This window comes from Bartonella sp. AP21QHHD, assembly GCF_042196205.1.
Classification (GTDB): domain Bacteria; phylum Pseudomonadota; class Alphaproteobacteria; order Rhizobiales; family Rhizobiaceae; genus Bartonella.
In genome coordinates, this window is record NZ_JBHIPT010000018.1 from 1 (window position 1) to 44,610 (window position 44,610).

The 44,610-nt window shown below is 36.7% G+C and carries 38 protein-coding genes, 3 tRNA genes and 2 pseudogenes; 26 read left to right on the plus strand and 17 right to left on the minus strand.

Annotated features, from left to right (window positions below):
• Both ACFIMC_RS01530 and ACFIMC_RS01535 read left to right on the plus strand, forming a co-directional pair.
• On the plus strand, positions 1–769 hold a 769-nt coding region (locus ACFIMC_RS01530), incomplete at its 5' end, for a DNA adenine methylase (RefSeq protein WP_375681027.1).
• 65 nt (positions 770–834) lie between these two features.
• Positions 835–1,133 (plus strand): annotated as a pseudogene (locus ACFIMC_RS01535) (XRE family transcriptional regulator).
• Between the two features lie 89 nt (positions 1,134–1,222).
• On the opposite strand, the gene ACFIMC_RS01540 reads toward ACFIMC_RS01535, so the two are convergent.
• The 3 genes from ACFIMC_RS01540 to ACFIMC_RS01550 form a co-directional block, all read right to left on the minus strand.
• Positions 1,223–1,297, minus strand: a tRNA-Val gene (locus tag ACFIMC_RS01540).
• Between the two features lie 97 nt (positions 1,298–1,394).
• Positions 1,395–1,757: a cell cycle two-component system response regulator CpdR gene (gene cpdR / locus ACFIMC_RS01545; protein WP_005773448.1), complete on the minus strand. Its 363-nt coding sequence runs from the start codon at positions 1,755–1,757 to the stop codon at positions 1,395–1,397.
• A gap of 841 nt (positions 1,758–2,598) precedes the next feature.
• Positions 2,599–3,516, minus strand: coding sequence for a serine aminopeptidase domain-containing protein (locus tag ACFIMC_RS01550; protein ID WP_375672064.1), 918 nt, complete (start codon positions 3,514–3,516; stop codon positions 2,599–2,601).
• A 258-nt stretch (positions 3,517–3,774) separates the two neighbouring features.
• On the opposite strand from ACFIMC_RS01550, the gene ACFIMC_RS01555 reads away from it, so the two are divergent.
• Entirely contained in the window at positions 3,775–4,242 is a 468-nt protein-coding gene (locus tag ACFIMC_RS01555; protein ID WP_375613075.1) for an Hsp20 family protein, read from the plus strand.
• Between the two features lie 251 nt (positions 4,243–4,493).
• Here ACFIMC_RS01555 and ACFIMC_RS01560 read toward each other — a convergent pair.
• Positions 4,494–4,570, minus strand: a tRNA-Pro gene (locus tag ACFIMC_RS01560).
• A gap of 604 nt (positions 4,571–5,174) precedes the next feature.
• Between ACFIMC_RS01560 and ACFIMC_RS01565 the strand changes: the two genes are divergently transcribed.
• Positions 5,175–5,540 (plus strand): iron-sulfur cluster assembly accessory protein, encoded by a 366-nt coding sequence (locus ACFIMC_RS01565; RefSeq protein WP_375613074.1) that lies wholly within the window; start codon positions 5,175–5,177, stop codon positions 5,538–5,540.
• Positions 5,541–5,610: 70 nt separating this feature from the next.
• Here ACFIMC_RS01565 and mazG read toward each other — a convergent pair whose 3' ends face one another.
• The 8 genes from mazG to ACFIMC_RS01605 form a co-directional block, all read right to left on the minus strand.
• Positions 5,611–6,426 (minus strand): nucleoside triphosphate pyrophosphohydrolase, encoded by an 816-nt coding sequence (gene mazG, locus ACFIMC_RS01570; protein WP_375613073.1) that lies wholly within the window; start codon positions 6,424–6,426, stop codon positions 5,611–5,613.
• A gap of 33 nt (positions 6,427–6,459) precedes the next feature.
• Positions 6,460–7,389: a lipid A biosynthesis lauroyl acyltransferase gene (locus ACFIMC_RS01575; RefSeq protein WP_375672069.1), complete on the minus strand. Its 930-nt coding sequence runs from the start codon at positions 7,387–7,389 to the stop codon at positions 6,460–6,462.
• 6 nt (positions 7,390–7,395) lie between these two features.
• Positions 7,396–8,424: a zinc-binding dehydrogenase gene (locus ACFIMC_RS01580; protein ID WP_375613072.1), complete on the minus strand. Its 1,029-nt coding sequence runs from the start codon at positions 8,422–8,424 to the stop codon at positions 7,396–7,398.
• Positions 8,425–8,481: 57 nt separating this feature from the next.
• Complete coding sequence (locus tag ACFIMC_RS01585) at positions 8,482–9,756, minus strand: beta-ketoacyl-ACP synthase (protein WP_375613071.1); 1,275 nt, start codon at positions 9,754–9,756, stop codon at positions 8,482–8,484.
• A gap of 15 nt (positions 9,757–9,771) precedes the next feature.
• The gene (locus ACFIMC_RS01590) at positions 9,772–10,947 is read right to left on the minus strand and encodes a beta-ketoacyl-ACP synthase (RefSeq protein ID WP_375681028.1); all 1,176 of its coding nucleotides are present in this window, start codon (positions 10,945–10,947) and stop codon (positions 9,772–9,774) included.
• Positions 10,948–10,957: 10 nt separating this feature from the next.
• A complete protein-coding gene (locus ACFIMC_RS01595) occupies positions 10,958–11,242 on the minus strand; it encodes an acyl carrier protein (protein WP_005773457.1) in 285 nt (94 codons plus the stop codon).
• A 189-nt stretch (positions 11,243–11,431) separates the two neighbouring features.
• Positions 11,432–13,750 carry an NADP-dependent malic enzyme gene (locus tag ACFIMC_RS01600; protein ID WP_375618513.1) on the minus strand — a complete coding sequence of 773 codons (2,319 nt, stop codon included), beginning with the start codon at positions 13,748–13,750 and terminating at the stop codon, positions 11,432–11,434.
• A gap of 1,000 nt (positions 13,751–14,750) precedes the next feature.
• On the minus strand, positions 14,751–19,310 hold the full coding sequence (locus tag ACFIMC_RS01605; protein ID WP_375681029.1) for a hypothetical protein: 4,560 nt from the start codon (positions 19,308–19,310) through the stop codon (positions 14,751–14,753).
• A gap of 654 nt (positions 19,311–19,964) precedes the next feature.
• Here ACFIMC_RS01605 and hfq point away from each other — a divergent pair.
• The 4 genes from hfq to ACFIMC_RS01625 all read left to right on the plus strand — a co-directional run bounded on the left by hfq (position 19,965) and on the right by ACFIMC_RS01625 (position 24,795).
• Positions 19,965–20,204, plus strand: a complete 240-nt coding sequence (gene hfq, locus ACFIMC_RS01610) for an RNA chaperone Hfq (protein ID WP_005773461.1) — start codon at positions 19,965–19,967, stop codon at positions 20,202–20,204.
• Positions 20,205–20,257: 53 nt separating this feature from the next.
• A complete protein-coding gene (gene hflX / locus ACFIMC_RS01615) occupies positions 20,258–21,601 on the plus strand; it encodes a GTPase HflX (RefSeq protein ID WP_375629395.1) in 1,344 nt (447 codons plus the stop codon).
• A 144-nt stretch (positions 21,602–21,745) separates the two neighbouring features.
• Positions 21,746–23,572 carry a hypothetical protein gene (locus ACFIMC_RS01620; protein WP_375638201.1) on the plus strand — a complete coding sequence of 609 codons (1,827 nt, stop codon included), beginning with the start codon at positions 21,746–21,748 and terminating at the stop codon, positions 23,570–23,572.
• 146 nt (positions 23,573–23,718) lie between these two features.
• A complete protein-coding gene (locus tag ACFIMC_RS01625; protein WP_375629412.1) occupies positions 23,719–24,795 on the plus strand; it encodes a COX15/CtaA family protein in 1,077 nt (358 codons plus the stop codon).
• A gap of 20 nt (positions 24,796–24,815) precedes the next feature.
• Here ACFIMC_RS01625 and argC read toward each other — a convergent pair whose 3' ends face one another.
• Positions 24,816–25,748, minus strand: a complete 933-nt coding sequence (argC, locus tag ACFIMC_RS01630) for an N-acetyl-gamma-glutamyl-phosphate reductase (RefSeq protein ID WP_375613064.1) — start codon at positions 25,746–25,748, stop codon at positions 24,816–24,818.
• A 322-nt stretch (positions 25,749–26,070) separates the two neighbouring features.
• On the opposite strand from argC, the gene glyA reads away from it, so the two are divergent.
• From glyA to nusB, 6 genes are all read left to right on the plus strand, one after another.
• Positions 26,071–27,384, plus strand: a complete 1,314-nt coding sequence (gene glyA, locus ACFIMC_RS01635; protein WP_375638199.1) for a serine hydroxymethyltransferase — start codon at positions 26,071–26,073, stop codon at positions 27,382–27,384.
• 11 nt (positions 27,385–27,395) lie between these two features.
• Positions 27,396–27,878 carry a transcriptional regulator NrdR gene (nrdR, locus tag ACFIMC_RS01640; RefSeq protein WP_375611570.1) on the plus strand — a complete coding sequence of 161 codons (483 nt, stop codon included), beginning with the start codon at positions 27,396–27,398 and terminating at the stop codon, positions 27,876–27,878.
• Entirely contained in the window at positions 27,871–29,001 is a 1,131-nt protein-coding gene (gene ribD / locus ACFIMC_RS01645; protein ID WP_375672066.1) for a bifunctional diaminohydroxyphosphoribosylaminopyrimidine deaminase/5-amino-6-(5-phosphoribosylamino)uracil reductase RibD, read from the plus strand. Before nrdR ends, ribD begins: the two co-directional genes overlap by 8 nt.
• Positions 28,983–29,600 (plus strand): riboflavin synthase, encoded by a 618-nt coding sequence (locus tag ACFIMC_RS01650; RefSeq protein ID WP_375621301.1) that lies wholly within the window; start codon positions 28,983–28,985, stop codon positions 29,598–29,600. The genes ribD and ACFIMC_RS01650 overlap by 19 nt, the downstream gene beginning before the upstream one ends.
• Before the next feature lie 81 nt (positions 29,601–29,681).
• Complete coding sequence (locus tag ACFIMC_RS01655) at positions 29,682–30,137, plus strand: 6,7-dimethyl-8-ribityllumazine synthase (protein WP_375672067.1); 456 nt, start codon at positions 29,682–29,684, stop codon at positions 30,135–30,137.
• Between the two features lie 2 nt (positions 30,138–30,139).
• Positions 30,140–30,610: a transcription antitermination factor NusB gene (nusB, locus tag ACFIMC_RS01660; RefSeq protein ID WP_015856452.1), complete on the plus strand. Its 471-nt coding sequence runs from the start codon at positions 30,140–30,142 to the stop codon at positions 30,608–30,610.
• A gap of 75 nt (positions 30,611–30,685) precedes the next feature.
• On the opposite strand, the gene ACFIMC_RS01665 is transcribed toward nusB, so the two are convergent.
• Complete coding sequence (locus ACFIMC_RS01665; protein WP_375672070.1) at positions 30,686–31,165, minus strand: outer membrane protein assembly factor BamE; 480 nt, start codon at positions 31,163–31,165, stop codon at positions 30,686–30,688.
• A gap of 221 nt (positions 31,166–31,386) precedes the next feature.
• Here ACFIMC_RS01665 and ACFIMC_RS01670 point away from each other — a divergent pair, with 221 nt between their 5' ends.
• The 5 genes from ACFIMC_RS01670 (at position 31,387) to ACFIMC_RS01690 (ending at position 35,280) form a co-directional block, all read left to right on the plus strand.
• Positions 31,387–31,944, plus strand: a complete 558-nt coding sequence (locus tag ACFIMC_RS01670) for a DUF177 domain-containing protein (RefSeq protein WP_375672068.1) — start codon at positions 31,387–31,389, stop codon at positions 31,942–31,944.
• 149 nt (positions 31,945–32,093) lie between these two features.
• Positions 32,094–33,164 (plus strand): phosphate acyltransferase PlsX, encoded by a 1,071-nt coding sequence (gene plsX / locus ACFIMC_RS01675; RefSeq protein WP_375651249.1) that lies wholly within the window; start codon positions 32,094–32,096, stop codon positions 33,162–33,164.
• Positions 33,165–33,213: 49 nt separating this feature from the next.
• On the plus strand, positions 33,214–34,188 hold the full coding sequence (locus tag ACFIMC_RS01680; protein WP_375611575.1) for a beta-ketoacyl-ACP synthase III: 975 nt from the start codon (positions 33,214–33,216) through the stop codon (positions 34,186–34,188).
• Between the two features lie 77 nt (positions 34,189–34,265).
• On the plus strand, positions 34,266–34,580 hold the full coding sequence (locus ACFIMC_RS01685; protein WP_375611576.1) for an integration host factor subunit alpha: 315 nt from the start codon (positions 34,266–34,268) through the stop codon (positions 34,578–34,580).
• A gap of 196 nt (positions 34,581–34,776) precedes the next feature.
• Positions 34,777–35,280, plus strand: coding sequence for a MerR family transcriptional regulator (locus tag ACFIMC_RS01690; protein WP_375607116.1), 504 nt, complete (start codon positions 34,777–34,779; stop codon positions 35,278–35,280).
• Positions 35,281–36,328: 1,048 nt separating this feature from the next.
• Here the strand turns inward: ACFIMC_RS01690 and thrS are convergent.
• The 3 genes from thrS to ACFIMC_RS01705 form a co-directional block, all read right to left on the minus strand.
• Positions 36,329–38,305, minus strand: a complete 1,977-nt coding sequence (thrS, locus tag ACFIMC_RS01695; RefSeq protein WP_375613056.1) for a threonine--tRNA ligase — start codon at positions 38,303–38,305, stop codon at positions 36,329–36,331.
• Between the two features lie 111 nt (positions 38,306–38,416).
• Entirely contained in the window at positions 38,417–38,767 is a 351-nt protein-coding gene (gene yidD / locus ACFIMC_RS01700; RefSeq protein ID WP_375607118.1) for a membrane protein insertion efficiency factor YidD, read from the minus strand.
• Complete coding sequence (locus ACFIMC_RS01705; RefSeq protein ID WP_375611578.1) at positions 38,768–39,196, minus strand: iron-sulfur cluster assembly scaffold protein; 429 nt, start codon at positions 39,194–39,196, stop codon at positions 38,768–38,770.
• 125 nt (positions 39,197–39,321) lie between these two features.
• Between ACFIMC_RS01705 and folE the strand changes: the two genes are divergently transcribed.
• The 7 genes and pseudogenes from folE to ACFIMC_RS01740 all read left to right on the plus strand — a co-directional run.
• On the plus strand, positions 39,322–39,933 hold the full coding sequence (gene folE / locus ACFIMC_RS01710; RefSeq protein ID WP_375613055.1) for a GTP cyclohydrolase I FolE: 612 nt from the start codon (positions 39,322–39,324) through the stop codon (positions 39,931–39,933).
• 137 nt (positions 39,934–40,070) lie between these two features.
• A tRNA-Leu gene (locus ACFIMC_RS01715) sits at positions 40,071–40,155 on the plus strand.
• A gap of 193 nt (positions 40,156–40,348) precedes the next feature.
• Positions 40,349–41,521, plus strand: coding sequence for an alpha/beta hydrolase (locus ACFIMC_RS01720; RefSeq protein ID WP_375613054.1), 1,173 nt, complete (start codon positions 40,349–40,351; stop codon positions 41,519–41,521).
• A 137-nt stretch (positions 41,522–41,658) separates the two neighbouring features.
• Positions 41,659–42,165 (plus strand): hypothetical protein, encoded by a 507-nt coding sequence (locus tag ACFIMC_RS01725; protein ID WP_015856440.1) that lies wholly within the window; start codon positions 41,659–41,661, stop codon positions 42,163–42,165.
• A gap of 345 nt (positions 42,166–42,510) precedes the next feature.
• A complete protein-coding gene (locus ACFIMC_RS01730; protein ID WP_375668387.1) occupies positions 42,511–43,383 on the plus strand; it encodes a hypothetical protein in 873 nt (290 codons plus the stop codon).
• Entirely contained in the window at positions 43,343–43,675 is a 333-nt protein-coding gene (locus ACFIMC_RS01735; RefSeq protein ID WP_375681030.1) for a hypothetical protein, read from the plus strand. The genes ACFIMC_RS01730 and ACFIMC_RS01735 overlap by 41 nt, the downstream gene beginning before the upstream one ends.
• Positions 43,627–44,610, plus strand: a pseudogene (locus tag ACFIMC_RS01740) (filamentous hemagglutinin); the annotation flags it as partial. The gene ACFIMC_RS01735 and the pseudogene ACFIMC_RS01740, both read left to right, overlap by 49 nt.

The window sequence follows — 44,610 nt, forward strand, 5'->3', positions numbered from 1 at the left end:
TACACAAACATTGTTTGCGTGGATGGGTGGTAAACACTATCTGCGTAAGAAAATTATACCGATTTTAAATAATATTGACCATGAAACCTATGTTGAACCGTTTTTAGGCTCTGGTGTTATTTTCCTAAATAAAGAACCAGCAAAATATTCCGTGATTAATGATTTGAATGGAGAGATCACGAACCTGTTTCAATGTGTTCAAAATAACTTTGATGATTTAGCCAAACGACTAGAATGGTTTGTTTGTTCAAGACAGTTGTTTTTTGAACTTGCGGCGATTGATCCAGAAAGCCTTTCCAAAGTTGAAAGAGCCGCACGTTTTTTGTTTCTCCAACGTTGTGTGATGTATGGGAAAAAAGAGTATGTCTCTTTTGGCTTTGGAAGGAAAAAGCCTATAGCATTTAATCCCGAAAAGCTGTTATCAAGGATGAGACGTGTTAGACAGAAGCTTCTTGATACGACGATCTTAAATTTGTCGTGGGAACGGGTTATCGAGCTATTTGATGCACCCGACAGTTTATTTTACCTAGACCCGCCTTATCTTGTAAAGAAGAAGTGTTACAGCTCTGGGAATTTTGTTGAAGATGATTTTGTGAGTATGGCAAAAGTTCTCAAAAGCATACAAGGCAAATTTGTCTTGAGTCTCAATGATTGTGATGCGGTTCGAGAGATTTTTAAGGATTTTGACTTTTTAGAATTAGAGACTCTTTGGACATCTGGTTTTGCTAAAAAACCACCCCGAAAAGAACTCTTGATTCGCAATAATTGAAGAAAATCATAAAAAGATTTGTTAGAATCAGAAGAAAATATTTCTTCTCTAATAGGACTTTTTATATGGTTACATCTTTTGGTAAAATTTTACGGAAACTTCGCATTGATCACTCCGAACGCCTCTTAGATATGGCTAAGAAATTAGACATATCTGTANAGAAATTTTGAGAAGAGAATCGGATGCTTGTCGCAAAAGTTTTACAATCAAGACTTCTGATCCGTTGAGGCGTAAAACTGTTGGCATGTTTTTTAGAACTTTAAAAGATTTTTCACAAGAGGATTTAGAAGCATTCAAAACATTATTAGAGATGATTAGCGAAGCGCAAAGAAAAGAAAATGCTACTGTTGTAGACAAATGTTAGAAAATCCTATTCCCTTAACTTTATTAAGGTATCCCTCACTTAAAAAAACATATGTAAAATCAATAAATTATTGTTGATATAAAATGCAATGGTGGGCGTGACAGGGATTGAACCTGTGACCCCTACGATGTCAACGTAGTGCTCTCCCGCTGAGCTACACGCCCATTCATTGATGTTGCATACACCATACAGAATGCCAAACGTCAATGCCTAATTTAATTTTCTCTTTCAACAGATGCAAATAACTTTAAAAAATACTTTTTAAGCAGCGATAAGGATCTTTTCAACTTCATTGACGAGTTCACGTAAGTGAAATGGCTTAGAGAGAACCTTTGCATCAGGAGGGGCATCACTATTTGAATTGAGTGCTACCGCTGCAAAACCTGTAATGAACATTACTCGTAAATCAGGGTCAATCTCAGTAGCACGTCGTGCGAGTTCGATTCCGTCCATCTCTGGCATCACAATATCAGTCAGGAGAAGGGAAAATGGTTCTTCTTGTAAACGTTCATATGCGCTAATACCATTATCGAAGTCGGCGACTTCGTAGCCTGCACGTTCTAGGGCTTTTACGAGAAAGCGACGCATATCGTTATCATCTTCTGCGAGCAGGATTCGTTTCATGATTATATTCCAATGGCTCCATTTGTCAGAGTTTTGCCGCATCAATTATACAATATAGAGTATTTATAAAAAAGATGGTAAAATGCTCATAATTGAAATGAATGGCAAAATGGTTAATTCTTATATTCTGATTCAAAATACAGCATATTCGTTGTGAGTTGGTTAAATTCGAAATATATGTGATTTTGAAAAAAGAAGGGGTTCTCTAAAACTACTAAGATGATTCGTTACTATCTTTTCTTTTAAAGTTACTGATTATTATCAGAATTCCATTAAAAAACTTATGAAAACCGTTATTGTGGGGTTTTCATATATCGAGAAATTAGAAGAATATTATGTTAATTTATTGTTTTTAAAAAGTTCTCCTAAGAAATAGAAATTTTATAGTTATTTGTTTTTATAGAGATTTGTAATAAATATTATAAATGCGCTTTATTTCCAGTTTTTTCCTTAAATAGATGAAAACTATTATTTTCCTAGAATAATATTAAATTATCACTTAACAACAGATCAAAAATAGTATTTTGATGCTTTATTTATAAATATATATCATGTTATATTAAGATAGATTTATTATTTTTATTTATATAAATAGTTTTTTTATTAATTTATTTTTTATGATGTAAAATAATATTGTTTAATGTAATGATATACTTTGTATATTAGTTTTTTAGTAGAATGCGTGGTGAATATTTAGGTTATGGCTTGCCTGTAAAGGCTAGAAAACAAATCATATGAGTGGTTGGAAAGAAAAATCTATTATATTTAAAAGTGTTTGTAGATCCAATGCTCGTAGAAACTTTCTTTTTTGATGGGGCGGAGCGGAAATTAAGGTTTAATGTTATTTTACAGATACATTATCGGGAATAAAGGCATCAAATGCAGCCCAAAATTGCTTTTTATAATCTTCGTTAACCATAATTGTATCCAGTTTAGCGCCTGTAATAGTAATACTTTCTGTTAAACGTGTGTGTTGGCATAATTGCCGCACTTCAATGTTGTTTGCAATATTGTTTTGATTGGCAAGAATAAAGAGTGTTGGGATTCGTAAATCTCCATGAAGTACATTTCTCTTCATAGAATCAATCGCATTAAATACTGAAGCCATCCATTGGGATGTTGGGGGCTTAATGGAAGGGAGCGGCACTTTATCTATGTATCCCAATTGTATATTTTTTTGTTTTGTCTTGTTTAATTTTTTCCCATCTTTCACTGGTATAAAGCCAAGACCTATATCAGAAAGAAATTGTGTTAATTTATGTTGAAAACTATTCGTTTTATTGCCGAATGGAGCAAAAAGGGGAGAAACACAGAGCAATCTATTAAACTGATGATTAATGAGATCTAATCCGCTAAGTGCTATCAATCCACCTATGCCATAGGCGAGCATAGAATAAGGCGGCGGACAATTAGGATAAACAATATTTTTAAGAAATTTATATAAGTCATTAATATCATTATTTATATCAAAACAATGATGTCGGCTTTGTTTTCTTATCTTGAAGGATGTTTTTTCTTGATCAAAGCAGTCAAATATTGCTGTATGAAAACCGCGTTTAGAAATTTCATTTATTAATAAAAAATATTTTTCTAAAGTATTTGCGTAGCTTTTGAGAATAACAATTGTTCCCTTAGATTTTTCCACCTCAGGATATGTTATAGCAAAACGAATTTCGTGATCTATTGCTATTTTAAGAGTATCATGATGGATATTAAGAAAAGTGGAACCCCAGTCTATGGGATAAAGAGGTGTTTCCAATTGAAATCCTTTACAGTGTATTTGCCGCTTAGTGCTTTGACATTTATGTAATGAAGAAAGAGGATTAAAAAAGGGGTATATTGCTTTTTAGATAGTTTTTATCAATTTAGGTCCCAAAGAGTTGAAATAAAGAAAAACGATTACTAGATAATATAATGCGGTTGCCATGATGGGGCCGCAGGTTCACAAGTAAGTTTGCCATATGGGAACTTTGTGAATTAATTATAAATTATAGTCGCTCTAGAGGAGGGCAATATTATGCGTCAAGTAGATTTTTCACCATTTTATCGTTCCACAGTAGGTTTTGATCATCTTTTTAACTGGTTTGATTCTAGAACACAACCAGACGAAGTTTCTTCTTATCCCCCTTATAATATCGAGCGTTTAACTGAAGATTCTTATAGAATTTCTATGGCGGTTGCTGGTTTTTCTCAAGATGAAATTGATATTGAAACGCATTGTAACCAGCTGATCGTTAAGGGAGACAGAAAGTCTAAAAATGATGATGAAGAGCGAGAATTCCTTTATCGAGGCATTGCTTCGCGTGCTTTTGAACGGCGTTTTCATTTGGCTGATCATGTTAAGGTTATTGGGGCAGAACTTGGAGATGGGCTTCTTCATATTCAGCTTAAAAGGGAAATGCCAGCTGAATTAAAACCCAAAAAGATAACCGTACAGATGTCACCATCCATTACAAAAAATGATAACAGCGACGTTATCGTGTAAAGAAAATTTAGAAAATATGAGATCGGATAATTATAAATTTTTCTGAAAAATAAAAAACGCGAGGCAAAAGGTCTCGCGTTTCGTATGTGTTTTCCTAAGAACGAAGCGCATTTTAATAAAAAAGCTTATCTCGAATTTATGATAAAATATCATTGCACATTATTCTACGTTGAAGAAAAAGTTCATGTGTGTGCAATTGAAATGCATAATGATTCACTTTTTAAGTAAGCTTATTTATAGCATTTTAAAAATGGTCGGAGCGGCGGGATTTGAACCCACGACCCCTTGACCCCCAGTCAAGTGCGCTACCAAGCTGCGCTACGCTCCGAGTTCGTGTAAAACGATTAAATGACTGTTTCTTTAAAGGCAAGAGAAAAAATAAACAGAATAAAATCTAAAATGCTCTTGCACTTAGAGCTTTTGAAAGTAAAAATTTTGGACATCAATATTTTGTTGTTAATTCAAGATAAATAACGAATTTGTAAAATTCTTTGTGATCATTAAATTTTTAGCTCTATAGTTAATAGATGTATGCATTTAATTACTTTTGAGATTGTGAGGAGGGGGTAAGATTGGTGTAGAGGTATGAATTGGAGCAAATGAGTGCTGAAGGTATATTTTTTTCTTACCTAATCGTTACTTTTCTAAAAAGATAAAGATTTTCAAAAGAAGAGGAGTGAATGTATGGTTTTGAAAAGTTTTCGTTTTTTAGAGTTTTATAGACGAGGTATTTTCATTTTATATGGATAAAAAATTGTAAGTTCTGGATTGTATAATCACAAATCTCATTTTACGGGTATGTATTTTTATCCAAATAAACAAGATCAGAATGCTTTAATTTATGTTTTGTTGTTTTTTTTCTAAAATATCAGATAAAATATTATAGAGGAAAAACTTTCAAAGTGTCTATTGAACTAAGAAAAGAGTAAAGGATGAGCCGTTTTTCGGTAATAAACTTGACGCAAGCAGCAGTGGATCGTGTTAAAGCGATTATGGATGCAAAAGATGCACAGGGTATTCTTGTTGGTATCAAAAAAGGTGGTTGTGCAGGGATGGAGTATACAATTACTCTTGTCAAAGAAAAGGGGATAGATGCGGATGTTGTTGAAGTGAATGGTGCCCGTGTTTTTGTAGCACATGATGCGGTATTATTTTTATTAGGGACGCAGATGGATTATGAAGTGACAACGCTTCAGTCTGGTTTTGTCTTTAAAAACCCTAATCAAGTTTCAGCATGCGGGTGTGGCGAATCGGTGGAACTTCGTCCTGCTACGCAGGATCAATATAAAACAAATTGAGCTGAGCTAAATTATAATTTAGTAATTTTAGAGGGGCTTGTTCTTTTAGGTAGAAGAAATCTACTATTTTTTATCGTTCATTTTTAGCTTGCTTCCAAAGTGCTTCCATTTCATTCAAGGATGCGTCAGTGAGTGTTTTAGATTGAGTGGATAGCTTTTCTTCAATATAGGCGAAACGATTTCGAAATTTTATATTCGTTTTTTTTAATGCTTTTTGTGAATCAATCGCTAAGTGGCGCGCGAGATTAAGAAGTATAAAGTAGAGATCTCCAAACTCTGCTTCTATCTCTGAGTTTTGTTTATTTTTGATGGCTTCTTTGAGCTCTTCCAGTTCTTCTTCTATTTTTTCAAAAACTTTATCACTTTTTTGCCAATCAAAACCTACTTTAGCTGCTGTTTCTTGTAAAGCAAGTGCCTCTTGGTTTGCTGGCTGGATTTGTTTTACTGTTGCGAGTATGCTTATGGAGGAATTGTTGTTTTTTTCTTCGCACATTCTTTTTTGTTCAACCTGTTCTCTTTTTTTTATATATTCCCACTCCTCTTTTATAAATCCTCGTTTTTTTTGCTCGGCATTTCCAAAAACATGAGGATGGCGTCGAATCATTTTTTCCGTGATTGCATAAACAACATCTTCAAAAGTAAAGCTGCCTTCTTCTTGTGCTATGGTAGCATGATAGACAACTTGTAAAAGAAGATCCCCAAGTTCTTCACAGAGATCCTTTCGATTCTTTCGTTCAATGGCATCGATGACTTCGTAAACTTCTTCGAGCATATAGGGTATGAGGGATTCAAAAGTTTGTTTTTTATGCCAGATACAACCATTATCAGAGTTTCGTAATGCAGTGATAATTGCAGTGAGATCTTTGATATCTTTTGAGGCTAACATTTTGCACTTCCTTTGTAAGCAATAGAGCTTATGTTAGATGTCCCAACGTCTATGTAACCACATCCATTGTCCAGGATATTCACGGACCCAAGATTCAACAATATCATTTAATTTTTGCGTAGAAGCAGCTATATCGATATCATTTTTTTCATCACGTGGAAGTTCTACATGTTCATATAACTCTAAACGATGACGTCCACTAGGCAAACGAATACAACGTGCTGGATAAATATCACAGTCATATTGTCGAGCAAGTTTTATAATTAAGGGGTTTGTTTTAAGAGGTCTGTTAAAAAATGTTCCCATGATACCGCGGCGAAATTTTTGATCAACGAGCATACCAACATTTTCACCTTCTTCTAATTTGGCTGCTAATGCCCATGCTGCTCCGGCCTTGGAGGGAACAAGGTGTCCCATAGAAGTTTGTCGTGCTTTAAGGATTCGTTTGGCAACATAGGGATTATTGGGTGGTCTAAATAATACCGTAACATTAAGATCAAAACTTTGTGCACAAATAGGCAGAAGTTCAAAATTTCCAGTATGTGCGGTGAAAAAAATATGTGGTTTTTTTTCATTTTTTAATCGCTCAAATATTTCAGTGCCTTTAACCTCAATGAAACCTGGCTCGTCTGCATGAGGATCAAAATCAAAAATTTTATCAAGAAAAATATATTCGGCTAGGAAACGTCCTATATTTTCCCACATTTCTATTGCAATCGCACGGAGTTCTTGCTCTGTTTTTTCTGGATATGCACTCCTAAGGTTTGCGAGTGTGATTTGATGACGATGTACAAAGGGACCAATTTTTTTTGCTAACCAAGCAAAAAAAGAAATTCCCATTTTGGCTGGAAAACATTTTAGAATAAATAAAGAACCAAAGAGTAGATATGCCCATAACAAGTAGGATATTTTTTTAGCTACAATTTTAATACGATATATGAGATTTTTAAGAGAAAGCTTCATCATGATTTAATCGATTTTAAGGATAATTTTACCAAAAACATCACGACTCTCCATTCGTTTTAAAGCTGTATCAATTTCATCCAGCCCAACAATTGTATCAATGACAGGGTGTACGGCTTTTTGTGCCATTTTTTGCATGGCATTTTTCATATTTTCCATACGGCAGCCAAATGAACCGAATATTTTAAGCTGTTGCTGGAATAATTGCATGAGATTTATTGGTGCTGAAACACCAGAGGTAGAACCGCAAGTCACTAAGCGTGCTCCTTTTTTCATACATAACAGAGAACCGTTCCATGTATCGACACCAACATGCTCAAAAACAACGTCAACACCTTTTTTTTGGGTTAATTTACGCACTACACCTTCAAAACGATCTTTACGATAATTAATCACATGATCTGCCCCAAGAGAGTGCGCTTTTGCAATTTTTTCATCTGAACCTACAGTTGTGATAACTGTACAGCCCATGTGTTTTGCAAGTTGAATGGCTGCAGAACCAATACCTGAGCCACCAGCCTGTACTAGGATTGTTTCTCCTGCTTGTAGTTTTGCGTTATCGAAAAGCATATGTTCTACGGTACCAAAAGTAATTGGAGCAACTGCTGCTTGCAATTCATCACATTGGGGAGGTGATGGAACTAATAAACGTGCTGGCAAATTGACAAGCTCACACGCAAATCCATCAAGGTGAAAACCATAGACTCCCTTTACATTACTGCAAAGATTATCCCGTCCTTCATGACAAGCTTGGCATACTCCGCAGGTTTGTGCACCATAAATTGAGACAATCTGTCCAAGTTGGAGATGTTCAACGCCATCTCCTATTTGTATAACCTCACCAGAGGCTTCTGCACCAATGATGAGTGGCATTTTTCTTTTCGCAAAAGCCATGCCACGCCATCCCCATACATCAATATGATTAAGAGCAACGGCTTTTATCCGCACAGTTACTTCACCTATACTAGGTGAAGATGGCGGGGAAATATTGGTGATTTCAAGCCGACGATCATCGAAGAGTTGCAGTGCACGCATTATCATCCCCCTTAAATATATTATTGGTTAGCGTTATAAAATTTTATTATTACAGGATTATCCTTTATATGCAGTGATAACAAGACTCATATTTTGACCACCAAATCCAAATGAGTTTGACAAAACCGCATTGACACAGGACTTACGGCTATGATGAGGAACAACATCTAAGGGGATAGTAGGGTCAGGGTTATCATAATTTATTGTTGGTGGAAGTATTCCCGATTGAATGGTTAAAAGCGAAAAAACCGCTTCTATTGCACCAGCAGCAGTTAATGTATGCCCAATCATTGATTTATTAGAAGAGACAGGAATATGCTCTAAAAGATCACCGAATACTGTTGATAATGCAAGATATTCCATTTTTTCATTTTCAGGTGTTGAAGTTCCGTGGGCATTAATATAGTCAATTTCATTGATGGTTATTTTTGCATCGTCTAAAGCTTTGCGAACGGATTCAATTGCTGGTGATGCATCGGGTTTTGAACGTGTACGGTGAAAGTCATCGGCGGTTTCTCCACAGCCAGCTAAAATTCCTAAAACTGTAGCATTACGGTTTAATGCGCTTTGAAGAGATTCAAGAACAAGAGCGCCTGAGCCTTCTGCCATAACAAAACCATCTCGATCACGGCTAAAGGGTTTTGCTGCTTTTTCTGGAGGCTCATTCTGAGTTGAAAGAGCAGATAGTAGCGAAAAACGAATAAGAGATTCTGCTGAAACTGATCCATCTGTCGCAATTATGAGAGCTCTATTTGTCTCTCTCCGTCTAATAGACTCAACACCTAATTGAATTGCTGTTGCACCAGATGCACAGGCAGTGGAAAGTGTAACAGGAAGTCCTTTTGTGCCAAATGTTTTTTGAAGTTTTTCTGCAATTGCACCAAATTGTGTGGATTCAAAAAGCGTCTCATGGAGTTTATCCTTACAGACTTTAAGAAGATGTGCATAAGAAGGCTCATTATTGAATTCTTCCTCTTGATCAAGACTAAAACGTGCTTTCCATTCAAGTTCAACAGGAGGAGCAGCTAGAAAGAGTGGTCCATTAAAATTTTTTTTATCAATAGCAGCTTGTTCTAAAGCTTCTTCAGCAGAAAGATGTGCAAGCTTCTCAGAGAGAGCTGAAGCACCAAGTGTACTTTCTTTAAGAAAATCAATTGTTCCAGCAATATATGTATTTAATCCCTCAACGGGAAAACGTGTTATTTTGTGGATACCACTTACACCACTTGTTAATTTTTGCCAATTTTCATGTTTCCCTTGTCCCAGTGATGTGACAATGCCTGCACCAGTTATTGCTACAAGTGGACGCCCAAAATGATCATGATATTTCACTATAGAAATTCCCCTTCAAACAGCAGTAAGACGCACAATACCTTCAGCTCTTTTTATACCAATCGTTGTAACAAATATTTCACGTACTTCTTTAGAAAAAGGTTTTTCATGAGGACTTAACGCTGGAAAACCGCGTTTTTTTTCAATTGAAAGTGCTGCAAGAGCTAGAGCTAGAGGAAATTGTGCTTCCCGCATATAACCAAATAATGTTGTAATGCCACGGTAAGATAGATCAGCATTATCAAGAGCATTTTGTTCTGCTTTTGTTGCTTCGTGAGCTCCTGAGGCTGCTGAAATGGCTAAGGCAGATTTAGCGCCCGCAGTTTTTAACATTGTTGCAATTGAATCTCTAAGTGGAATTTTGGTTCTATCTGTTTGGTCTGTAATAATTTGGCTAATTTCAGCATAAGCACGTGCGTTGCGTTTTTTGGCATGTTCTCCACTTTCAATAACTAGGAAGATCCCACCAGAACCTGCTATGACACCGCCGCCTGGATAGATTCCACGATCCCACACTGGGCTCCATCCATTATGGGTTAAAAGACCACCAAGCTCATGCGCCAACAACATATCATAACTTTGTGCATTATAGGAACTTCCTACAAGAGCATGGGTACTTTGACCTGATTTAATACGAGCTACAGCAATTTGAAGTGCAGAAAGACCACTGCCTTCTTCTCCCATAAATGTACGAGATGATCCAGTGACTTTATGAACAATTGAAATGTTTCCTGCCAAAAGGTTTGAAAGTTGTGCCAAAAATAATGTTGGACGAAGTTCAGTTGAAAGAGCAACATTTAACATAGAAGCATGATCGGCAACTGCGCGCGCTTTAGAAAGAATCTGTGTATCAACAGTAATATCACGTTCTCCCCCACTTGCCGCTACGATCATATCCATTGTTGAAGTGAGTTGTTCATTATTTTTTATGCCGGCATCATCAAGAGCAAGACCAGCCGCATAGGTACCAAGACGCTGCCATGTTCCCATTTGCCGTTGATCACTTTTTTTAGGAATTTGTAAACTCCAATCAATTTCGGGCAATTTATGAACCGTGTAAGGTGAAAAAGTTGTATAATCTAGGTTTGGTGTACGGATTGGATCATTTAAGAGATTCCAATGTTGATCAGTTCCTGCCCCCAGAGAGCTTATGAGACCTATACCAGTAATGAATACAGATTGATCATGCATGGCGAAAAAACTACTCCGCCTGTTTTAAGGCAACGAGATCATCAATTTTTGCACAAAGGTTTTTAAGAACAAAGTATTCTTCTGTTGCAACGGTACCTTCGTTGACTTCTTGTGTCCATTGTTCTAGAGGGACTTTTATTCCGAAAGCTTTATCAATAGCGAAAACAATATCAAGAAAATCAAGACTGTCGATTCCTAAATCGTCAATTGTATGACTCTCAGGTGTAATTGTATTGCGATCAATTTCACTGATTTCTGCAATGATATCAGCAACTTTATCAAACGTGGAAGGCAATGTACGGATTCCTTATTATAGAGTTAGTAAATTCAAAATACATTTAATATTGTTCTTCTAGCCTTTTTTCTCTTTAAAAAAAAGACTTAATCCAGAATATAGCTGTCTTTATCTATAGAGAAAAGAGGTTTACAGTACATGAAATACTATATCTCAATATTTAAAAAACTTTGAAATTTTATTGCGCATTTATTTTACAAGACTATTTTTTCTATTGGCAGCAAGGACAGCAAGGGCTGTTATATTAACAACTCCCCGGGAAGTTACTGAAGGCGTTAAGATATGGGCGGGACGTGCTGCCCCGATTAGAATAGGACCAACATGGAGTGCATTTGTGAGGCTTTTAACAGTGTTGAGCGTGATATTGGCTGAATCAAGTGTTGGAAAGACAAGCAAATTAGCTTCACTTTTAAGACGAGAATTAGGAAAAACACGATCACGAAAAACTTTGGAAAGGGCAGCATCAGCATGCATTTCACCATCTGCTTCTAAATCAGGGTGTAATTTGGCAAGAATTTCTGTTGCTCGTCGCATTTTACGCGCACTTTCTGTGTTTTTAGAACCAAAGTTTGAGTGTGATAATAAGGCTGCTTTTGGTGTTATTCCAAATGCTTCAACTTCTTGAGCTGCCAACACAGTCATTTCAGCGATTTCTTCTGCAGAAGGATTTTCATTGACGTAAGTATCTGTGAGGAAAAGAGTACGTTGTTGAGAGATAAGCAAACTCATAGCAGAAAAACGGTGAACATGAGGATCAAGACCGATAATTTGTTCAATCAATTCAAGTTGACGTTCAAAGCGTCCTTCTAAGCCGCAAATCATTGCATCTGCTTCTTCACGCATAACGGCAAGGGCAGCAATAGCCGTTGTTGATGTTCTCACTACTGTTTTTGCCATTTCAGGCGTAACACCACGCCTCCCTGTATAATGAAAAAATAAATTAACATAATCACGAAAACGTGGATCATCTTCAGGGTTTGTTAATTCAAAATCTATACCAGGACGAATTCTTAAACCAAAGCGTTTTAATCTTGCTTCTACGACATGTGGACGGCCGATAAGGAGGGGCGTTGCTGTTTGTTCTTCAATGACAACTTGTGCTGCACGAAGGACGCGTTCATCTTCACCATTGGCATAGATGACGCGTTTACGTTTTGCTGTTTTTGCTGCAGCAAAAACAGGTTTCATTGTTAAACCAGAAAGAAAGACAAATCGATTGAGGATATCATAGTAGGCCTCCATATCTTCAATGGGACGAATGGCGACACCAGTTGTCATTGCTGCTTTAGCAACAGCGGGAGCAATACGCAGTATTAAACGCGGATCAAAAGGAGAGGGGATCAGATAGTCTGGTCCAAAATTGGGTGGTTCTTTCGAGTATGCACGTGCTACAACATCTGAAGTTTCTTCACGTGCAAGGGCAGCAATCGCATGAACAGCGGCCATTTTCATTTCTTCATTAATTGCACTAGCACCTACGTCTAATGCACCACGGAAGATATAGGGAAAACAAAGGACATTATTAACTTGATTGGGATAATCAGAGCGTCCTGTGCAGATCATTGCATCTGGTCGTATAGAGCGTGCTTCTTCAGGCATAATTTCTGGTACTGGATTAGCCAGTGCTAAAATGAGTGGATTTTGAGCCATTCTTTTAAGATATTCAGGCTTTAAAACACCACCCGCAGATAGGCCTAGAAAAATATCCGCATCATCAATAATATCAGATAAAGTTCGTGCGTCCGTTTTTTGTGCGTAATTGATTTTCCAACGATCCATAAGGGTCTTGCGACCTTCATATACAACTCCCTCTAAGTCACTAAGCCAAATATTTTCAACTTTTGCCCCAAGACGAACCAAAAGATTAAGGCAAGCGAGGGCAGCAGCACCTGCACCTGAGGTAACTATTTTTGCATTTTCAATTTTTTTTCCTGAAAGATTTAAGGCATTTAATACAGCCGCAGAAACAATAATGGCAGTTCCATGTTGGTCATCATGAAAAACTGGAATTTTCATTTTAGCACGAAGTTTTTCTTCGATGTCAAAACATTCAGGAGCCTTAATGTCTTCAAGATTAATACCACCAAATGTAGGTTCTAAGGTCGATATTGTTTGTACCATTTGTTCTATATCGGATGCATCAATTTCAATATCAAAAACATCAATATTCGCAAATTTTTTAAATAAAACGGCTTTGCCTTCCATAACTGGCTTGGAAGCGAGTGGACCAATGTTCCCTAAACCAAGAACAGCAGTTCCATTGGATATAACAGCGACTAAATTAGCACGGGAGGTATATTGAGCAGCAAGATTGGGATCTTCATGAATCGCAAGACATGGTGCTGCAACGCCTGGAGAATAAGCAAGAGCTAAATCACGTTGATTATCAAGAGGTTTTGTTGCTTGTATTTCCAATTTTCCAGGTTTTGGGTGTTGGTGATAAAAAAGTGCGGCACTGTCAAGTTCAGCTTTTGGTGAACTGAAATCACTATTTTGTTCTCTAGACATTTTTATGATATCCAAGTTAGCGTATGTGTATATGAGATGTTCCATCTACGATAAGGTTTTGTCCACTAATAAATCCTCATTTCTCTGAATATCAAAATGTATGAGTATGAGAAAACTCTTCTGGATTGTAAAACCAGTTTGATAATTCTTTTTGTTTGTGTGCATGAATAATTTCATTGATAGCAGCACGATTAGTTTTTTCTTTCCTTAATAAAACCCGTAAAAATTGATTAGTCTACAAACGAATAAAATATTACTAATAATTACATTACCAAGCCATTATTTTTTTTGCAATGCTTACAACTTAAGGAAAGAAAAGAAGAGTGCTTTCTATTAACTTCATCTTCTTTATTTAAATTTCTATAGGGAGGTAGAAGAAATTTTAAATAACAATTTGCAATTTATAAATTATTTTTGCAGCTATTTAAAAGGAAATTGGAACTTTAAAAATGGGAGTTGTTTTATTTATTATTCAATTGAACTCTTAATAATGCGAACTTTATAATTTATAATGAATCATCTCGTATGTTGAATGAGAAATTTGAATACAATAAGATTCTTTTAGCTCAAATTCACCTAATATAATAAAAAATATTTACTTAGATAATTCAACGAGAGTAATATGTGGATAAAAAACATTAAAAAAAATAAATAGAAGTGTTTCTATGAGCTATTTTAATACAAAAGCATGAATTTTTTCACAATTAATAAAAATAATTATTACCGATTTTGTACCTTTATGAAACTATGAAAAATAAAGGAGTTAAGAAAAAGATAAGGAAATAGAAGACATGCTTTATCATTCTTAGAATGATACGTTGTTTGATAAGCCATTACGCTTCTTTAGGGTTATTGCTTAGGATGTCAAAGAAAACCGCATGCCAATTATCCCAACCTTTGAAGTACAAAGCTACAGTTGAAAAAAAAGCATTCTATGATGAGCCATTAAAACAACTGGAGAGAGAAAGTGGAAAAATATCTTTTTCCACTTTCTTATTTGTTATTGGATTCGACCACTTGCATGAGCAAGCATAGTATAAACTTTTCCGGTATCTGATATCAAGTACTTGCGAACTGAGTTGGAAGAGCCAGAACTGCGCGATATATCACGTAAGAGCTTTTCGAAATCCGTAACATATTGATTCACTGAACGTTTAAACCCAAAATCGCTCATATATTTTTTCTTAATCATTTCAAATATTTTTTGTCCATTTAAGGTATAAAGGCGTTCTGTTACGATGTTTTTTTGTCCACGTTGATAATGATCCCATAGCTCAACAATGGCATTGTGATTAATAGCTTGCACTATACCAGAAGCTAATGAATTAAGAGAGCAGTTTGCAGGAGATGGTTTTGTTTGCACTGATGTTAAAACATCATCACTAGGGGGAGCATCATAAAATGTTTCTTCACGTGAAGCTCTTTCTAAGAGATTTGATACCCATTTATTTGGTCTTTTTTTGCTTTGATCTTGTTGCAAAATAGGCTTAGGTGGCACAATCTTTTTAACAGACTCAGTGGAACTGTCACTTTTTTGATTAAACATTGATGATGTAGGAAATGCTGATATTAGCTGTTTTTGTGCGCTCTTTTGATCATTTTGTATAACACTGACTAAATCTTGTAACGCTGTAATCTGTTCATTCAAAGCTGTGCGAATTGTTTGCGTTGTTTCTTTTGTTTTTTCTGGAAGTTTTTTTACATTTTCATTGATATCATTATTAATCTTTGAAAGCTCTAAACGAACTTCATCAGCGGAGCGACGTATATCTTCTGCTGCTTCTGAAAAACGCGTTGATGCTTCACTAACAAGCTTATTAAGTGATTGTTGGAATGAATTTGTGGAGTTACGCGCATTCTTATCAGAGCGTTCAAGTGCTAAGTTGAAGATTTTTTCATAATGCCCAATCATTTGATTAATTTCATGAGACTTTGAAACAAGAGCATCGCTTAATACAGAAAGCGTATTATGTTTTTCTTCAAGTGTTGCACTAAGTGAATTTTCAGACTGTTCAAGAACATGAATAGTTTGGGAAAGTGTCTTTGCATGTTCACCAAAACTACTCGTTATATGATTAATTTGTTCAAAGGTACTCTTTGAAAGTCCTTGCAGAATTTCAACATTAGTATTGAGCGCTTGATTTGAGGCTGACAAACGCTCTGCTACTTGGTCCGTGTTGCGGAAAAAATTATTCGTACTCTCATTAAACTGCCCATCAATATTTTGAACAGCCGATAATAAAACATTACTATTTTCCTGAAAATTGTAAATTGATTGATTCAACTGTGTTAAGATGGATGAGACATTATTAACAAGCTCTTCCTTCATAATCGTTATTGTTTGAAGTGTTTCAGAGTTAGCTTTGGTTAAGCTATTCACTAAAGATTCGTTATGTGCATAAATTCTTTGTTCAGCATCTTGTGTGGAAAGAGAGAGTTGTTCACCGATATGCTGTGTTAAAGAATCAATTGATTCTGTCGTATTTTGCGCTGCTTGATTTAAGTGATTTGTAAGCTCTGTTATTTTTCCAACATGTTGTGAAATTTGTGTTGTTGTTTGATTTCCAGCATCTTCCAGACGGCTCGTTACATCAGAGAGCTGATATCCTAAATTATTTTTAAGATTTTGCATAGAGTGATGAAGAACATCACAGCGTTCATTAAGAACTTGTTCTATTGCTGTTGTTGATGTGTGAATAGTTTCATTCAATAATGCTTGTGCATTATGGCTGGCTGTTGCGAAAGCTTCGACAGTATGCGCTGTTTGTTCAGACAGAACTGACAGAACTTTTTCACTGGTATCATAAACAGTTTTTTTGACATTTGATACAATGCGATTGCCTGATTCTGAGAGAATATTTTCTGCTTGTGCAGTAACATTTGTAACAGATGAAAGAATTTGTTCACTCGTAGAAGAAAGAATATCAGAAGCTTTTATAATCTTATTATGCAGGTTATCTGTCACTGTATTAACAGAGTCTTCTAAGGTTACACGCATATTGTCAACACTGCTTTCCAGCGCTTGTTGAATTATCTGACTTTGCTCATTACTAATCATGAGAGACGTTTTTAATGTGTCAGAACGTTCCTCAATAACAGATGTTTGCATATCAATGGCTTCACAGATTTGGCTAAATTTTTCAGATAATGTTTCCTCTAGCGTTGTTGTCCGTTCAAAAATTTTGTGTGCACGATCTTCTAGATCTGTATCGAATGATTCCATACGTGTTTCAAGGGTTTCAAAGAAAACACCACTCGATTGAGAGAGAGTATTCTTTAAAATTTCGGCATGGCTTTCAAGGTTTTTGATATGATCTTGAACCGTTTCAGTAATGTTTTTATTATTGGCGACAATTGCACTCTCAACTAAATCTATTTGTTGTTTCAATGCAACATCGACACGTATATCACTTTTTGCAATGAGATTATGGATTGTTTCCATGCGTTGTTCAAGTGTGCGTGCTTGATCGGCAAGAACTTCATTGAGAGAAAAACTATTAATCGCTAAAGAATCGCGCAGAGCATCGGCACGGATATCAATATTTCTCGCTTGTGCTTCTAAAGCATCTTGGGTTGTATTACAACTTTGTACAATGACATCTTGTAACTTTTCAGTGCATTGAATGATGTTTGTAATATGATTTTCAGCTTGTTTATCAACGACTTGAACACTATCAGCCAAAACTTTTTCAATATGAGAAGTATTTTGGGACAAAACATTAATTTGATTTCTTAATGTATCCGCAATTTTATTTTTCTCGTTATCGAGCATGTCTGCCATAAGAGCTCGTTGATCAGAAAGTTGTACTTTAAAATCTTGTGAACGTTCTTGTATGATATCAACAATGGCATTGTCGACATATTGAATTTCTTCTCTCAGACTTTCCTTACTTTTATCAATTGCAGAAAGAATAGCTTCACGTCCATTTGTAAATGCATGGGTAATGTCTGCTGTTTTTTCTTGGAGGTTCTCATTTATTTTCAAGACATGAGCTTCCAAGAAGTTACCAAGTTTTTCAGCATTATCCTCTAAAGCCTGACTGCGTTCTATAAAGGAATCAATGATGGAATCACTATGTTCTTTAAGAGAAAGATCAACAGTTGCTAAACGTTGTTCAAAGGCTCCAATTGCTTGCGAGGTTACGTTATCAAATTTAGAAGAGAGTTTATGTGCTTGGTCGTCGAGCTTTAAGATCTTCTCATCAAAATTCTGTAGAGATTGATTATTACGATCAATAAGAGCTTTATCCAAGGCTTTAAACTTTTCATCAACAGCGTGCAAAGTTTGATCTGTTACTGCTTGTATATGTGTTGCAATTTTAGCAACATGTACTTCTGCTTTTTCAGCTGTTTCATTAAAAGTTTTTTCTATTTGTTTTTCATTATAATCAAATCGTTTTGCAAAACCATCAAAGTTTTTTCCTAATTCATGAAAAAATTCCGTGTTTTTCTGCTGAATTTGTGTTGTTGTTTTGTTAAATTTTTCAACAAGTTGATTTGTTACGCCATCACCGGCATAGGAAAGTTTTTCAACAAGGTCTTCACCTTGTTTTTGTAAAGTTTGAGAAAGGGTTTGTGCAAGCTTTTCAACATTGGTCACAATGTTAGAGGTAACCAAACCAAATTCATCACTCAGTTGTTCTTGGGTTCCTTTAATTGTTGATTGTACGCGATCTGCGTGATTCAAAATGGCTATGCGTTCATTACTCAATTCTTTGATTAATGTGTGAATGCGTGATTCATTCTCAGCATAGGCTTGTTCTAGATTGTGAACTTCACCTTGTATGATTGCTTCAAGTTCAACAGCACGTCCGAGGGTACGTTCAATACCTTCGTTCATTGCCGCTACTTCTTCACGAACGGTTTGCCCTATAGCAATAGCTTGTTTTTCAGATAGATGTTGTGGTTCACTAAGGCGCTGTGCAGCATTGGTCATAAGAAGCGCAATATTATGCAAGTCGTTTGAACGTTTTGTTAATTGAGCAACGCCCCAAGATATAAGGATAGGAATTGCTGTTCCGGCTGCTACAGCAAGTCCTGTTGGGGATGTAACAAAAGTGCTGATATTGGATAAGGAGCTGAGTCCGGTAGGTGCGAGTTTATGCGCAATAAAAGCTCCTCCCGTTGCCCATAAAGCACTAAGCGCTGTTGTATACCAGTAGACTCGAGAGGAAGAACGCTGCTTGAATGGTCCAAAATTTACAGGGGTTGTTATATCATCATTTGCAGGAAGAAGTTTTGTAGGCAATAATGTATTATGAACAGTTCCACCTGAAATATCAGGTGAAGGTTTTGGAGCAAAAAGCTGTTCAACAACGGATTTATCAACAACAGCTTCATCATGAATATTAGAAACAAAAGTTGACGTACCGTTTTCAGCAAAAAATTCTTCTTCTGCCATTGCAATTTTTTGAATCAGATCATCGACATTAACAACATTTTCAGAATTATTGGATGATATCGTTTCAAATCCTGTGTCATCGAAATCAAAGTTCATAGCTTTTGTGAGGGCTTCTTCAACTTCAACTTCAAATGTTTGCAATTTTGTTCTGCGTGCCATACTCGCCTCGTACTCTTACAGCCGGAAAAGGGATACATTCTCTTCCACATAATTTCTACATACTAGCTGTTAATTATTTAGAAAGGAATATGCTTAGGGAAAAATTTTAAAAACTTATCAAGATAAAGTTAACGCGGTTTCTTGTACCCTGTTTAAAAATGTTATAAAATATAGTAAAAACAATTTATTATTTAAATCTAACTAAAACAAAAATACTGTTTACAACTTGTGTTTATAGAAAGCTTTATAAGCCGGCAGTCTTTGAAATAAGGACAATTTAATAGCGGTTATATATACAGTAAGGTGCGAATGTCTCTCTTTAATATCGACAATCGTTAATAAATGTTGTTGTCCGCTTACTTTTATTGATTCTAAACGAAGCAGATTTATCATCACATATAGTCTGTAATAGCTTAGGATGTATAAAAGTATGCCTTTGAATTGTAAGCTCATAAAAAAGTAAACGTGGAAAAATTTTTAATTTAATATAGCTTTTCGTAAGTTGTACTTTATTATTGTCTTAAAGAGCTGTTTTTTCTCTAATTTCAGTTGTTTGTTGCTGAATTTTTAAGCTTCTACGTTGACAATTGGATATTTTTCAGTCGATATGCATGCACGAATATTTTATGCAATCTAGATAAAGGTGTAAGAATAATGGCAGAGCGATCACAACACCTGCAAGATGTGTTTTTAAATACGGTGCGTAAGCAAAAAATTTCCCTTACAATTTTTCTTGTCAATGGCGTTAAACTCACGGGTATTGTAACTTCATTTGATAATTTTTGTGTTCTTTTGCGCCGAGATGGACACGCGCAATTGGTTTATAAGCATGCTATTTCTACGATTATGCCTGGACAGCCTGTACAGATGTTTGAGGGTGAAAGTCCTGAGTAAACATATCATTTTAAGATAGACCTCTTATCCCATTTAAAAGTACTTAGATTGCTATGATAAATGAAAATGAGAGATTAGGAGGGGTATTTTCGCAGAATACAGGACAGGTGCGCGCACTTGTTTTGATACCGATTTTTCAAGAAAATAGAAGTGAAAGCTCTTTGAGAGAGTGTTCTATATCTTCTCGTGTTAAAGAATCATTGGGGTTAGCACGTGCTATAAGGTTAGAAGTTGTTAATTATGAAACGATTAATATTGCAACGCCTCGCTCTGCGACTCTCTTTGGAAAAGGTAAAGTAGATGCGTTAACCTGTTATATAGATGAATATTCTATTGAGCTTGCGATTGTAGATCATTTTTTAACGCCAGTACAGCAGCGTAATTTAGAAAAATTGTGGAATTGCAAAGTTATCGATAGAACGGCTTTGATTCTTGAAATTTTTGGGGACCGTGCACGAACAAAAGAAGGAGTTTTGCAAGTAGAGTTAGCGCACTTGTCCTATCAAAAAGGGAGGCTTGTGCGGAGTTGGACGCACTTGGAAAGGCAACGGGGGGGGCGTGGCTTCCTAGGTGGACCTGGTGAGACGCAAATTGAAGCAGATAGGCGTCTTTTACAAGAAAAAATTATTCGTATTCGCCGCGAATTGCAAACGGTTATTAAAACACGTGCACTTCATAGAGCAAAAAGGAAAAAAACATCTTATCCTGTTGTGGCACTGGTAGGATATACGAATACAGGAAAGTCAACTCTCTTTAACCGTTTAAGCGGTGCAGATGTTTTAGCAAAGAATATGTTATTTGCAACGCTTGACCCGACTTTGCGCAAAGTTGTGCTTCCCCATGGAAAAACTGTTCTTTTGTCTGATACTGTAGGGTTTATTTCTAACTTGCCAACGAATTTGATTGCAGCTTTTAGAGCAACCCTTGAAGAAGTGGTTGAAGCGGATCTCATTCTTCATATAAGAGATATGTCAGATCTTGATCATCGAGCACATGCCCAAGATGTTTTAGAAGTGCTTTCAAGTCTTGATATCGATATTGATGATATGGAGCATATCATAGAAGTTTGGAATAAGATTGATATGTTAGATGAGCAAGCATTGAATGTTTTACAAACAAGCGCAAAGACGCGATTAAATCCTGCTCTCATGGTATCAGCACTTAAGGGGGATGGACTCGATCAATTATTAAGAGCCATTGAAAAGCGAATTTTTGGAGAGGTGCAAAGCATTGAATATCTTTTACAACCTCATGAAATGTCGCTTATTGATTGGTTTTATGAAAACTCTGCGGAAATAGTGCAAGAAGGGCATGATGATGGGTCTATTACCATTAGAGCGGTTGTTACTTCTGAAGCAAAAAAACAACTAGAGAGCCTCAAAAAAAATATGAATTAAGTTCTTTAAAGCTATTTTTGAACATTTGTTCTTAAATTTTATATTTTTATTATCTCAAAATAATATGACAGCAAGTTAAGAGGATAGTTACTACTTTCTCTTAATAAAACAATATGAAGAAGTATTTTTCTGGTTAAAATAAAGATGAGTCTTACATGTAATAAAAGACTATTCGTACGTACCGTATGGCGAAGCATTTTGATTGTTTTGCTATTACAAATGCTATGTGTATCTTTGATTTGGTTGTATTATTTTGTCCAGCCTCGTGGTTACCAAGCAACTTTAACATTTTCATTATCTGATTCTGTAGGAAAGCCATTACCAATTAAAAAGAAAGACAATGTTATCGCCTTTTTGTTTTCACAGCCTATGTTCTTCAATGATTCGAATTTTTCTTTAAGTGCTTCTTATAAGAAAAAAAATCATGAAAATATCCGTTTATCGCGTCATGGTGATTTTATCGATCTTACTTTTGAAGCCGAGACACTTGAAGCAGCTCAACGTGGGTTGGAAACTTGGTTTTCCGCATTTTCACAAGCAATCATAAAACAGAAACAATTCTTGTTAAATGATAAATTAGAAGACAAACAATATGATAATATTGCAATCCTTAATATCGTGCAGGAATTTCGTAAATCTATTGATTCTTTTATTCAGCGTGGTGTAAAACAAACAGAGCTTCATGATCTTTCGATGCAATTAACGCAAGCAACTTTAAAGCGTATTCATTTAACAAGTTTGAATTCAACGATTAACATGATGCGTGAAAATGGGCAGTCTTTACTGTCTTTATCGTTTATTGCAGGCAATTCAGCAATTGCTGCTCTGGAATCTAAACGTGATCTCTTGGAAACACAAAGAGCACATATGGCTGTGCAATTAGGGTGGACGCATCCTCAAATTAAAGCGATGACTGCAGAATTAGAGACAGTTTCTCATCAATTAAAAAATAAAATTTTACAAATCGTTTATCAAGTTCATTCAGATGAGGTTATTGCAACGGAATTAGAAAAACAGCTCAAAAAAAGAATGAACTTTTTTGTAAAAGATCAATCCCAATCTTTGAATGAAATATTTAACGAGTTTGAAAATAAAATAAAAGTAGCAGTCGATGCCCAAAATGAAGCGATGAGCAAGTCTGCTCAACGAAGAGAAAAAATTATTGATTCATATCGGAGATTGAGTGATGATCCTCTTCTCTTACAAAATACAAATATCCACGTGGTCACGCCAACAACGTTAGCACCAATTTCTTTTATGGCTCTTTATGGAAAAAATATTCTTGTGAGTGCATTGGTCAGCTTCCTTACTCTTTTGCTAGGAATATTGTTATTCTATCCGTGCTTTAAAAGGAAAAAAGACCAAATCTCAGAAGAGGATTTGAGATCAAAAGAAAATGATCTTAAGAAGAATGAGAGTATTTTAGTCTCTCAAGAAATGAAAAATTTTGAAGCTTTTATTACGATAGAGGGATTGTCTGATGTTTTGAAATGGCGTGCTTCAACCATTATTTCAATCATTGGACCAGAAGCTGCACGGACAGCGGCAAAGCTTTCACTTCATCTCACAAAAGAGAACAAAACAATTTTGTTGGTCGATATTTCTGGTCAACAAATAGAGAAAGTCATAGGCCCACATCGCGGACTGAGTGATATTTTAACGGGCAATGCCAAGTTGCATGATGTTATTTACCGTGATTATGATACGGGGGTTGATATTCTTCCTCAGGGGTTAACAAGTGCTATTTCAGCACAAGATTTTTCAAATGATATTTTTCATATATTACAAGAATTTAAAAAAGAATATGATTTTATCATCCTAGAGATGGCAAGCGAACCCAAATATGGGTTTGAGCAATTTGCAGAGCTAACAGACTATTATATTTGTAATACTGTTCTTAATAAACAAGAATGGATGATGCGTATGGTAGACAGCTTTCCAAAGACTGTTTATCGCGTTGTAGCATCATAAGCTTCGTAAAAAAGAAATATGTATCGCATGTTATAGTGGTACGCTTGTTTTTTGCTAAAGTTGTAGTACATACTAAAATAGACAAAGAGTTAATGTTTAAATTTTAAAATGCATTTTAGTTGGAGAGAAGCGTGGGGCAATCAGAGATGGCAGTAAAGAGATTAAACAATAGCATTTTAACGCCTGTGCAAAAGGAAAATAGAAAACATATACAGGTGTGGCTTTACTCTATTTTATTGCTTTGTTTGGCAATTGTCTTAGTAGGTGGCGCTACTCGTTTGACGGGATCAGGATTATCTATAACGGAATGGAAGCCAATACACGGCGTTATTCCACCGATTGGTGAGGATCAATGGCAAGAGGAATTTTTAAAATATCAACAAATAGCACAATATAAGCTGCTTAATCCTGATATGACCTTAAGTGCTTTTAAGGTCATTTTTTGGTGGGAATGGGCGCATCGTGTTCTTGGGCGTCTTGTTGGTCTTGTCGCTTTATTGGGGCTCATTTGGTTTTGGGCGACTAAGCGTGTTGAAAAAAATATCTTACTCCCGCTTATTGTTGTACCTATTCTTATCGCCTTTCAAGGCTTTATTGGTTGGTGGATGGTTGCTTCAGGGATTGGGCAAAGTAATTTAACAAGTGTGAGCCAATATCGTTTGGCATTTCATCTTATAACGGCATGTTTTGTTATTGTTTTTGTTACTTATTTATCTCGAGGGCTTGCAGAATATTCAGAAAAACCAGCAAATAAAAAGGTGCAATATTTTGCGGCATGGCTTGTTATTCTCGTCTTGATAGAGATTTATTTCGGAGCTTTGGTTGCAGGGCTTCATGCTGGAAAAGTCTATAATACATGGCCCCTTATGGATGGGCAGATTATTCCTGATGGATTGTTGCAGCATCGTCCTGTTTGGCTCAATTTATTCGAAAATTCCTTAATGGTTCAATTTATTCATCGGTTTTTTGCTTATTTTTTATTGATTGCCTCGGCTATTCATGCTTTCTATGTACAAAAAAATGCTCCACATTCAACTCATTCTCGTCGTGCATTTCTTATCTGTGTTATGATTATTATCCAAGCAGTCTTGGGTATCTTAACACTGTTACATGAGGTTCCGATAAGTTTGGGGCTCATTCATCAAAGTATGGCATTAGTCGTGTTGTGTTTTGTTGTTGCACATTGGCGAGCAACAAAAGGGGCTTATCGCGTTGTTGAATAAAAGTTTGTGGGTAGGGAGGTTTAGTCGCTTGAAAGCATTAAATCGAGGTTTTGGATAGCTGCAGCTGATGCGCCTTTTCCTAAATTATCGAATATGGCGCTGAGATTAAAAATACCTTCACGATCATTTCCAAATACGAACAGTTTCATACCATCTTTATTGGCTAAACACTCTGGATTAAGTCTTTGAAGTGAAGCAGTTTCTTCTTGTGATGCAACTAAAATGGTATTTTGTCCATCGTAATGGTTTGCGAGAATTTCGCGCAAATCAGAACAGTTTGCTGATTTTGTGAATAAATGGCGATGCAGAGGAAGATTCACAATCATTCCTTGGGGAAAACGACCCACACTTGGTATAAAAACTGGGGGTTGATTGATTTGTCCATAGATTTTAATTTCTGGCACATGCTTGTGTTCAAGATTAAGACCATAGATAAAATAATTGTCCTGAATATTTTGTTGAGATTGATTTTCCATTTGTAAAATCAACTGTTTTCCACCACCGGTATAGCCGGAGATTGCATTAATCGAGATGGGATAATCGGCGTCTAGCAGTCCTGCTTCACGGAGTGGGCGAATCAAACTAATGGCACCGGTAGGATAGCATCCGGGATTGGTTATATAATGTGCTGCTTGGATGCGCTTTCTTTGTCCTGCTGTCATTTCAGGAAAACCGTAAACCCAGTCTGGTGCAACACGGTGGGCTGTCGAGCTATCAATAATCCTAATGTTTTTATTTTTTTGAAGCCAATGAACCGTTTCGCGTGCAGCATCATCTGGAAGACACAAAATAGCAATATCGGCTTGATTAAGATAGTCTTGTCGCAGATGAACATTATGGCGATCTTTATGAGCAAGAGAGAGTAGTTTTAAATCTGTACGCCTTTCTAAGCGTTTTTGTATTTGTAGTCCGGTTGTGCCATGTTCACCATCAATAAAAACTTTGGTTAGCATTTTTATTTGCCTTCGTATTAACTTTGCCTATTATATTCAGCTTTTCACATTATAAATTATTTTTAATCATTAAATTATTGAATTTCTTTAGATTATAGATATTTTTTGTAAAAGGTGTAAACAAATAAGAGTGTAAAAAAAGAAATGTAATCTCATTTTTTACTATTCTCGAGAGGAAAGTTTTTCGCTGTTTTTATAACAAAGAATAAGATAAATATTTGCCTCATTATTTTTGAGTGTAAGTAGTTTAAAATGTTTGGTTTGCATGGTTTGCTGTGTTATCGTTCTTTGACTTTATTTTTTTATGTTAGGAATGTGTTTTATGACTCAGCAAGAAAATGACGCACAAAAGCGCTTTTTTAATGATAATTTACAAACTGTTGATGGTGCAATTTTTGACGCAATTAGAGGGGAGTTTGAGCGTCAACAACATGAAATTGAGCTGATTGCTTCAGAGAATATTGTTTCAAGAGCGGTCCTTGAAGCGCAAGGGTCTGTTTTAACCAATAAGTATGCAGAAGGTTATCCAAGAAAGCGCTACTATGGTGGGTGTCAATTTGTTGATGTCGTTGAAGATTTAGCTATTGAAAGGGCAAAACAGCTTTTCGGTGCTGCGTTTGCGAATGTACAGCCTAATTCTGGTAGCCAAATGAATCAAGCTGTCTTTTTAGCTTTACTTCAGCCTGGTGACACATTTATGGGGTTGGATTTAAATGCTGGAGGTCACCTTACGCATGGTTCACCTGTTAATATGTCAGGAAAATGGTTTGATGTTGTTTCCTATGGTGTGCGTCAAGAAGATCAGATTATTGATATGGATGAGGTTGAGCAGCTTGCAAAAGAACGTAAGCCAAAACTTATTATAGCAGGGGGCTCATCTTATCCACGGCTATGGGATTGGAAACGATTCCGTGAAATTGCAGATGAAATCGGTGCTCATTTACTTGTTGATATGTCTCATATTGCTGGTCTTGTTGCTGGTGGCGTGCATCCTTCACCTGTTCCACATGCGCATATTGTAACAACAACAACACATAAGTCGCTTCGAGGTCCTCGTGGTGGTTTAATATTGACAAATGATGAGGCTTTATCCAGAAAAATTAATTCTGCAATTTTTCCTGGTCTTCAGGGTGGTCCTTTAATGCATGTGATTGCCGCAAAGGCTGTTGCGTTTGAGGAGGCTTTGCGTCCCTCTTTCAAGAGTTACAGTGCCAATGTTGTCGCTAATGCGAAAACTTTAGCAAAAACATTACAGGGTAATGGTTTTAATATTGTTTCTGGTGGTACAGATAATCATTTGTTGTTGGTTGATTTACGTTCCAAAAATCTAACAGGTAAATGTGCTGAATTGGCTTTGGGACGCGCTCATATTACCTGCAATAAAAATGGCATTCCTTTTGATTCTGAAACGCCATCTATAACATCGGGAATTCGTTTGGGATCACCTGCTGCCACGACGCGTGGTTTTTTAGAAAAAGAGTTTATTCAAGTTGGTCATCTGATTTCAGAAGTTCTTGATGGTCTTCGGAGTGCAAAAAGTGATGAAGATAATCATGCCGTTGAAATGGCTGTTGAGAAAAAGGTAAAAGATATAACGAATCAATTTCCTCTTTACTCTTATCTTACCACTCGTTAAGGATACAAAGGATGCGCTGTCCTTACTGCCAATATGAGGATACACAGGTCAAAGACTCTCGTCCAGCAGAAGAGGGGGCAGTGATTCGCCGCCGCCGTGTGTGTTCCGTTTGTGGTGGTCGTTTTACAACTTTTGAACGTGTTCAGTTGCGTGAGCTCTTGGTTGCTAAAAAAAGTGGACGATGTGAACCCTTCGATCGTGATAAGTTAATGCGATCAGTTGATGTGGCTGTACGTAAGCGCAATATTGATCCTGATCATATTGAACGAGCAATTTCTGGCATTGTACGCCAGCTTGAAAGTTTGGGAGAACCAGAGATTTCTTCAGAAAAAATTGGGCATCTTGTGATGGAAGCATTGAAAAGAATTGATGATATTGCTTATATTCGTTTTGCTTCTGTGTATCGAGATTTTCGTAATGCAAGCGATTTTCACGATGTTATAGATGAATTGTCAAAGGGTATCGCGGATACAGAATCTCGTTTTGATGAATAAAAAAGTGCAAGATGAACGGTTTATGGCTGCAGCTATTCGTTTAGCAGAACGTCATGTCGGTCTTACAGGTGAGAATCCTTCCGTTGGTACGTTAATTGTGCGAAACGATAATGGTGCTGTGGGGGCTTTTATTGTTGGCTATGGCGTAACAGCTATTCATGGGAGTCCTCATGCGGAAGTGCAAGCTTTACACATGGCAGGTTCTTTGGCTCAAGGAGCGACAGCTTATGTTACTTTAGAACCTTGTGCGCATTATGGAAAAACTTCGCCGTGTGTGAATGCGCTTATTGATTCAGGTGTTTCTCGAGTTGTTGTTGCGCTGACTGATTGTGACAAGCGTGTTGATGGTCATGGTATTGCTCTTTTGCGAGCGGCGGGTATTGAAGTGGTTGAGGGCATTTTAGCTGAAGAGGCTTTTGGATCCTTATGGACGCATTGGTGCATAAGGAAGATACAACGCTGTGCGGTCACTTTTAAAATGGCAATTTCTGCCGATAATGGTGTTGGAAAAAGAGAGAAGGGCAGCGTAAAAATTAGTGGAACACTTTCTCATGCCCATACGCATATTCTACGTGCTCAAAATAATGCTATCCTCGTTGGTATTGGTACTATATTAGCAGATGATCCACAACTCAATTGCCGCTTGCCAGGGATGGAGATGCGCTCACCAATTCGTATTATTTTGGATGCAGATTTATCTATCCCCCTTGATGCAAAAGTTGTCCAAACAGCCATAAAAATTCCTACATGGGTTATTTGTGATGTGGATATTTCAAAGAAAAGCAAAAAAAATGCATTGGAGCAATATGGTGTGTCTGTTTATTCGGTCGAGATGAATAATGGTTGTGTAGAACCCTTTGCTCTTTTACAGATGCTTTATAAACATGGGATTAATAGTGTTTTATTGGAAGGGGGTGTCAAGACAGGGGAAAAATTTTTGAATGCTGGTTGTGTTGATCATTTGATATGTTTTCATACCCCCATTGTTTTAGGCAAAAATCGTATTGAAGCCCCTCATTTTGGAAATTATCTCTCGCAGTTTCATGAGATTGAGACAAGAATGTTTGGAAATGACCGTTTTTATAAGTGGAGACGTAAGACATTATGTTCACAGGAATTATAACGGATATTGGTTGTGTTGAAGATGTTCAACCTTTAAAGCAGGGGATTCGTTTAAAGATTTCTACCCGCTATGCTATAGAAAGCTTAGCAATTGGGGCGTCAATTGCTTGTTCAGGAATTTGTCTGACAATTGTAGAGCGAGGATTAAAGCAAGAAGATTCCAATTGGTTTGTTGTCGAGGCGTGGGAAGAAACATTACGTTTAACGAATCTTGTACAATGGATAAAAGGAACTTTTGTTAATTTGGAACGTTCGCTTCGATTGGGTGATGAAATGGGAGGACATTTAGTTTCTGGTCATATTGATGGTTTGGCTGAAATCATTGATCAAAAAAATGAAGGGGATGCAATTCGCTTTTATTTAAAAGTTTCAAGACAATTTATGCCTTTCATTGTTAATAAGGGATCTATTGCTCTTAATGGGACATCTTTGACTGTTAATGGTGTTGAGGATTGTGTTTTTGATGTTCTTATTATTCGCCATACACTTGAAATGACAACGTGGGGACAAGCTAAAATTGGAGATCGGGTCAATTTGGAAATTGATCAACTTGCTCGTTATGCTGCAAAGCTTTTTACTTTAAAAAGAGAAGGTGAATAAGCCAACACTCTATTGATTGTTTTCAGAATTTTATGCTTTATAACCTTGATTTTTTTGATTCGTTTTTTGTGGAATTCCATTATGATGAAAGAGATACGTAAAAAGCCTCACGTATTGATTGTTGAAGCACGTTTTTATGAGGGGATTTCTGATGCGCTTTTGAGAGGTGCAGTGAGTACTTTGCAAAAAGCTGAAGCAAGTTATGATGTTGTAACGGTTCCTGGAGCATTAGAAATACCAAGTGCAATAGCTTTTGCTGAACAAAACAAGATATCGTATGATGGTTATGTTGCTCTTGGTTGTGTTATTCGGGGTGAAACATATCACTTTGAAATTGTTGCTAATGATTCTTGTCGTGCATTGATGGATTTAACTGTTCATCAGCACTTGGCTATTGGAAATGGTATTTTGACTGTTGAAAACGAAGAACAAGCATGGGTGCGTGCAAAACTAGATGACAAAAATAAAGGTGGTTTTGCGGCTGAAGCTGCTTTATGTATGATCGCTCTAAAAAAGAGATTTGGAGATAATCGTTAAATATGGCTGATATAAAAAGCAGACATTTTCCGCGTTCAGCCAATAAACGTGGAGCAGCAAGACTCGCTGCAGTTCAAGCACTCTATCAAATGGATATCGTGGGTTCGGGGGTGATGGAAACGGCAGCTGAGTATGAGGCTTATCGTTTGGGAAAAGATATTGATGGAGATCAATATCTTGAAGCTGATTTTCAGTGGTTTTTGGCTATTATAACGGGTGTTGTAAAAGATCAAAAGCAGCTTGATCCGCTGCTTCATCAACAGCTTTCTGCAGAGTGGTCTCTTTCACGTCTTGATTCTATATTGCGAGCAATTTTACGAGCAGGTTTATGGGAGTTGATCAACCGTAAAGATGTTCCCGTTGCGGTTGTCATGAATGAGTATGTTGACATAGCAAAGGCGTTTTTTGAAGGTGATGAGCCAAAACTTGTTAATGCAGTTCTTGACAGTATGGCAAAAAAAGTTCGCCTCTAAGAGTTACAACCCCCCCTATTATAGATCTGATATTATCAGACCTATAATATTGAAACGGTATGCAGACTATATAATTTAGTTATGGGGTGGCAAATTCGCAGGGCCTTTTATAATTTGAATTAAGAAAGGATGTTCTTTCGTTACAGTTGGCGTTGTTTGTGTAATAAAATCAAATACTTGACCGTCTTGTAATCCGTAATTTGCAACTTTTGTAACCTGATTATTTTTACTGAAGTAAATGGCTAAAACTTTGCGATCAATAATCTTTGTTTTCATAAACTGCATCCCACGATAACGTGTCTGTGAGATGTAATAAAAAACTTCATTATCATATTTTGTTTTTAATGAAGGGGTTCCTAAAGTTAAAAGAACTTGCTCTTGACTTGAGCCAATAGAGATAGAACTTAGAGCATTTTTATCAAGAACATAGCCCTCTCTATAAATTTGGCTCGAACCTGAAGAATCAAGAAGGCTACACCCAGCAAGCATTCCTATGCTTGCTGTTGATAGACCAATCAATAATTTACGTTTGATTAAGGCTATTATGTGAGGCATTTGAAACAATGGTATCTCCTTTTTATACTGAGATGTAGGACAAGAAGGCAACCTCAAGTTTTTTCTAATTTTAACTTAATCTACCGTAGCTTACACTGAGTTTCCCTGTTATAAAGCAAATTATGCCATATAGAATTTCTTTAGAAAAGAAAAAAATGCATAAATACTTGAGATAAATAAAAACATAGTGCTTTACGCGTTTTTATGTTTGGGAGTTGTCAATGAATGTTCAAAATGTTCCTCAAATGACATTTGCTTTGGCTTATCCAGTATCTGTACGTTCTCTACCTGCTAAAGGTATAAGGGTTCATTTTTGTGCAAACAAAAAAGAATGTACACATTTAGCCCAGAACCATGATTTAATTGAAGTAAAATCTTGTGAGGGAAAATTCCATATTTTCCCGTGGAAAAAACGCGGAGTGCGTATAAAAGGTCTGTTGCAAGCGCGTATACTACAGTTATGTGTTGTTACATTGGAACCATTAGAAAATATCCTTTGTGAAAATATTGAGGTTGTTTTTGTTCCTGAAGATTCAAATTTGATGAAGCCCCAAATATCAGAGGATACAGGGGAATTGTTTTTAGATGTGGGGGGGCTTGATACTCCTGAAGTGTTTTATGATGATAAAATTGATATTGGCGCAATCATGGAAGAGTTTTTTGAGTTGTCTATTAATCATTATCCACGTAAAGAAGGGATAAAGATGAATATGGATGAAAATTTAGAAGAAGCAGAGCGAAAATTCTCTCCATTTTCTGTTTTGAAAAATTGGAAGTGATTGTAGAAACATACAAAAAATATCTATTGTATGCTAAACGGTATTTTCTGCGGAGCGATTTTCGCAAGATGTGCTGTGTGAGTATTCAGGAGCCAAAAATCATAATATGTATTTAAAGATGTAAATGAAAAGATGTGGGATATGCAAGCGTGATTAGAATTTCTGTGGATGTCATGGGCGGTGATTACGGTCCAGAAGCAGCTATTGCAGGAGCAGCAATTGTACAAAAATATTTATCAAATATTTATTTTCTATTTTATGGAGTAGAGGAGGCTGTTCGTCCGGTTTTAAAAAAATATCCCTGTTTGGATTCTGTATCGCGCTTTTGCCCTACAGAAAGTTATACACGCATGGATGAAAAGCCAAGCCAAGCACTTCGTAATGGACGTGGTAAATCATCAATGTGGTACGCCATTGAAGCGGTAAAAAATGGTGAAGCTGATGCTTGCATTTCTGCTGGTAATACGGGTGCACTCATGGCCATGTCTTATTTTTGTTTGAAAATGCTTGCAGAGGCTGAACGTCCTGGTATTGCGGGTATCTGGCCAACACTGCGCAGTGAGAGTATTGTTTTAGATATTGGAGCAACAATTGGTGCCTCTGCTAGTCAGTTGGTTGATTTGGCGGTTATGGGAGCAGGTATGTTTCGCGCTTTATATCACACTGAAAGACCAAGTGTTGGGCTTTTAAATGTGGGGGTAGAAGAGGTTAAAGGACTTTATGAAATAAAAAAAGCAGGAATGATATTGCGTGAAGTGCAATTAGAAGGATTGGAATATAAAGGATTTGTTGAGGGCAATGACATTGGAAAAGGAACAGTCGATGTTGTTGTAACAGAGGGGTTTTCTGGTAATATTGCTTTAAAAACCGCAGAAGGAACCGCGCGACAGATAGGAGAGATTTTAAACTCTGCAATGCGCAGTTCTTTTTTAACATCTCTTGGTTATTTTTTATCGCGGGGTGCTTTTCGTATACTGAAACATAAAATGGATCCTGATAGGGTGAATGGAGGAGTGCTTTTAGGTTTGAATGGTGTTGTTATAAAAAGTCATGGCAGTGCTAATGCTAATGGCTTTGCTTCTGCTATCCGCGTTGGTTATGAGATGGTTAATAACGGACTTTTACAAAAAATAACGGCTGATTTACGGCGATTTCATGAAAATAAAGAAACACTTTTTGACCAAGAAGATGAAGCAGTGATGAATGGAGAGTCCTTATGATAAGCTCTTATAATAGAAATGAAAAATTTGAAGAAAAGGTAAGAGCTGAATGATTCGGTCAATTATACGTGGTGTAGGAAGTGCTTTGCCGAAAAGAAGTTTATCAAATGAAGAGATTGCAAAGTTTGTTGAAACGTCAGATTCATGGATTGTTCAGCGTACAGGAATACGCCAACGTTATATTGCCAGTGAAAATGAAACAACTGTTTCTTTAGGAGTTGAGGCTGCGCAAGCAGCACTTACAAATGCTGGTTTAACAATAAAAGACATCGATTGTATTATTTTAGCAACGTCCACCCCGAATCGTACTTTTCCTGCTTCTGCTGTTGAAATTCAGCATGCTTTGGGAATGAGCCATGGATTTGCTTTTGATATTCAAGCTGTTTGCTCTGGTTTTATTTTTGCTTTAACAACAGGAGATTCTTATTTACGGTGTGGGGGAGCTAAAAGAATTTTAGTTATTGGATCCGATACATTTTCTCGAATTTTAGATTGGGAAGATCGTACGACATGTGTATTGTTTGGTGATGGTGCTGGTGCTGTTATTTTGGAAGCACTAGAAACTGAGGGGGGTATTGCTTTTGAGCGTGGTATATTGTCTGCGAAATTGCGTTCTAATGGTGCTTATATAGATAAGCTATATGTTGATGGTGGACCTTCAACAACACAAACGACAGGCTATTTGCGTATGGAAGGACGAGAAGTTTTTAAATATGCTGTTGGTATGATAACGGATGTGGTTGATGATTGTTTTGCAGCTGCAGGTATGGATTCTTCACAACTAGATTGGTTTGTACCTCATCAGGCTAATAAGCGCATTATTGAAGCATCTGCTAAAAAGCTGGGAATTTCACTAGATAAAGTTGTGATTACCGTTGATCAACATGGTAATACGTCTGCTGCATCAGTTCCGTTGGCTTTAACAACAGCTGTTTGCGATGGAAAAATAAAAGAAGGAGATCTTATCATGTTAGAAGCCATGGGAGGTGGATTTACATGGGGAGCAATTCTTATTCGTTGGTAAATTATGGCTACTTGACCATATTTCAAGAAAACGTATAAGTCATTTTGTAATTTTTAATATTTTAATAGGTGGTTATAATGACAAGTAAGACAGTAACGCGTGCAGATTTAGCGAGCGTAGTTTGTAAAAGAGTGGGCTTGTCACATACTGAATCAGCAGCTTTAGTCGAATTGGTTTTGGATGAGATTTGCAACTCACTTATAAGAGGTGAAGCGGTTAAATTATCTTCTTTTGCAACTTTTCAGGTTCGCAGTAAAAATGAACGTGTTGGACGCAATCCAAAAACAGGTGTTGAAGCACCGATTCCGCCGCGACGTGTTGTGACGTTTAAGGCTGCCAATGTCCTTAAACAGAGAATTTTAGATTCGCATCGTGCAAAACAGAAAAAATGATATCTCATAAATAAATGCCATGGTATGTTTGGTATTTGTTAAAGAAATGTATAAAATAAGGGTCTTTATTTTTTAGAAAAAGACTGGTGAGTAAGGTATCAATGATGGTCTTATTTTTGACTAATCTTGTTGAGAAATTGAGACAGAATGAGTCATTGTGAAGTAATTTATTTTGTTTTAAATAAGGTGTTACAAAATGGATAAAAGCTCTGATGCTTTTCGCACAATTAGCGAAGTAGCGGAGTTATTGGAGCTTCCGCAGCATGTCTTAAGATTTTGGGAAACACGTTTTAGGCAGATTAAACCAATGAAACGTGGGGGAGGAAGGCGCTATTATCGTCCGGTCGATGTTGATTTGCTCAATGGTATTAAGCAGTTACTATATGATCAGGGTTATACGATAAAAGGTGTGCAACGCCTTTTGAAAGAAAATGGTGTTGCTTTTGTGACTGCATTGGGTAATGGTGATCTTGATGCTATGAATGTGGTCATAGAGAAGAAACATGCAGGACAAACTTCTGAAAATGCTAGCAATAAGCCTAAGAAATCTTCTTTTGGGCTTTTGAGTTTCATGAGAAATGAGGGAGAAACATCTGTCGGTTCTGTGAATCTTTACAAAGATAAAACTGATAAAGCATTGTTACAAGAAATTCTGTTTGAACTCATTGAATGTAAGCGTGTTCTTGATAGAGCACGATAATAATATTTTTTTATTTTATATGTGTTTTGTAGATATTTAGATGTTTTATGGATGTGCCCAGAATTTTATACGTTCAGCGAGTAGTCATATATCGTATGTGTATATTTAACGAGTTTTTTATAAGAGTTTTTCATTTGGTAAAACATGAAGAAGAGAAAGAATAAACGCTGAGTTTTGCCATTTTTTTTGATTTGGCTTTATAAAAATTAAGGCAATATCTCATCAGTGTAGATTGCGGGATGTAGAATGCCATTAGCTTACCAATTCATGTGCTTGTTTTAAAGAGATGTTTCTTAAGGCTTCTTAATCTTATTTTATCATAATGCCTCGTGAATGATTAATGGTAAACTCGTTGAGTACCGCTATTTTTATACTTATGAAGGTTCAAGTCGGCATCATCATTATAATTATAGCCTGTTCTCAATGACTGCAACAATTCTTAGCACTTTAGGCGGTTCATTGTAGGCATTTTAAAAGTCCTTTCTCAATAATTTTTATCCACGCACTCATTCCGCTTGTTTCGTGCAAGCAAATGATTTTGATAGATTCAACATAAACATATTAAAAATAAGAGAAGCCTATGATATTCGAAACCTTATTTAATATGAATAACGATATATTATCATTATAAATCAATATATTGTCCTTTTTATAAGGGCTTATCTTACGAATAAGAAATATCATTGTTCAGCTAATTTTACATATTTTTTATTAATAAATATAATCTTGTTTTCAGTTTTCTTGCTTGATGTTTCTATAATTATTGTAATGATCTATCCATGATAATAGCAGAATTTTTTCATTATAAAGGTAAAAGATTAATGTTATTATTAATATTCAATTGTCTATGATTTTTGCATTTAAACAGCTCATAGCTTATATTCAACTTTTTCACCAATCCACCTTGTAGAGAAAGAGCACGTTATTCTTTCTGGTGACAGGTCATTGTGCATGAAACAAAAACACACTACAATATCAAATTATTTCATTTTGTACAAAAACTGAAAATTTATAGTAAAAAATTAACGTATTACCATCTTCCGTGATATTATGCATTTATTACACGTTGCAAATCTGGAGGTGTTGCTTCATTTGAGAGTTGTTTAATCACATCTTCTACAGATAAAAGGGTTTGATTTGTACTTCCTAAGCGGCGCATATTTACGCTGTTTGTTTCAGCTTCACGTTTGCCACATACCAAAATTACGGGGACTTTTTGTAAAGAATGTTCTCGTATTTTATAGTTAATTTTTTCATTGCGGAGATCTATTGTTGCGGAAAGCCCAACAGCTTTAAGTTTTGCTGTTATTTTTTGGGCATATTCATTTGCTTCGGATGTAATTGTTGCAACAACAATTTGTTCAGGAGCAAGCCAAAGTGGCATATGTCCAGCAAAATTTTCAATTAATATACCAAGAAAACGCTCCATTGATCCAAAAATAGCACGGTGGATCATAACAGGTTGACGTTTTTCTGAATCTTTATCAATATAGAATGCACCAAAACGTTCAGGGAGATTAAAGTCTATTTGTGTTGTTCCACATTGCCATTCACGACCGATAGCATCCTTTAATGTATATTCAAATTTTGGACCATAAAATGCTCCTTCACCTGGAAGGATGCTTGTTTTGATTTGTCCTGCAAATTTTGTTTCAATCGTTTTAAGGACGGATTCCATGATACTTTCTGCATGATCCCATAATGCATCAGATCCAACTCGTTTTTCTGGACGGGTTGAAAGCTTAAGACTAATTTCTTTAAAACCAAAATCGGCATAAGTTGATAAAATAAGATCATTAATACTGAGACATTCATCGGCTAATTGTTCATCAGTACAAAAAATATGCGCATCATCTTGTGTAAAACCACGCACACGCATAAGACCATGTAAAGAGCCTGAAGGCTCATAACGATGAACAAGTCCAAATTCAGCAAGTCTAATAGGCAAATCACGATAAGATTTTAAACCATGTTTAAAAATTTGCACATGACCAGGGCAGTTCATTGGTTTAAGGGCATAAACATTCCCATGATCTGAATCTTCTTCTGCTGAAATTACTTTGAACATATTCTCCTTATACCAACCCCAATGGCCAGATATTTCCCAGAGTGACCTATCGAGAACTTGTGGTGCATTAACTTCAGCATATTGATGATCATCAAGGCGTCTACGCATATAGCTGATCAAATTTTGGAACATTTTCCAACCTTTTTTGTGCCAAAAAATCATTCCTGGCCCTTCTTCTTGAAAGTGAAATAAGTCCATTTCACGTCCCAAGCGGCGATGATCACGTTTTTCAGCTTCTTCTAGCATATGGAGGTAGGCTTTTAAGTCATTTTCATTTGCAAATGCTGTTCCATAAATTCTCGTGAGCATTGGATTATTGGCATCGCCACGCCAATAAGCTCCTGCAACTTTCATTAATTTGAAAGCATTCCCAATTTGCCCTGTAGATTGCATGTGCGGTCCGCGACAAAGATCAAACCACTCCCCTTGATAATAGATTTTTAAATCTTGATTTTCAGGAATGCTATCAATAAGTTCAACTTTATAAAATTCCTTTTTCTCAGAAAAAACTTTTCTTGCTTTTTCACGAGACCAAATTTCTTTTCTAAAAGGTTTATTGCGTTGGATAATTTCACGCATTTTCTTTTCAATGACGGTGAGATCATCTAATGTGAAAGGTTGTTGGCGTGCAAAATCATAATAGAATCCGTTCTCAATGACAGGACCTATTGTTACTTGCGTTTCAGGAAAGAGCTCTTGCACTGCTTCAGCAAGGACATGGGCGCAATCATGCCTTATGAGCTCAAGAGCGCGTGAATCTTCTCGGGTAATAATCTCTACTTGACCAGATTGTCCCAATGGATCCGATAAGTCTCGCGTGATACTATCAAGACTATAGGCGACTGCTTTTTTTGCAAGTGATTTAGAAATAGATTCTGCTAATTCCAAGCCTGTCATTTCGGCGGGGTAATTACGTTTTGAACCATCGGGAAAAAAAAGAGAAATAGAGCAAGACATAAAAACACCCTTTTAATCCAATTCCGCTAACGATTGCGGATGGTTTCGTGAAAATTGAGTAAAAAGCTTATAGACTAATTTTTTATCAATACATGTGAAAAAAGAAAAGGATTATTTGTTGTGTTTGTCAGAAATTTTCCAGTAACGCCAAGGTTTATAAAAACAGCAAGAATTTCCAAGCGATGGAGGGACTGGATCAAAGCCATCTGTTCCAAAGGGCCCACAACGCATGATACGAAAGAGTCCCATCCATGCACCAGCCCAAAGCCCATGGCGTGCAATCGCTTCATATGTATATTCTGAACAAGTCGGGGCATGGCGACATTGATTGCCTATAAGGCTCGAAAGTGTTATTTGATAGAACCGTATTAAGAAAATACCCAATAATCGTCCGGGTGTTTTTTGCCAAGTGCCTGTGTAATTCCGAGTCAACTTTTTTTGTCTAGATTGTGATTTGAACATTTATTTTTCTTCAATTTTTTGAATGCAGTCTATCGTTGCATCAAAGGGTAGTAGTGTTGCTGCATGGCGCACTTTATAGTCTTTAATGGGCTGTAAGCAAGAAAAATCCTCAAATGGAGCTTGAGGAGAAGGACCATTTTGCGTTAGCATTTGGTAGATAACTTCACGCAATATTTTAAGATCTTGAGTTGTTTGTCCGATGATATGAGATGCTAAAAGTGAAGCTGAAGCTTGCCCTAGCACACATGCATGTATTTCGTGAGCAAAATCGGTAATAATACTATTTTCCACTTTTAAATCTACAGTGATTGTCGAACCACAAAGGTGTGCATGTTTTCTTGATGTTGCATCAGGATTATTAAGACGCCCAATTTTGCCTATATGTGCAGCATATTTAAGTATTTTATCATTATAGATAGTATCAATCATGCGCTATTGCCTGAAATTTTGAAAGTCGTGATTGTTTAAACTTTTAATTCGCTTATATAGAGATTATACAAAATGAGATAGGTATGGAGCAAATGCTTTGTATAGAGTAAGCTTGGAGTTTTTGAATGCGTAATGTTGTTAAAGAAGACGCAAATTTATCTGAAAAAAAGCGTCCGAGTATTGAAAAGGTGGAAGAAGCGATTCGTACATTACTCTTATGGATAGGGGAAAATCCAAATAGAGAAGGGCTTTTAGATACTCCAAAACGTATAGCCAAGGCATATCGCGAGCTTTTTAATGGTTATAGTCAATCGGTTAAAGAAACCTTAGGTACAGTTTTTGAAGAGGTTTCAGGATACAATGAAGCCGTAATCGTAAAGAATATACCTTTTTATTCACACTGTGAGCATCACATGATCCCAATTATTGGGAAAGCACATATAGCATATCTTCCTAATGCAAAAATTGTTGGTCTTTCAAAAATTGTACGTGTTGTAGATATTTTTTCTCGTCGTTTACAAACTCAAGAAGCTATGACAGCGCAAGTGGCTCACGCGTTAAAAACGTATCTGAAGCCTCATGGTGTAGCAGTATTGATTGAGGCTGAGCACATGTGTATGGCTATGAGAGGAATCCAAAAACAGGGCTCTACAACAATTACAAAAAACTTTCATGGTTATTATGAAAAAGATCAAGCGGCACAAGCACATTTTATGATGATGGTTCAAAGGTCATAGTAAAGCCCATATTTCTCGTAATCTTTATTAAGTTATAAAGCATCCGGATAAAATAAATTATGAGAAAAAGAAAATTGGCTTGTACCTTTCTTTATGATTTGTTAAAGGCTAAAAACCAAGATTTTTTCTTTCCACGTGCGGTCGTGGCGGAATTGGTAGACGCGCAGCGTTGAGGTCGCTGTGGGGCAACCCGTGGAAGTTCGAGTCTTCTCGACCGCACCAGTTAGCAGTGAGTCTCTCCATAATGAGATGAAGTTATGTTAGAGAGAGGGGATTTATAGGCATTATAGAAAAATCTTTTTTGTATGTTATTTGTTGGTGTGTTGCAAATAATGTTTCGTTTTTTATTACTTTATCTATGCATTTGAAATGTTATATTTTTATAAGGTGGGGTGAAGTTGCAGTGAGAAGTATAATGATTCTGAGATATTTAACACTTCTTATTTGTATTTCTTTATTATCAGCGTGTAGTGATTCACGTGCTGTACTTTGGCATGGGGTGCATGCAACACCTTCTATGACTGCCGTAGAAAGGGAAGTTGAAGGGAAACCAGTTTCTCCAAAAGCCATCGTTCCAGTGTATGTTGCAACAAGTCGTATGATGCAAAATAATTACGCTCAACCTTATGGTGCAGAGCGATCAAATAAAGTTCATTATAATCGCGTTGACGTAGGAATTCCTCAGCAACATGTAAAGGGAGTTGTTGAAATAAATGCCTATAAACCTACGCATGATAAGTATTTTGCAGCAGTAGCATTGCAAAAATACGATAATAAAGAACAGTTTAAACAGCAATTAAATGCTGCTTTAGCAAAAAAGCCAAAAGGAAAAAGAGAAATTTTTCTTTTTATCCATGGGTATAATAATAATTTTGCAGATGGTACATTTCGTACAGCACAGTTTACACACGATTATTCTTTAAATGTTGTCGCTGTGCATTATTCTTGGCCTTCGGCCGGATCAGTTCCTCTTTATATTTATGATCGTGACAGTGCTAATTTTGCCCGTGACGGATTGATAGAGCTTTTAACACTTATTAGTGAAACCAATGCTGATCAAATTTCGGTTATTGCACATTCTATGGGCAATTTTGTTATAATGGAAGCATTTAGAACGTTAGCGTTACAGGGAAAATATAAGCCTATTCGTCGTATTACAAGTTTATTAATGGCTGCACCAGATATTGATGTTGATGTATTTGAGCGCCAACTTAATGATATAAAAAAACTTCCGCAGCCAACCGCTATTTTAGTATCCAGAGCGGATAAAGCTCTTGCGGTTTCAGGACGTCTTACGGGTGGACATCATCGTGTGGGCGATGGCTCAGATATTGAAATGTTGCGTAAAAATGGAATAGCTGTTCTTGATTTTTCTCATGTGGATGGGGGAGCACACAATGTCTTTGCATCTTCGCCAACGTTGATGGCTCTTTCTCGAGAAGGTTCTTTGGCTTCCACAATTATGCAAGGTACAGAATTGTCACCTAGTCAAGCCCTTCTTGCTGATGGTAGTAGTGTGTTGGAAAAAACAACACATCTTATCCTTTATACACCTGTACGTTTTCTCTCTCCACGGATTCCACGTTGATCGTGAAAAGAGAGAAGGGGCTCCATCGAATAATGTATTGGAGGTAATATTTTTTAGCACTTTCTTTAGAATGGTCTTGTAAAATGAAAAATAAATAGCGGGATGAATATAAAAAACAGTCATTAGGTGAGTTTGTGATGATTGCACGGAAACGCTATGTTAATACGCCTACAGTTGTTGATTATTTGTCTCATTCCGCAATTAAGTTATTAGACATTCATGCTATGCTTGTGAAGGTGAGAAAAGGTGATATGGGGGAAAAACCAAATTTATTGCGTCAAATTGATTCTACAAAAAAACAGTTAGATGAGATAAGCCATGCTCTTATTTTAGAATATCGTAAACGCCAAGAAAATGAGCGTTTTTTAAAACAAATTCTGCTATCCATTTCTGATCAACTTTTTGCACTTAATAATGGTTTTAAGGAAACAGGACGTCTTTTTTTTCAAGAAGTTAGAATACTTCAATCTCAGATGCAATGTTTATATGAGGGAAAGGAGAGGCTGCATTTGTTGAATAGCCAAGAATCTTTTTGTTCTCCGTCAAAGATTGATGAAGTCATTAAACAGTTACAAAAAGCACGAGAAAAGCTTATTCTTGAAAGCCCACATCTCTTTGAAAAAAGCACAAAAGCTAAACAATAAAAGTTCTTTAGTTGAGCAGATAGATAATTTGAATTTTACAGCAAAAACGCTGTTAGATAGAAGGCTATAACCTTTTTAAAGAAAAGAATTTGCTTTAATAAATGAAACACATGTATTTTATAATCACACTCTTTATCGCATTAAAGCTTTAGAAGACTTTGGTTATATCTTTGCTAAAGTTAAGGCTTATGTTAAGTTGAGCTTTCAAATGCTTCGCACAGGAGAGCCGCTTACGAATAATTTTAAAGTGTTATCTTTATTGGCTGGCTGCTCAGTAAAAAAATTCAGAAGGCATTAGATCTTTTATTAGAAACTGGACATATCATTTGTTTAGAAGATGGTCGGTTGTGGAACCCAGATGTTGAATTAGAATTAAATGATAGCAAAGAGAAATCAGAAGCAGCAACAAAAGCAGCTCATTCTAGATGGCATAAAACAAAAGGTAAAAATGACAATAATCATATAAAAGAAAACGCATATGCGGATTGCATGCAGAGCGCATACGATGCGCATAGTGTTGCGCAATGCGAACGCAATGCCATTAACAATAACATTAACATATATAAAAAAAATAAAACTAACGTTTTATTAAAAAAAGAAATTGATTTTGAAGATTTAGAAACAATCGATTTGGTTGACGAGCCAATCGAGTGTGATGTTGAAAGCCAATCAGAGCAAACCAACCAATCAATCATTCACGAGCAAGAAAGCGTTCCTAAGAAAGCCAAGCGAAGTAAGGGGAAAAAAGAACTTGGAAGCGTACCAGAAGATTTTGAACCTGATTTGCAATACGCAATCGATAAAGGCTTAACGCAGGATGAGGCGTTATTAGAATTCGAAAGATTTAAACTTCATTGGAAAGCCAACCCATGTCGAAATGCAAACAATCGCGATTGGCAAAGTGCTTGGTGTGGTTGGATTATTAACCAAAATGGAACGCTAGCCAAGAAATTAGAACAGGAGAAACGATATGCAAACGAACGCTATAAGCTCTCAACAAACAATTTCATAAACAGCCTTTCACAAAGCTTCAGTACACTCAAATCAGCAATCACCACTAGCGATTCTTATGGATCAGAATGCAGCAGAGATACAGAGGCTATCAGTTCATTTGCAAGCACTTGCCAAGAGAGTGGACCGGAGTGTGTATCCTCCAACCTCTATGCATGGAAAGCCGTTGACGCTGGAGGAGAAAGCGCAAGTTTTGCAAGACTGTAATCGCTTACAAGCACTGCTTTCACGGAAAGTTACGGTTGAACATATCGAGGCGGCTGCTTATTTGCTTTCTGGTCTAAAAATACCGGCAAATATAGACCTGAATGTTATCGCTTTGAACTATAGCATAGCCTTATCAGATGCTTCAGAATACGCTCTAAAGCAGGCTGTTAAGGATATCATATGCGGAAAAGCAAAGGGCTTGTCGAAAAACCTTTATGCTAACAGGAGCAGAGCTTGCAGAGTGATGCTTATTTTGAATATCGTCTGGTGGGTGAGCAAATCTTTGAACTGACAGGCAATCGCACTCTTCTTGATGTTGAAGATCCCAATGCTCAAATGCAAAGGCTCTATGACAATGCTGTGGAGCAGCAAGATCCCTTGGGGTTAGTGCTAGGCAAGCCCTTAACGCCTCAGCAAATTGCTGGGATCAAAAAGGATATGATCTGGCTTGAGACCCACCTTGTCGACGGACAAGAGGTCTTGGTACCCCACGTTTATTTGGCACCAAACACTTCTTTAGCACAAGATGTTTATGGGGCAAAAACGCAGCAAGGAAACCTTGCCAGTGCACGTTTGAAAGGCAATGGCGTCACTATAGAGACGGACCGTCTTACCAATAGTGGCACCATATCAAGTAATGGTGCATTGCATGTTTCGACTATGCAAACTTTGTTTAATGATGGTGGTTTTTTGCTTGGCAGCGGTGCTGTAGATCTCAGCAGTGGCGATCTTTTAGCCAACTCTTCAGGGGTTATTCTGGGGGATATCATCACCCTCAATGCGAAGACAATCATTGATGGTACTGCAAAAATCCGTGACACGAATGAATATGGTTTTGTTGATCGCAGTGGGCAGCAGGCTCAAATCATTTCTATACAGGATTTAAACATTCACTCCCTTGGCGATTTAAGCATGACTGGTGGCCAATGGAGCAGTGGCGGTCCGATGACGGTGATTGTCGATGGTTCTGCTACGTTTGGTTCATTAGTGCTAGAGAGTGACCATAAGGAGACATTGGAAAAAGGGCATTATAACGCCCAAAGCAGTGAGCACCGTTTGACAGAAGTCAACAGTGATGGAGATTTGACCATTGTCACAGGTGGTGAACTTAACCTTGGGGGAAAGTTTAAAGCCAAGGGCAATGGGGATTTCACCAGTGGTGGCGCTCTCAACGCGATTTCAGAGCAAGATTTTAACAGTTTTGATTTGGATCTGAGGGGCAAAGAA

Bases quoted from the DNA above. Each gene is read 5' to 3' on its own strand.
- ACFIMC_RS01590 (WP_375681028.1), bottom strand. From the start codon at position 10,947: ATGCATGATCAATCTGTATTCATTACTGGTATAGGTCTCATAAGCTCT.
- ACFIMC_RS01650 (WP_375621301.1), top strand. From the start codon at position 28,983: ATGTTCACAGGAATTATAACGGATATTGGTTGTGTTGAAGATGTTCAA.
- nusB (WP_015856452.1), top strand. From the start codon at position 30,140: ATGGCTGATATAAAAAGCAGACATTTTCCGCGTTCAGCCAATAAACGT.
- ACFIMC_RS01720 (WP_375613054.1), top strand. From the start codon at position 40,349: ATGATTCTGAGATATTTAACACTTCTTATTTGTATTTCTTTATTATCA.
- folE (WP_375613055.1), top strand. From the start codon at position 39,322: ATGCGTAATGTTGTTAAAGAAGACGCAAATTTATCTGAAAAAAAGCGT.
- ACFIMC_RS01670 (WP_375672068.1), top strand. From the start codon at position 31,387: ATGAATGTTCAAAATGTTCCTCAAATGACATTTGCTTTGGCTTATCCA.
- ACFIMC_RS01655 (WP_375672067.1), top strand. From the start codon at position 29,682: ATGATGAAAGAGATACGTAAAAAGCCTCACGTATTGATTGTTGAAGCA.
- ACFIMC_RS01685 (WP_375611576.1), top strand. From the start codon at position 34,266: ATGACAAGTAAGACAGTAACGCGTGCAGATTTAGCGAGCGTAGTTTGT.
- nrdR (WP_375611570.1), top strand. From the start codon at position 27,396: ATGCGCTGTCCTTACTGCCAATATGAGGATACACAGGTCAAAGACTCT.
- thrS (WP_375613056.1), bottom strand. From the start codon at position 38,305: ATGTCTTGCTCTATTTCTCTTTTTTTTCCCGATGGTTCAAAACGTAAT.
- ACFIMC_RS01725 (WP_015856440.1), top strand. From the start codon at position 41,659: ATGATTGCACGGAAACGCTATGTTAATACGCCTACAGTTGTTGATTAT.
- cpdR (WP_005773448.1), bottom strand. From the start codon at position 1,757: ATGAAACGAATCCTGCTCGCAGAAGATGATAACGATATGCGTCGCTTT.
- ACFIMC_RS01705 (WP_375611578.1), bottom strand. From the start codon at position 39,196: ATGATTGATACTATCTATAATGATAAAATACTTAAATATGCTGCACAT.
- glyA (WP_375638199.1), top strand. From the start codon at position 26,071: ATGACTCAGCAAGAAAATGACGCACAAAAGCGCTTTTTTAATGATAAT.
- hfq (WP_005773461.1), top strand. From the start codon at position 19,965: ATGGCAGAGCGATCACAACACCTGCAAGATGTGTTTTTAAATACGGTG.
- ACFIMC_RS01565 (WP_375613074.1), top strand. From the start codon at position 5,175: ATGAGCCGTTTTTCGGTAATAAACTTGACGCAAGCAGCAGTGGATCGT.
- ACFIMC_RS01680 (WP_375611575.1), top strand. From the start codon at position 33,214: ATGATTCGGTCAATTATACGTGGTGTAGGAAGTGCTTTGCCGAAAAGA.
- ACFIMC_RS01580 (WP_375613072.1), bottom strand. From the start codon at position 8,424: ATGCGTGCACTGCAACTCTTCGATGATCGTCGGCTTGAAATCACCAAT.
- hflX (WP_375629395.1), top strand. From the start codon at position 20,258: ATGATAAATGAAAATGAGAGATTAGGAGGGGTATTTTCGCAGAATACA.
- ribD (WP_375672066.1), top strand. From the start codon at position 27,871: ATGAATAAAAAAGTGCAAGATGAACGGTTTATGGCTGCAGCTATTCGT.
- mazG (WP_375613073.1), bottom strand. From the start codon at position 6,426: ATGTTAGCCTCAAAAGATATCAAAGATCTCACTGCAATTATCACTGCA.
- ACFIMC_RS01600 (WP_375618513.1), bottom strand. From the start codon at position 13,750: ATGTCTAGAGAACAAAATAGTGATTTCAGTTCACCAAAAGCTGAACTT.
- yidD (WP_375607118.1), bottom strand. From the start codon at position 38,767: ATGTTCAAATCACAATCTAGACAAAAAAAGTTGACTCGGAATTACACA.
- ACFIMC_RS01605 (WP_375681029.1), bottom strand. From the start codon at position 19,310: ATGGCACGCAGAACAAAATTGCAAACATTTGAAGTTGAAGTTGAAGAA.
- ACFIMC_RS01690 (WP_375607116.1), top strand. From the start codon at position 34,777: ATGGATAAAAGCTCTGATGCTTTTCGCACAATTAGCGAAGTAGCGGAG.
- ACFIMC_RS01620 (WP_375638201.1), top strand. From the start codon at position 21,746: ATGAGTCTTACATGTAATAAAAGACTATTCGTACGTACCGTATGGCGA.
- ACFIMC_RS01575 (WP_375672069.1), bottom strand. From the start codon at position 7,389: ATGAAGCTTTCTCTTAAAAATCTCATATATCGTATTAAAATTGTAGCT.
- ACFIMC_RS01625 (WP_375629412.1), top strand. From the start codon at position 23,719: ATGGCAGTAAAGAGATTAAACAATAGCATTTTAACGCCTGTGCAAAAG.
- argC (WP_375613064.1), bottom strand. From the start codon at position 25,748: ATGCTAACCAAAGTTTTTATTGATGGTGAACATGGCACAACCGGACTA.
- ACFIMC_RS01555 (WP_375613075.1), top strand. From the start codon at position 3,775: ATGCGTCAAGTAGATTTTTCACCATTTTATCGTTCCACAGTAGGTTTT.
- ACFIMC_RS01665 (WP_375672070.1), bottom strand. From the start codon at position 31,165: ATGCCTCACATAATAGCCTTAATCAAACGTAAATTATTGATTGGTCTA.